We start from the raw sequence: 57,671 nt of genomic DNA, 5'->3' as shown, positions 1-57,671 counted from the left end.
CGCAGTACGGTTGCGTTTTCCTGTAGCTCATTATGCTGGCAGAAAACCTTTGAAACAGAATTTATCTGGCTGGCACTCCAATCCATCATTTTGTTTGTAAATTAGCTACTACTGAACACCCAAAACTTACACCCATGGCACGTGTCTTGTCAGACAAAGAAGTTCATTCCTATCAACAAGATGGCTTCGTAATCATCAAAAATTTCTTCAGCAAGGCCGAAATAGACAAGCTTTACAAGGTGGCCACCGGCGATCAGGTAATGAAAGAGAATGCAGTCGATTTGAATGACCAAACCGGCAAGAAAACCAGGCTAACCCTCTGGTTCAAACCAGGCGACGATATCTACAGCCTATTGGTGCGAAGTGAGCGAATGGTGAAATCAGTTGAGAAGCTCCTTGATAGCCCATCCCCTGTTTGCCATTTCCATTCCAAACTCATGCAAAAAGAGCCTAAGGTTGGCGGAGCCTGGGAGTGGCACCAGGACTATGGATATTGGTACAAAAACCAGTTTCTATATCCGGAACAACTCACCAGCGTAATGATCGCCCTTACCGAAGCCAACAAGGCCAATGGCTGTCTTCAGATCATCAGGGGGTCACACAAAATGGGCCGTGTCAACCACGGCTTCACCGGCGAACAGGTAGGTGCTGACATGGTTATGGTAGACCACGCTTTGGCAACACTGGAGCACATGTACGTGGAGCTCCAGCCAGGTGATGCCCTCTTCTTTCATCCCAATCTTTTGCACCGGTCGGAAGCCAATACATCCGACAGCCCCCGCTGGTCACTTATTTCTTGCTACAACTCACTTTCTAACCCAGCTTACAACGATGATTCTCTGGGATGGCGTGAGCCAATTTCGATGGTAGAAGATGATGCACTGATGAAGGCTGCAGCCGTCGGAGCTACCTCCCAGTCCGATTTTCTGAAGAAGGAAAAAGACCCTGCACTAAAAGAAACAGGCTGGGAAAAAGAGGTTCTCACAAAGTAGAACTACACATCAAAACATTAACAACTAACATCTCAGCTACAAATGAAGCTAACTACCGGTATTTCACTTTCCATTATGATGCTCCTCGAATACTTCGTGTGGGGCGCCTGGTATGTCACCATGGGCACTTATATGTCAGAACACCTTGGGTCAACCGGCATCCACATCGGAGCCGCCTACAGTGCCCTGGCCATTGCCACCATGATTTCACCGTTTTTTGTGGGCATGGTAGCCGACAGGTTTTTTGCCGCACAAAAAATCATGGGAGTGCTTCATTTACTGGGAGCGGCACTGCTATTCCTGGCCACGCAGGTAGCTGACAACTCCTCTTTTTATTGGATCATCATGGCTTACTCATTGCTCTATATGCCGACCATCGCCCTTTCCAACAGTATTGCCTTCGGGCAAATGACGGATCCGGGCAAGCAATTCCCCTGGATCAGAGTGTTTGGTACCCTTGGCTGGATTGTGGCTGGCTTGATGATTGGCTTTTTAGGGATTGAAAAAACGCCTTCCACCTTCGTGATGGCGGCCATAGTTTCTGCTGCACTTGGCGTATTTAGTTTTATGCTACCCAACACGCCACCTAAAGGTGGCGAAGATGCCTCAGCAGCATTGGGTACAGAAGCTTTCGTTCTCTTCAAAGACAAACCCTACCTGATCTTCTTTGTCGCTGCCATTTTGGTGTGTATTCCGCTGTCGTTTTACTATGGCTTTGCCAACCCCTTCCTCAACGACGTGGGCATGGAAAACGCTGCTTCCAAAATGACCCTGGGGCAGGTGTCTGAAGCTGTATTTATTCTCGCCATACCTTTCTTATTCAACAGTATTGGTGTGAAGAAAATGCTGTTGCTCGGCATGGCTGCCTGGATTCTCCGCTACGTGTGTTTTGCCTACGGAAATGTAGACACCGGCATGTGGATGCTCTACGCCGGCATCATCCTACACGGCATTTGCTACGACTTCTTCTTCGTCACAGGCTACATGTATACAGAAAAGAAAGCCGGAGCAAAAATCAAGAATGCAGCCCAGGGGCTTTTCACATTCGCTACCTACGGCGTAGGCATGACAATAGGTACTTGGTTCTCAGGCTATGCAGTAGACATGTATACCACTGACGGTCTGAAAGACTGGACAAGCATTTGGTGGGTGCCTGCTTTTATCGCCATTGGTGTGATGATCTATTTCATCCTTTTCTTCAGAGAGAAGAGGGAGGTAAAAGTGGCAGCATGATTATAAAATATCTTGTAAATAGAAGGCCTGCCCCAAAAACCCAGGGCCTGTCCCCTGACAGGCCCTCATCGAATCTTGAAATGAACATTTAACCTACTTCGACGATGAGAAAATTAGCTATGCTTGGTGGTGGCTTCATTGGCCGCTTCTACGCTGATTCCATTCAAGGCTACCGCAACAAAGACAAGGTGGTAAGCATATATGCCCGCCGAGAGGAAACCGCCACCCAGTTTGCCAAAGACTACAACGTAAAACACTGGACTACCGATATGGAAGAGGCCATTGCCCACCCCGAAGTGGATGTAGTCTGCGTGGCGCTTCCAAACAACCTCCACGAGCAAGCCGTATTGCTTTGTTGCAAACATAAAAAAGCGGTCATCTGCACGAAGCCCCTGGCACGAAACGCAGCCGAAGCCAAACGCATGCTGGAAGCCGTGGAGAAGGCGGGTATTTTTGCCGGCTATCTCGAAGACCTCGTATACACACCCAAGCACATCAAAGCCCACGAAAGTGTAATGAATGGTGCGTTGGGCCGTATCCTTTGGGCCAAATCAAGAGAAACGCACCCAGGACCGCACAGCAACTGGTTTTGGGACATGGAGCAGGCAGGTGGCGGCTGTATGCTGGATTTGGGCTGCCACTGTGTGGAAATTGCCCGCAGCTACATCGGCAAAGATATCAGGCCTGTGGAGGTGATGTGCTGGGCCGATACCCAGGTAAAGCCTATTGATGCAGAAGACCATGGCATAGCCCTGGTGAAGTACGAAAACGGAGCCATTGGCCAGTTTGAGGTCAGCTGGACGTTCCGGGGCGGCATGGACTTGAGAGACGAAGTGATGGGCACCGAAGGCACGATTTGGATCAACAGCTTCCTGCGCACTGGCTTCGAAATGTTCACCACTGGCAAGGGAGCTGACTATGTAGCTGAAAAAGCGGAAAGCAATACCGGCTGGTTATTTCCGGTAGGTGATGAAATGAATGAGTTGGGCTACAACCACATGTTCATGGACATGTTCGATGCCATAGAAGAAGGCAGGGAGGCCAAAGAAACGTTTTATGATGGCTATGTGGTGAACTGTATCCTCGACGCTTGCTATAAGTCAGCCAAAACCAAGCAATGGGAACCTGTGCAGCTCGACATTTGGCGTGGCAAGACAGGTGTGACCAAAGACGGCCACCTGGTAGAATATGACGCTGACCACTACCTGGTGAAAGAGGAGATGACTCATTATGGAGCCAAAAAATTGATCCTAAAAGAGAAAGCTACCGGGAAATTTTTAGAAAGGGTGGAGAAGTAAGGAGTAACGTATATGAGAGCTTGAACATTTGAAAGCTGATAGATTTAATTGACATTGAACCTCAATGGGGCTATCTATTCACTATAGCGGAAGAATAGGAAACAGAGCATCTTTGCCTGATTTAATAGAAGAGGTGAAAGACATCGCCAATATCTATCAATGGAAACTGTCTGTTTTCAAAGAAGAGTTTCCTGTTCAAGGCGATGAAGGGCAGTTGGTTGATGGTGAGCTTTACGGAGTTGCCTTCTCCCCGCCAAACTGCGAACCAGTGTGGCTATCATTTTTATCCAATGGGAGAATGAGTACCCCAGTTGCGCTAAAATTCTTTGGAGAACAGAGAGATGAAGATGAAAAGAAGTACCTCTACCAACTTTCCACAAAAACACAATTTGCGGGAATTAATGTCCACCAAGTGATCATTCACTTATTGAAATACCTGAAAGAGAAATATCTCGAAGACTTTGTTTTGCTAGATGAGGGACAATACTGGGAAACCAACGACAAAAGTGTGCTGGAGGCAAACTTTAGCCGCTACACCTTGTTGCTTGATATCGTTGAAGATGGTCTGAAAAATCTGCCAATGAATCCCGGAGAAAGCATGGAAGCCTACTTTGAGAGAATGACAAAGGGCTTGAAGAGAAAAGGAGACCAAAAATAGTCCTGTCCAATTACTTCATCGGTGAGTCGTCACATTTAAGGTCACCAACAGCATATTGCATCCCGTCCAGAAAGAACCTCAAAAGCTTGGGGTTTCCAAATGCCTGGGCATTGTGTGAGGGAGACGAATAAAAAACGTGCCCCTTGCCATACCGCTTGATCCACGAGATATACTTGATATTGTCGCCAATGGGCTCTTTTAACCCGGATATTTTATCCGCTTCCATATAGAGCAGCGGATGAAAATTAAGTTGTGAATAGGCATTATTAAAGATATAAGCTTCGTCTATGTGCTCAAACCCTTCCCCCTCAAATGCCTGAACCATCGGGTGCTTTGGGTCTACCAGTTTCACGGCAATGTTTTGCTGCTTCGGGTGATAATCAAAACTCCCGCCTACCATTTGGCTAAAGTTGTCCGACTTGTTTTCCATCGTTATGGCTCCATGCAAAACCACCAACCCACCACCACGATCCACATAGCTGAGCAGGTTGTCTTCCAGTTGTTTTGCTTTCATGCGTGCCACCTGTTCGGTAAGTGTGCTGTCTGTTTTCAAGACATCCCAGAATATATTTCGTTCATCACTTATCGAGCAGTTATTATTGAGCACAACAGCGTCGTAATTCTTTAGGTTGTCCTTTTCAAAAACGCTTATGTCTTTTGAGGTTACTACTTTAAACGCACCACTCTTCTCAGCAATCAGCTTCATCACCGCTTCAGTGTGTGGAATCGTCCAGTGCTCAAAGCCGGTATGCAGGGAGAAAATAAGTAGAGTCTTCTTTTTCCTTACGGAGACAGTAGTAGAAGATGGAGCGATTTCATCCACGCCAGCAAGCCAGGCGTCCGTTAATTCGAAAGGTTTCAAGTCCTGGGCGAACATCGAAGCAGCACACAAAAGCAGGCAAAATGTGGGAAGGGTTTTATTCATCATAGCTATTCTCTGGTTGGCTTTCAATCTAAAAAAGCTAATAAAGCACACACCCAATATAGGCACTTTCTGCCAAAGCATTTCGACCATTATATGAACAATGTCTCACTTAGCTAGTTAGCTACCTGCAACACCTCCATTATAGGCATTCTTATATTTCTGTCTTATTTTAGAGTTCCAGATTCATTTTTTACGTGAAAAAAGATCTACCACTCCTTTTAAACCTGATTTTTCGCCCTTCGCTCCAAAGGCAAGTTGGTGCGCCCTTCTGGTTTTCTTTTGGATATAACGATGGCGTTTGTCCTCATACTTCCATTTTTTCTACGTATAATGTAATCAAATCTCCAAAAGAGGTATTTTTAGTTCTCGAAGAAGCTCACATGGTATATCCAGAGCGAAGAGAAGATATTAGTGGCCAACTGAAGAAATAGATGTTAAAATTGGATCAACACCTGGTGCAAATGCTTAACGACAACAAATACGTTGTTAGTTACGACACTGGCTCCATCACAATTAAAATGTCCTCTGGCAAACAGCTTGAATCCCAGGTATCGCTTACAATCGCCATTTTTGCTTTTTTATTTGGTGTAAACCCCACTATTATTCTCCTGGTGTTGCTTTTGCTTCTCGTTCCCATTTTATACGACAGGTGGAGGTTCCCCAAAATGGTAACTTTTAATATCCATGAAGAGGCTGTCTATATCAAAAAAGGAATTATCCTCGGAAACGAAGTCGCCATCCACGACATTTTTGACCTTTATGGTGAAAAAAATGAGCTTTCTTCAGATGTAAGTGCATTTAAGGAGGGGAGCATGGACTATATCTACAAAATATTTCTAAGCACCCGCTCGGGCAAAGTTCATAAGTTGCTAAGGCTACAATTTCGTGAGGAACGAGATGGACAGATTAGCCAACTCACCAGGTATTTGAAAAATTTAAAGCCCGTCAAATAGGTTATTCAGGGTTGTTTGATCCCAAATTGAAAAGTTTATGGTTTTCAATTAGCAAATATGGCAGCGGTAGTTGATCAAATAGAAAAACTTCTGGCCGAAACCAACGGCATGTTTTCTTCCATTGAGGAAAAAGAATGGAATTTTAAGTCGGCTCCTGAAAAGTGGTCCAAAAAAGAAATTCTCGGTCACTTGATCGATAGCGCTCAAAACAACCTTCGTCGGTTCATTGTATCCCAGCACGAGGCTGATGACAAGATATATTATCATCAGGATGAATGGGTGCGGTGTCAGAACTACCAGTCGGCAGATATCGGCGAGCTTCAACAGCTTTGGCTGCTTATCAATAAACAGCTTGTGCGAACAGTTAGAAATATTCCAGCTCCGGCACTAAAGAACACCTGCGACACCGGCAAGGAGGCTGTTGAACTCCACACGCTGGAGTTTCTTGTCGAAGACTACCACGCCCACATGCTCCACCACCTGAAGCAAATAACAGGCAGGCACTAAAACTGCACCCGGATTCCCGGCCCTACCAGAGAGAATAACGTACCCTCCTTCATCAAGTATCCAAACCCAACATACAAAGGGAAGGTCAATTTGTTGGTACTGGAAATCGGATAGAGAGATCCCATGACCACCAGCCCGACGTCTCTATTAGCCTGCGCTGCCTCCGAGAAATTAAATGCATTAATGGCAATGAAACCAGCTCCCAGCTTATATGGCTTCACTTTGGCAATCCTTCCCTCCTGATAAAAACTAAATTGGGCAATCATCGCAAAGCTAATACCACCAAAATTTGCAAAATCTTCACTACCAGCCTTTAATATCAAAAGTCCACCGGGGAAAGATACATCAACATCGAATGTATGATTTCTTTTCAAGTAAATAATGATCCTTTTCTTTGACACCTGCTGCCCGGGATACTTTTCATTTACATGACTTATGTCGATTTCTATTTTTGACCACTCGTCCAGATCGTAAGTCTTTCTGGATAAGTAGTTATTGAAATTGATGTTCTCTGCCTGGCAGTCCGTTTGGCTGTAGTGTCCGAACCTGGGCGAGTTTTCAGCGGGACAAATGCCTACCTGATCAAACTTATATATTTCAAGCAGGTTGCCTTGCTTGTTGCTGACCTTTACGTCAATCTTTAGGTATTGCTTTCCGTTAAGGTCTCCCGGTCTGTCGATTTTAGAGCGATCGAAGGCCAACACCAGATCGGTAATGGTTCCTTCATAGTAAATCGGCTTGTTGATTTCATCCAATTGCATTTGCTCATTGCCGAAATCGAGTTTCATAAAGTCAAACTTGCGGGCTTTCTGGTACTCAGTCACTGTCAGGTACTTGCCTGTATTCTCCCTATGGTTGAAGATCTCAATCTTGGTGGACGAGGTCGTCTCAGGCACTTTGATCCTGAAAACGGCCATGTTCTCATTCCGGATCAGTGAATCGAGCAATAAATTGTCTGCCCCCTGGAAGAAGAAATTTCCCTTATGCAGCCCCTGTCCTTCAAGTTTAATGGAAACTGTTTCGCCCGGATACACTGCATTTCCGGCCTGCCAGTCTTTGCCCTCTCTTTGGACATAAATGGTCTTAATGTCAGTCTTGGGCGTAATGTCCACGTTGGTCACAAACTTCGCCTCATCCCCGTCCTTTATGTACAAATAACCCTCCGACTTTCTATGATTACCATAAAGTCGCATCAGGCAAAGGATCTTGTTGGTCGTAAGTCGACTCTTTGTGTAAAGCTCAGCAATGAGCGGACCACCCTGTGCCTCCTGGTTCTCCACCCGGTAGGTTTTACCCAACTCAAGGTTTCGGTTATTGTCAATGAGAATCTCAATAGGCACTGTATTATCATCGGGCGGTGTTATTTCCTGCCTGTCAATTTGCAGAAAGACGAGCCGACCTGATTTCACCTGAAACGTATACTCAAGCGGTTGCAAATGGTAAGAGAATCCCTCCGGTGTTAAAATTGGCTTACGAACCAGCAGGGGAATGGATACTCGTTGATAGCCCAGATTTCTGGGCACAATCGACATCACCAGCTGGCTTCCCTGCTTGTCCATCCGGTAGTTAATGGGCAGCCCCGAAGTCCAGCGATTGTCATAAACGATATTGCTGGCATTATTGGTCGTAATGTCAAACGAAACTTCCTCTCCTATAAACACCTCATCGGCAGACGGATAAATTTCCACATAAGTCTGCGTGTAGGGGAATAATGGAAGTTCCGTCAGCTGATAGGCAGAAGTATCAGTACTTACTTCGAAAGTAAATTTGAGAAAATTACTCTCGGTAAGGCCTCTGAATCTCACCTTGAAACGAGCATACCCGGGATAAACCAACAAAGAGTCAATCAGCTCATAGTCTTTTGAAGGTGCCAGTCGAAGGTTGTTACTATCGCCAACTTGGCTAAATCTCAAATAAAATTCAGCCACCTCATTTTCCTCGTCATAGGCAAACGGCAGCTGGCGTCTGTTTTGAATGATTTGAGAATTTTTCTTCCACGAATACACCATCGTATCGACGTGCATTTCGACATCCGAAAAATAATAAGACAAACTCCTGGGGTCGCTTTGACTTTGAGCCAGCGCTGAAGAAATACTAACAAACAGAAAGAATACTACGGTGGTTGCTATGCGCATGAGTAACACTTTTTACAAAGATGCGTGAAAACTTAGATCAAAGGATTAGGCCTGGTGAACTTCCGGGGCCAAAATTAGAATTATATTTTATCACAAGCCAAGGGAAGGTGAAGCTATGGTACTACAACCTATACAAACGGCAACAGATGCCTTTTCCTTGTCAGGCAGATAGGAATTTTCTACAAGTCAAAGGCTCCATGCCTGACATACAAAAAAGGCTGACCCTGAGGCCAGCCTTTCAACTTTATATGGACTTGAAATTAAAAACTAAAATTCATGGTCATTTCGTGATCGTTGTCAGCTTCAAAACGGTAGCTGTCGCCAAGCTTCTCCCTGATGAATTTTCGGTATTTATTGTAAGTATCTGTAGACTGTTTCTCTCCGTTAATTGTAAGCTCTTTTCCATTAATCCTCAGTTTTAAACGATCTTCATTCGCTGAAACAATACCATCCTTCACCAACTCCGATCTGAGTTCTTTCTCGAACACCTTCATTTTCTCTTCGTGCAATCTTATTTCGGCTTCCATCTTCTTCATTTCAGCCTGTTGAATAGCAAGCATCTTTTTTTGCTCTTTCATCATTTCCTCCTGATGCTTCATCATTTCCTCCTGATGTTTTTCACCAAATTCCTGCGCCATTAACGCATGCTTTTCTGCCATTTCCCTGTGTCGTTCCGCCATTTCCTCGGCCATCTCCTGCTGATGTCGGGCCATTTCAGAGGCCATTTCTTCATGGTGAAGCGACATGTTCTCAGCAGCCTTGCTCATTTCAACAGCCATTTCCCTCGCCATGTGCTCTTGCATATGAGCCATTTCCCTGGCCATATCCTGCATGTGCATCGCAAATTCCTGGGTGTCTACCGGTGCGGGTGCATCCCAAACGACAGTGTCCCTTCCTGTTGCTGCTGCCTCCCATACCCTGTCAGCCGACCGGGAATAGCTCCACCTGGCTCTCGGGGCTGCCAGAGAGTACGTATCCGGAGAGCTCACAGCCGACACCGCATTTACTGGCGGCAAGGGAGGAGTTTCTGCCAAAGGCTGCGTAGTAGCCCGACCACTCAGCGGGGCCAGCGCTGGCAATGGAGCAGCTTCCCCTTGAATCAATGTGTCAGCGCTTACCACGACCGCAACGGCTTCACGCTCTTCCACGGCTTCAGCTTCTGCAACCACAAAAGGCTCGTCAGATTGAACAGGCTCTGGCACATCAATTACAGGCTCCACCTCTAATGGTTCCTGCGCCACTTCCTCCTGAGCGGGTATTTCCTGGACTATTTCATAGTCGATTCCTTTCAATGCCGTGAGCGTGCTCAGGCAAAGGCCGGCAATGATGGCTATGGCCAGCAAATTACCGTCTCTGTTTTGTGCTTTCATTGTTTTGTCGTTGATTATCCTTTTTATTCTATTGAGTAATGAGTTTTTGTTACCCGAAAATCCTAAGGCCACGTTGCTGGCCAGTTTCCACTCTTCCACATGGGTGAGTGCCAAAGCCAGGCTCATGCTGTTGCCACTTAACCGCACGGCTATATCATCACAGCAGTTTTCTCTTTCGCTTCTGATGGCTGAACCAATCACCCAAACACCAGGGTGATAAAAGAAAAGTACCTCCACGCAGCACTGCAGAATATTGACAAGGAAATCATGGCGACGAATATGGGCTATTTCGTGGGCAAGGATAGCCTCCACTTCGCTGGTTGACAAGCTGGACGCCAGACCGATTGGGAGTAAAATGACGGGTTTAAAATAGCCAACAAGCACTGGCGCTTTCACGAGAAGGGACTCCATAAGGAGGACGCCTTTACTCACTCCGGAAGCTTTAAGCAATGAATTAAATACTTTTATCAACTCCTCACCTGGCTCTAAAAGTCCCTGCTTGCGAAGCCTCCCCGAATAAAAGTAGCCCCCAATATTTTGAGCTGACAGCAAGGCTATTCCAAAAAGCCAAACTGTGACCAGAAACGAATGGTATTTGTAAAAATAATAAGTCCTGATTTCGTCCAGCCATCCTACATAAAATGGTACTTCTGCCGTTTGCGATACTACATCAGCAGCTCCTGTGGTAAACTCAGCCAGCTGGGTTGTGCCCACCTCCATCTCCGGCGTGCTGGAAGGGCTCACATGGGCCAACTCGTTAAAAGTGTAAACAAAAATCAGCAGCATAATGGCGGGGAGCAAGCTAAGGAATGAAAGTCCCGCTACATATTTGGACTGCGCACTGTAAGACTTCATGATCCATCTCACACCGAGAAAAATAACGCTTAACAGTGCCCCTACCCACAAAGAGTGGAGAAATGTCCACCCAAGGGCTTGCACAAGTGTGTCAGATAAGTAAGGTCGAAGCATGTTCATTCCCGTTCTCCTTTCTTGTTTTCGAGCTGATCATCCAGAAATTTTCTGATTTCATCCAGCTCAGCTTTTGTTGTTTTATTATTGCCGAGTGCCTGCATCACCAGCTTGGAAGCCGAGCCCCCAAAAGCCGAATAGAGTAGCTTATCCATCATGGTTCGCTGCGTATCGCTCTCCTTCATCAGGGGCTTGTACACATGGGTTCTGCTGCTTTCATCTCTTTCGAGCAAGCCCTTCACCGTCATAATTTGCATGATCTTGAGTGTGGTAGTGTAACCCACCTCTTTCTCCTTGCTCAGCATTTCATTGATTTCTCTTACGGTAGAGGGCCCTTTTGTCCAAAGGACATTAAGTACCTCTAGTTCTGCATCTGTTGGTGTGCTTTTGCTCATTGTGATTTCTGTGATATACGAATACTTTCGTAGTTCAAATATAGGAACTGATTTTGAACTCGCAAGAAGTTCTACGAAATATTTCGTAATGAGGTTTCTGAAAACGACTCACAGTCGGTGGTCGGTCGCAACTAAAACATACACTAAGCTGGTTTGAAAATAAGAAATGAAAAAGCCCGATCAGGAGATAAAGAACTCAAGCATGAAGACGCTTTCTCCCTGGTCGCCGTTATAATCAACCACCCTTCCCTTGAGCTTGCTCATGGCCTTCCTCACCAAATAAAGGCCAAGACCATTGCCCTGAGAAATTGGGCTTCCTCTGAAAAAAGGTTCGTATATTCTGCTTCTGATTTCGTGTGAAATACCTACGCCATTGTCACTGATCAAAATTCCCCATCCCTTTTCAGTTAATCTGGAACTGACCTTGATAATCTTTTGCTCTTTTCCCTCATCGGTGAAAATGAAAGCATTTTCCAAAAGATTAGTGAGTATTAATTGCAAAAATCGTGTGTCGGTTGCAACGATCATTTCATCAGGCACTTCTACAATCAATTGCATTTTCAAAGCTGAGAAGTCATCGTCAAATCCAGCTATCACTTCCTGCACAACGTCCCTCAAGTTAGTCTGAACAATAGTTGGCTCCAAAGTATTGACTTCGTGGATATATGTCATCTTCAGCAACATCCTGTCCATTTGCTTAGCGGTCTTTCCCACCTTAGAAAACAGCTCACTTGTTTCCGGGTCTTTGCTTAGCGTGCGACCCAATGAGTCGAGCCCGATCAAAGTTGTAAGCGGGCGTCTGAAGTCATGAGACAGCCGATATATAAATGTATCAAGTTCTTTTACCGTGCTGGCCAGTCGTTCCGTTCTCCTCTCGACTTCCTTTTCGAGCTCTTTGTTAAGCTTGACTTTTAATTGATTACTTCTGTTCAGCACTATTGCCAGTACAACAGCAAGCAAAGTGACGAAGGCGCCTCCATAAATAAGCACATTTTTATAGGCTATTTCTTTGTCCTTTAGCTCATTTTCCTTTTCCAGAAGCTGTAATGTTTCCAGCTTGGTTTTGAAATCATTGTTTGACTGAATCAAAGCAAGCTCTTTAGACTTCTTTACTTTTTCGACGGAATCTGCCATGGCGTCGTAAGTATTCTTAAAGTCGATGGCCTTTTTATATTCCCCCATGGCATAAGCCAACTCAGCTCTTCGTTTGAAATAACTGGCGTACGACATCTTATTTTGACTAATGACCTGATAGGCTGAGTCAAAATATGTTTGAGCTGTCAAAAGATCGTTACGGCCTTGATATATACTGGCTATGGCAAGGTAGTCGGAAGCGATGCTGCGGAAAGCTTTGTGCTTATTACTAACGTTGAGGTCAATTTTAATCAGCATTTCGGCCGAATCAAGCTTTCCCTGCTTGAAGAAGACATTGCCCATGTTGCCATGGATAAGCCCAACCCACATGTCACTTCGTCGCTTACCTGCAACCATCAATCCTTTGTCATAGGCATCGATAGCTTCCGGATAATTCTGAAGCGCATAGTAACAGAGCCCCATGGTGTTATAGGCACTGACTACGTCTGTCGTTGTAAATTTGTCCCGCTCCATCCATTCTTCAATGGAAAAAAAATGCAACCCCTTATCAAGCGCCGCAAGCGCTTCTTTGTAGTTGTCGGAGGAGTAGTGAAGGTTAGCGACGTGATAATAAGCCCGAAAGGCCTGATCAGGATAGTTGCTTGTTTCCGAAAGCTCCGCCGCTAATAAAAAATGTTGTAACGCTTCTTCTTTGGAGCCCACTGAATTATATACGTTACCTATTTCAAGGTGGGCCAGCGCCTCCTCATAGCGCATATCAAGTTTCCGGGCAGCATTCAATGCGTTCTCAAGAACCAAATAAGCATCTGTTCTTGATACAGATCGGCTTAGTTGGCCGAGTATAATTTGCAGATTGACGATATTGACTGTATGACCTAACTGCTCCTGCTTGCCGATTTCGTCCTTCAGCCACACAATCACACTATCTCTGTTTGCTTTCTTTCTCAACTCGTGAAAATAATCCCGATAGAAAGTGGAAGGATACTCTGCGTCGTTGAGAGGTACCACATCCTGAGATCCCTCTGCCAGCAGATAGCTAAGGTGAAAAACAGTGAAAATGATACTAAAAAGGAATCTCATAATTAACAAATGCACACACAATCAACAAAAAGACGAGTTAAGCCAAATGAAGGTGTGCTTCCGGCAAAATAAGGCAAAAGAATCAGATAAATAGCCATCTTCGAGGTATTCTGGGAAATTAGCCGCTGCCAAGTTTCCAGTCATATAAGAATTGGTTAAAGTCAATGCCATTTTTTTGCAACTTCTATCATCAAAAAGCCAAACCCACTATGAAATATCTGTTATTAGGCCTATTCACAGGTGTTACTCTTTTTGCTGGCTGTCAGCAAAAAATGCCATACGATCTGGTCATTCTCAATGCCCGGGTGTACGACGGCCTCGGCAATGAGCCCATCCTCAGTGACATTGCCATCAATGGCGACACCATTGCCGCCATTGGAAAGCTAAAACACGGCGGTAAGGACACCATCGACGCCTCCGGCCTGGCGGTTGCTCCTGGCTTCATCGATCTTCACACACATATTGAGCGGCTGTTGCAAATTCCCTCGGCCTCCTCCCACCTAAGGCAAGGGGTCACGCTCACCCTGGGTGGCCCCGATGGCCGCAGCCCCTGGCCATTTCAACCCTATCTGGATTCACTTGCTGGAGTCAGATTAGGCCCCAATGTCGCCTACCTCGTGGGTCACAACACCGTAAGAAGCAACATCATGGGATTGGAGGACAGGCTGCCTACCCCAGCAGAACTCACCGCCATGAAAGCTCAGATTGACACGGCCATGCAGGCTGGTGCCTTTGGAATATCGACTGGCCTTAAGTACCTGCCAGGAGCATTTTCAACAGTGGACGAAGTCATTGCGCTATCAAAAGTTGCAGCGTCGTACGGCAGCATCTATACCTCACACCTCAGGGAGGAAGGCCTTGGACTGATTGAGGGGGTGCAGGAGGCCATTCAAATTGCGCAGGAAGCAACGATACCTGTTGTGCTCACTCATCACAAAGCCATTGGGCTCCCCATGTGGGGCGCCAGCGAAAAAACATTGGCCATGGTCGATTCTGCAAGGGCTATTGGCCTCGACGTGATGATGGACCAGTATCCATATACTGCCAGCCAAACAGGGATTTCGGTGCTCATTCCTGCATGGGCAATGGAAGGCGGGATTGAAAAATACAGAGCCCGGCTAAACGACAAAAAAACAAGATCGGACATAAAAGCCGGAGTGGAATTCAACATCCTTAACGACAGAGGAGGTGGAGATTTGAACAGGGTGCAGTTTGGCAGGGTTACCTGGAAGCCAGAGCTGGAAGGGAAAACCTTAAAGGACTGGGCTGAAATGGAAGGGCTCAAGCCTACCGTTTCCACTGGTGCCGAGCTCGTCATGAAAGCGCAGGAAAATGGTGGCGCCTCCTGCATTTTCCATGTCATCAGCGAAGAAGACGTGCAGCGGATCATGCAGCACCCTATGGTCATGGTAGCCAGCGATGGTTCGCTGGTTGAACCAGGAGATGGGCACCCCCACCCAAGGAGCTATGGCACTTTCCCCAGGGTGCTTGGTCACTATAGCCGGGAACTGGGAGTGATACCGATGCAGGAAGCCATCCGAAAAATGACCTCACTTCCGGCTGCCCGCCTGGGACTGACTCACAGGGGGAGCATTGCAGTTGGCAACTACGCCGACCTGGTCGTCTTCAACCCAGAAACCATCGCTGATAAAGCGACTTTTGAAAACCCGCATCAGTATCCTGAAGGCATTAGGTATGTGATTGTGAATGGAGTGATTTCTGTTAGCCCAGATGGTTCAATAAATCCAGGCGCTGGGAGGGTTCTGAAAAGGACCCGAAACTAATATGAGAAAACTTACGTTTGTAAACTTACTAATTAGTAAGTAAGTTTGCGTTGTGGCACGCCTTGATACACGTCAGCAGATACTGGATTTGGCTGAAGACCTCATCCGCAGCAAAGGATACAACTCCTTTAGCTACCACGAAATATCTCATAGGCTGGGTGTGAAAAATGCGGCTGTTCACTATCACTTCCCTACTAAAGAAGTGCTGGGCCTTGAAGTAATCAGGAGCGCCATACAGCGGTTCAAAGACTTTAAGGAAGAAACCGCCTCATTGTCGCTTGAGGAACAACTGGATGCCTTCATTGAAACCTATTCAATAAACTCAGAAAATGACAAAGTCTGTCTGGTGGGTGCCATCAGTGTTGAATTCTATGGGTTACCGGAGAATATGACGAATGTGATGAAGGGCCTTACCCTCCTTATTCATGACTGGGTCACCAATCTTTTGGCAATAGGGAAAGCTGAAGGTATGTTTGCGTTCGACTTGAAGCCCGAAACGAAGGCAACAATGATCATTACCAACCTTGCGGCGGGTGTGCAAATAGCCAGGCTCATGGGAAATGAAACTTTCAGTGATTTGATCAAGGGCATTAAAACCGATCTGGGATTAAACAAATAAACCATCTGAAATAAATATTAACGCTTACATACAACCATGCAACAGCCTCATAGAGTAGTTATTACAGGCCTTGGAGCCATCACCCCGCTTGGAAATACGGTCAAAGAATTCTGGGACGGCCTGGCCGCCGGAAAGTCTGGCGCTGCCAATATTACACGTTTTGATGCGTCAAAATTCAAGACTCGTTTTGCCTGTGAGGTCAAAGGTTTTGACCCCTTACAGTACATGGACAAAAATGAGGTTCGGAGGAATGACCTGTTTTCTCAATATGCCATTGCGGCATCCGAGCAAGCCCTTGCCGATTCAGGCATTCTTGCATTCTCCGACCTCAACAAAGACAAAGTGGGAGTAATCTGGGCATCAGGAAACGGCGGACTGCTCACGTTACAGGAGAATATCTCAGAATTCGCCCTTGGCGATGGCACACCAAGGTTCAATCCATTTTTAGTTCCAAAAATGATTGTCGACATCGCCTCCGGTATAATTTCCATAAGAAATGGACTTCGGGGGCCAAACTTCACTACCGTTTCAGCGTGCGCAAGTTCCAACACAGCTCTTATTGACGCCTTCAACTACATCCGATGGGGCAAAGCAGTGGCGTTTGTCACAGGTGGCTCAGAAGCTGCAATCAACGAAACTGGGGTAGGTGGCTTTGGTGCCATGAAGGCGCTCTCTACCAGAAACGAAAGCCCGGAAACAGCCAGTCGTCCTTACGATACCGACCGTGATGGATTCGTCATCGGCGAAGGAGCGGGAGCGCTGATCCTTGAAAGCCTGGAGCATGCACAGAAGCGTGGAGCTAAAATCTATGCGGAAATCGTGGGCGGTGGCATGTCAGCCGATGCCTACCACCTCACGGCCACCCACCCAGAAGGAGAAGGAGCCGCTCTGGGCATGAGGGCAGCGCTGGAAGATGCCGAGATAGGCCCTGACGCCATCGACTATATCAATACGCACGGAACCTCAACCGGCGTGGGTGACCCAAGTGAGCTGAGGGGTATTGTTTCCGTTTTTGGAGAACACACCAGTAAGATGAACATTAGTTCCACCAAATCGATGACAGGGCATGCACTTGGTGGTGCCGGAGCTATCGAGGCACTGGCAGGAATCATGGCCATTCAAAAACAACTCGTGCCACCCACAATCAACATCCAAAACCTGGATCCCGGCTTACCGCAAGGCCTGAACCTCACAGTAGGCAAGGCGCAATCCAGGAAAGTGGACTATGTGATGAGTAATACTTTCGGATTTGGGGGGCACAATGCAACGGTGATTTTGAAAAGGTTCAGCTAGTAAACTAGAGCAATCGAAAATTTGAAGGCATCCCGATTGGGGTGCCTTTTTTGCTTTTACCCACCGAAAAAATATTTACACTTTACTATTTGAATTTTAAAACTAATCGATTAGTTTTATTCTTAATTGATTAGTTTTAAAATCTAGCATGAAGGAATTAGCGAGAGTAGAAGAGCAGATAATGAAAATATTCTGGGCCTTAAAAAAGGGCTTGGTAAAAGATGTGTTGGAGAAAATGCCCGATCCAAAACCTGCTTACAATTCGGTGCTGACGACAGTGCGTATTCTGGAGAAAAAAGGGTTCCTCTCGCACAAGGCTTATGGAAAGACCCACGAGTATTTCCCTCTTGTAAGCAAAGAAAAGTATACCGTTTTCTACCTCAACAACTTCCTGAAAGGTTACTTCAATGGCTCATTTGAGGGACTTGTCTCCTTTTTCGTCAAGGAAAACAACCTCTCCGAAGAAGAAATAGAAAAATTAATGGAGGAGGCTAAAAATCAACAAGAATGAAAGACTACGCATCATACCTCGCACAGGTAAACATTGGGCTGTTACTATTTGGACTCGCCTATATCGTCTTTCTTCAAAAGGAACAAGCTTTTCTTCTGAAACGATTTTTGATCCTGCTATTGCTTCTAGCGGCGGCTTTATTGCCCCTTCTCTCCTTCGACACCGCCCTGCCAATAGCCACCAAAGCTACTCAGCTCAACGGGTATTATTTGCCGCCCTTTTTGCTTTCCGCCGAAAAAGCAGAAGTAGCGACCACCACCAACTCGGCAGATATACTCACTGTTGTCCTCTGGCTCTATTGGATCGTAACCTCTGTCTTTTTCATTGTGTTTTTATTCAGACTGGTGACCTTACTCCGACGCTCTTTTGCTATTCCTGTGACAAGAAAAATAGGTCCGGTGAAAGTTCATGAAGCAGATAGCATTGAATATGCTTTTTCATTTTTTAACCATATTTTCATTGGGCACCTGTCAACCCTGGACGATTCGGCCAGAAATAAAATTATCGACCACGAGCTAGTCCACTGCAAAGAGTGGCATAGCCTGGACATCCTGCTAGTTGAGCTGCTGCAAATATTCTGCTGGTTCAATCCGGCTGCCTACCTATTCAAACAAAGGCTGGTCGAAACACATGAGTACAGAGCGGATCAATTATCTGTTGAAAAAGGCAACAAGCAGGCGTACTGTAGTCTCATTGCGGCACTGGCACTAAACGGTGCAGGTTACTCGATTGCCAACCACTTCAACAAATCCTTAACACTAAAAAGAATTGCCATGATCAAGTCAAATAAAACAAAAACAAGCTGGTGGAAGCCGGCGGCCATTGTTCCTGTAGCTTTGGCGTTCTTTATCGCCGTTTCGTGCGACCAACAACCTGCTGCTGAGGCCGTCGATGACATCGAAATTACTAACGAGGCCGCCAAAGAGGAAACATTCACAATAGTTGAAGATCTTCCTGCCTTTCCCGGTGGCATGGAAAGCCTCTACCAGTTTTTTGGTGAGAATTTGACTTATCCGGCCGGGGCTAAAAAGGCTGGCGTGGAGGGAAAAGTGCTGGTGGAGTTTGTGGTAGACAAAGATGGCACAATGACCAATGCGACGGTGATAGAAGGGATTGGAAATGGCTGCGATGAGGAAGCCCTGCGAGTGATCAACGCCTCCCCAAAATGGACGCCCGCCATGCAGAGAGGAAAAAAGGTAAGAACAAGGGTGATTCTTCCAATCTATTTTTCGCTCGGCTCGGCTGTGGCGACAGAGATCCCTTCAGTGCCTACCTTGGTTGGCGATCCATTGGAAGTAGCAATTAAAAAAACCAAGAATAAAAATGGACAAACTGTGATTACCGGAGTAGTAAAAACGGATGATGGCGAAGGCATACCCGGCGCAAACATCATCTTTGCCGGAACAACCATTGGCACTGTATCTGATCTCGACGGTACATTTAAGCTCGTAACTGAAGCCGAAAGTGGCGATCTGATCGTTTCATTCGTAGGGTTTAAAACTCAGAAAACTGCTTTCTAATTATTCCCATGCTGTAAAATTGACATTGCCAGACAACAGAGAATAGACAGTTATTTTTGGATACTTTGAATTTGTGCCCACAACTTTGAGTGGGCATAATTCATTATCAATAGTTCAACATGAAACAATACCCTGAACCAACGGTTGGTGCTATCATCTTCAACCCCGAGAACAAAGTCTTGCTATGTAAGTCAAAGAAATGGGGAGACAAATATGTTTTCCCCGGCGGTCACATAGAGCTTGGAGAAAAAATGGAAGATGCGCTGGTAAGAGAAGTAAAAGAGGAAACCGGACTTGACATCTCTGATATCCAACTCATCAGCCTGCAGGAGGCCGTTTATAGCGACACATTTGAAGCCCAAAAGCACTTTATATTTATCGATTTCCTTTGCAAAACCAACTCCTCGGACGTGGTTTTGAACGACGAAGCGGAAGAGTTTGAATGGGTGTCACTGGAAGAAATTGAAAGCTATGACCTGGGCGGATTTACAAGGCGGTTTTTTGAGGAATTGAAAGCAGAACACTCCACATTCAAGGTAAATCTGCTCTACAATTACATATAGACACTGAGAACGATGAAAAGCTGACCCTCACAGTATTGGGGCCAGCCTTTTTTATTGTTTCATCAGTATATCGAAAAGAAACTGCTTTCTCGAAGGGCCATTTCGGTTTCTGAAAAATACGCCTACGGCGTCGTGTTCAACAAAATAAAGCAGGAGCGATTCCATGCCCACTTCGCCACCGCTGTGCCCAAAGGCGTCGCCATAGGCAGTATTCTTCCAGTAGCTCAACCCAAGGGTGTATCCGCAAACTCCTTCGTCGATAGCATCCGGTCCGCAGGGAACAAACATCATCTCGCTGAGCGACTCCGCTGTCAGCAATCCTCCGGCGAAGAGCCCACGGGCAAACGCAGTAAGGTCTTGCACAGTGCTCACCACGCCTCCTTCCGGAGTGCCTATCACGCCGTCGTCATATTTCGACGATTCAATCAGCACACCCTTGCCACTCAGGTCTACATAGTTCTTGGCCCGGCGGGGGTTCCTAAAGTCAACCATGTACGTGTCCGTCAAACCGAGAGGGTCAATCACTTTCTCTTTTACCACAGCTTCAAACGGCTTTTTGGTTACCTCCGCAATTATCCAACCCAGCATCACATAACCCGAATTGCTGTAGTTCCACCCCTCTCCCGGAAAAAAATCCGCCTTCTTGCCGTAGTTATACTTCCGCAATGCCTCCTTTGCCGAACGCTTAATGGACGACGGGTCATTCATCATGTCAAGAATATACGCTTGCATGTAGTAGTAATCCGGTACACCAGCCGTATGGTTCAATAGCTGCCTCACCGTCATTACGTCAACATGTTCAATGTTACCTTTCAGCTGCGGCAAATAGGTGCTCACCTTTTCGTCGATGTCAATTTTTCCTTCCTCCTGAAGCAACAGCACTGTGGCTGCAGTAAACATTTTGGAAATACTGCCGATCTGAAACTGGTGGCAAGTCTGCATAGCAGTACCATTTTCCAGGTCGGCTTGCCCAACGGCCCCAGCCCAGGTATTCCCGGGCTGGCTGATCATGGCCACCACACCCGGACTACCAGTTTCAAGCCAGTATTCTTTAAGCAATGATTCATAAAAAGTCGCATTCGGCACTTCATAGGCACTCGTGTTGCAATCCGACACCTCAGGGCCTGGAGCCACCTCTCCTGTGCAGGAATTAAGCAGCAGGCTAGTAGAAAAAATTAAAAAATTGGTGGGTTTCATTGTAGTACATTAAAAGTTGGAGGAAAAAGGAATTCTTGCTCCTATGTGGAGCAAATGGTGGGGGAAAACAGGTGTATACTGATTTCGCACCAGCTCGGCGATCGTTTGGGTTTCGGCAAAAACAGCCATGTTCAGGTTCGAACGTTTGCCCAGATTGTAGCCAATGCCCAGGGAGCCTGTGAGAAGCCACGGTGAATAAAATGCATGATGCTCTCTGGTGAACGTTCCGTCGCCGTTGTCTTTGTAACCGGTTTGAGCCATCAGGTTAACTGCCTTCCCAGCCCCCAATGAGAAATGAGCTTCGAAGCCTCCTTTGGTGGCGATGCGGATTGTGGGTGCCGTCGACACCATCCAGGAATTTTGCATGCGCTTGTGCACATACCAACCCAGGTTGACATCCTGACCGACGCCAAAAATACCTTTGGTAAAGTAACTCCACTCCGTGCCCACCCTTAAGCCATACGACAATGAAGGGTTGGGCACGCCCGACAGGCTATGACCAAATCCCTGGCAAAGCACACTAACTTTTAGCGACGGCAGTTGCTGAGCTTCTGTTGCATGCCGGCAACCCATAATGGCGAGCAACAGGCAACTGATCAAAAGCATCTTTCTTTTTAAGTTCCGTTTCATTCTGCTGAGTTTTTTTTGACAGTGCGTTGTACGTCACAAAAGTACATCCGTTAGCTTGTTACGGCCTTTTTAAGAATGAAAGAACAAATTGAGCGCCCGAAATGACCGTTTAGGCACCTGAAAGAACAGTCCGAAAAATCCCAACAAACAGATTTAGCGAAAAACTATATTTGTGAAATATGGAGCATCGTTCACATCGCTACCAGGACAAGTGGCTTTGGCTGCTTGTCCCCTTCTTTGGGGTGCTTTACCGCCATACAGGCGAGACGGCGTCGCTCAAAGACCTGCTCAGCACCCCTATTTACTACCTCGACGTAGCCACCGCCATATTGGTGATCGGCATTATTTTTACAGTCACAAGGGCAACCATAGTACACCTCGACAGAAGAGTGGCCTGGGAGGATCAAACTGCGCTTCGGGGCTTTATCCAGGGGTTTGTTGTGTACGGGTTTACTGTGCTGCTAACTGTGCTGGTGAGCTTTTTCTACAACGAATTCTTCATGACCAGACCACCTGAGTTCAACGTCGCCATTGTCTTTGCTTACGATGTGCCTTTTGCGTGCCTCATGGTCACCATCATTCAAATGGCCTACGGTCTGCTCTATATGAGGGCACATTATGAGGCGAGGCTTGAGCAAAAAGCAGGAACCCAGGAAACAAATACCGTGTCCAGAAAGACGATTTTAGCCAACTTTGGAAAAACCAAAGTCCCTCTGGCCTCTTCAAGTATTGCTTACGTGCACAAGGTGGGCGACTTCAATGCGCTGCAAACCTTCGAAGGCAAAGAATACACTTTAGACGACACGCTCGACCAATTGGAACAATGGCTGGAAAAAACTGATTTTTTCAGAATCAACCGGCAGTGTATCGCTCAGCGGAGAGCCATCGTCTCTATGAAAAATGACCCAACGGGTAAAGTGCTGTTAAAACTATCGCCGAGTCCGCCGGAAGAGATCACTGTCAGTAGGAAAAAAGCGCAAGAATTCAGAAGTTGGATGGAGCAATAGAAAACTTTTAGCCGAGCCTATTAAAAACGCATGCTATACCTCACCCAACTTATCTACATCAAAGAAGGAAAGGAAGATATCTTCAATCAATTTGAAGCCATCGCCATTCCACGAATACCCATCTACAATGGGAAACTGCTTTTCAGGCTACGTCCCTCAAAGGAGTGCTATATCGACATTGCGATAGAAGAACCCTACGAAATTCACTATGTAAGCTTCGAATCACAAACCGACTTCGAGGCATATATGAAAGACGAGGAAAGAAAGAAATTCCTGCACCTGAAGGAAGAGTCGATCAAGTCTGTGACTTTGATAAAAGGAGAGAAACTCTAGAGTGAAAGTTAGCAGTATATTGTAGCAAAAAAAGATGAAGAATTTCAGTCTGTTAACTGCAGTAGTCGTTCTCCTTGGCGGTGCCGCTTGCGATGATAAAGCCAAAACCCAGACAGAACCCGTTCAATTGATCTTCGACACGGACTTTGGGCCGGACTACGATGATGTCGGAGCGATCACAGTTCTCCATGCATTGGCCGACAGTGGCCAGGTGAACATCCTGGCTACCGTTGCTAGCTGTAGCCACCCGAACGCAGCTGCGGCCATTGACGTATTCAACACTTACTTTGGAAGGCCAGGCTTGCCCATCGGCGTTCCTAAAGGCCCATCGGTAGCCGACACCGACAAACAGCACTGGACCGATTCGGCAACTGCTAATTACCCCCACCGGCTACAGTCAAATGACGAAGCACCAGACGCAGTGGAGGTCTACCGCAAGGTATTGGCAGCGCAACCCGACGGCAGTGTGACCGTCGTTACGGTGGGGTTCTTCACTAATCTCGCCAACCTCCTCAACTCGGCTCCCGACCAATTCAGCGACCTGACCGGCAAGCAGCTTGTTGCCAAAAAGGTGAAGCAGCTGGTAAGTATGGCAGGGTGGTTTCCAACCGGGGCGGAATACAACGTAAAAAGAGATCCCATCGCATCGATGCAGGTGATGGAAGAGTGGCCGACGCCCATCCTTCTTAGCGGATTTCACATCGGGCAAAAAATAAAAACCGGACTTCCGCTGATCAATAACGCAGCTATCAAAAACAGCCCCGTAAAAGATGTCTTTCGCATTTCTATTCCATTAGATCCACAAGACTCAGCAGGGCGCATGAGCTGGGATCAGACGGCAGTATTGGTAGCTGTAAAAGGCTACGACCCCTACTACAGCATTGAAACCGGCCACATGTCGGTCGACTCAACCGGCACCAACACCTGGGACACAAGTGGTAAGGACCATGCCCGCCTGGTGGAGAAAATGGAGGTGCACAAAGTCAACAAGTTGATTGATGACTTGATGATGTATCAGCCGAAAAAGTAAAAAGTAGCATTTGAAGCAAATATTAGGCTTATCAAGGCCACCTTTCCAACTAAAATAAAGTGCCGAACAAATACTGCCTTTTTGAAAGAAACTTAAGCTAAATTTAGGTTCGGTTATGAAAATTGTCTTTTACCTATTATTATCAGGAAGTTTTTAATTTAAAACAGCAAGTGAAAAGCACTTATTAGGAGAAATGAAAATTGACAATCTCATTTTTTACTCGATTAATACATTTCTTTCGTACTGGATTAACGAGAACTTTTATAATAATCACTTCGTATGGTGCGCTCCGGTGTTTGATCCATCGGCGTTGGAAAAAAATCACAAATTCAGCAAAATTCCTCCTAGTTCCTCGCCTGCAAATATCTACAAAAGATACCTGGAAGATATCGCCAATATCGATCTGCATAGCTCCAAAATCGATGAAAATAAAACTGGTCTTAAAAAAGGCGCAGGTATCAATTTTGATAACGGCACAATCAGTGATATGGAGCTCGCAAGGATTTTAAAAATTATTGACAGCGCATCAATAAATGACTTTCGACCGTTAGTCTACATAATTCCTTATTCAGGAATTAGACACAAAGTAAAATTAGTTGATGTAGATTTAGCCGCAAATCCGATGAGTATCGAATTTCAGATTCCAGAGCTCAAAAGTGCTGAGTTTGACGTGATTCAATTTAAATAAAGTGTTATGGTTGCAACGGAAAATAACATCGAAGATTACATAGGCGCAATTTCCAGACTTTTTAATTTTGCATCTAGCAAAAGGTACAAGATAGTTCAGCCTACTATCAATACTTCTGATGAAATTGGCAAATTATCTTCAGAGATCAATGATGAGATTATTGATAAAATTGGGATAAACATTTTCAAAACAGTGGATTTTTTTGATATCCTCAAATACGAAAATGAACTAAATAAAACCTTTACTGATTTTTCTGACAAGAATATAATCTCTTCAGAAGAAATAGAAGATGAAGTAACTTTGCTCAGATCGTACAAGCCGATGAGCAAATCGTACTTCAGTGAGAACAAATACACTATTAGTAATAAGCTCGACTCAACATTGGCTGGAAAATTACCTATTACGACACCTACTATATTATCTTCAGCGAAGCATCCAGATCATTTACACGTCATAGAAGATGGCGATATGAGGAGCAACTATTTTGCTACGTCCCTGGCTTCCAATAAAGTTTTAATCTATCACTTGGCGGAAAATCAAGAAAACAAATCGATTCTCGAAATTCAACAAGTCCTAGCATTTAGTGCATTAAAATACAAAGAGCTTTTATCAAATCCTACTCGACTTTTTCTTGGGATACTAGATGAATACGGCGTGGATCTCACACTAAACAATGTCACCAGAAGATTCTTTAAATTCGTTAAACTAATGCATGAGGAAATTGATGGAAGTTTGAAAATTTTCGAAGCAAAAAATATAGGGAAAGATGACTTTTCAATTCAGTTTCAATTAATGAAAAAAGAGTTTGGAATAGTTGTTCAATTTGCGTACGGCATAAACTCCACGCAGTATACCAAAGAAGTTTTAAAGCAATTCCGCTAAGCTACAAAGGCTTTTTGCCCTACAGTTTTGTGATGATTGACACTAAGCCCTTTGTATGGTCTTACTCATCGACGTAATCACAGCCACCAGGCTCCCAATAACAGCGATGAACAGGAAAGATGCACGCAAGCTACTGGCCTCGGCAATAAACCCAATGAGAGGCGGGCCCAAAAGAAATCCAAGAAAAGAAATTGAGCTCACCATGGTCAGTGCCATGCCTGCCGACATGGTTTTAGATTTACCAGCCACTGAATAGGCAAGCGGCACCACAGAAGATACGCCAAAGCCAACCAGAAGAAACCCGATAAGGGCAGTAGCAAAATAAGGCAGGGCTACGGCGAAAATCAGTCCGCTGGCAATAAGAATACCACTGCCTTTCAACACCGTGCCTATTCCAAATCTATTTGTGAGCCGGTCGGAGATAAACCGACCCCCTGCCATGGTCATCATAAAAGCACTAAAACCCAGCGGCACCCATGCCTCCGGGGCTTCCACTACCTTTTTGAAGTAAACACCACTCCAGTCGAACATACAACCTTCGCTCATCATACCACACATGGCAATGAGTCCAATTTTCACAAGGGTTCCGTCAGGTTTTACCCATTTGAACTTGCCAGTGTTCCGGTTAACATCTTCTTTGAGGGTGTGTGGGTAGTTAATTGATAGAATTACTACTACCAGTGCCAACATGATCAGATAGTGCACCTGAGGCTCTATCCCAAGCGCCACCATCAACGTGCCAATGCCCGCTCCGGTGAAGCCCGCCAGGCTCCACGTGCCGTGAAATGAAGCCATAATGGTTCGCCCGTAATGCGTCTGAACCCCGATGGCTTGGGTATTCACAGCGATATTCACCGTATTCCCAAAAAAACCATAAATGAAGAGCCCGACACTTAGCATAGCCACACTGGATGAAAAACCAAGAAAAGGCAAAGTGAGAGCGTACCCAAGTGTTGCAACCAGCACCACCAGGCGGCTGCCTAGCTTATCGATAATGACTCCGGAAAATGGTAACGAAGCAAGAGAGCCCAACGGCAAAATCAGCAGCACCCCACCAAGAGCTGCTTCGCTAAGTCCCAGTTTAAGCTGAATATCGGGAATCCTCGCTGCCCAGCTGGAAAAGTTAAGACCGTGCACAAAAAAGATAGAAGCCACGGCAATGCGAAGCCTTGTTTTATTCAAAATTACAGAGGAAGTTTGGTCGGTCATATCCATGAGGATCAACGTCATTGAGTTAAGAGGTTAGCGGTCGATATCACCTTTCTAACCCCAACCCTAAAGGGAGAACCCAATGTTAATTGAGCCCTTTAGGGAATGCAAGGGTAAAATGCTCTTAACTCAATGGTATGCAAAAATCATCAAACTGATGCACGCATGAAAGCTTAAAAGGGTATTTATCATCGAAACCGATTGTATTACTACCATTTACACCCAAATCAAAATATATTCGCTTTTCATCATCAGTCTATGACGCTTCGCATTTCAGTTTGGTCCGGCCCACGCAATGTTTCCACCGCTTTGATGTACTCTTTCGCTCAGCGCCCCGACACTGCTGTGGTGGATGAGCCTTTATATGGTTACTACTTAAAAACGACGGGGTCGGAGCATCCGGGGAAAGATCATTTGCTGGAAGTGCTGGAAAAAAACCCCGACAAAATTATCTCCAAAACAATCCTGGGCTTTAATGATAAACCGGTCTACTTTATCAAAAACATGTGCCACCACCTCGTTGGCCTCGATGAATCGTTTCTTGATGAGTTGGTCAATCTGTTTCTCATTCGTGACCCCAGGGAAATGCTTCCGTCGCTTGTCAATCAGCTGCCGCACCCTGTGCTACGTGATACCGGGCTGGACAAGCAACTAGAGCTCTTTAAGAAACTAAAAGCCGCAGGCAAAGAAACATTCATTTTCGATTCAAAAGACCTTCTGCTTAACCCAGAAGGGATGCTCAGAGCGTTTTGCAGCTTTGTTGGTATCCCGTTTTACAAACAAATGCTGGCGTGGGAAGCTGGAGCAAGGCCGGAAGATGGAGCCTGGGCTCCCTATTGGTACCACAACGTGCACAAGTCGACTGGTTTCGCCCAGTACACACCTAAAAATGAAAAGATAAAACCTGAACTACAGCCTCTGATGGATGAAAGCATTGAACTATATGAAGAGCTTTACAAAAGTGCTGTCAAAGTGTAAATTACACCAAAAAACACCCGGCAGGCCTTGAACAATTCGTCATTTATCCCTTGTCCTTAACTAATTACCTTTTAGTCCACCTGCCCATTATCGAATAACCTTTAACCAACAACTTTCTTCCCATGGATCCAAAATTACCTAACCCGAAAAACAACGACATCAAAGTATATATCAATGGCCAGTTTTATGCCCGTGAAGACGCCAAAGTGTCTGTGTTTGACAGCGTGGTGCAGGGCGGCGATTCCGTTTGGGAAGGCTTGAGAGTGTATGACGGGAAAGTGTTTATGCTGGACGAACACCTCGAAAGATTGGTCAACTCAGCCAAAGCAATGGCTTTTACGGGTACTCCATCGAAAGAGGAAGTGAAAAAGGCTGTGGTAGAAACGCTGAAAGTGAATGGCATGATGAACGATGCGCATATCAGGCTGACCCTCACCAGAGGCAAAAAGATTACCTCCGGCATGAATCCAAAATTGAACCAATATGGCCCCACGCTCATCGTGCTGGCTGAATGGAAGGCGCCTATATACACAACGGAGCAAGGTTTGACCTTGATTACGTCCTCCATCCGCCGCAACTCCCCGCAGTGCCTCGACTCCAAAATCCACCACAACAACCTTATCAATAATATCCTGGCGAAAATAGAAGCTAACCATGCTAATTGCGATGGCGCTGTGATGCTTGACCTGAATGGCTATGTGAGCGAGACCAATACCACCAATATTTTCTTTGTGAAAAAAGGGGAGCTTATCACTCCGTTCGCTGATTTCTGCCTTCCAGGCATCACAAGAGCACTCATGCTCGAACTGGCTGATAGAAATGGAGTGAAATGGAAAGAGAAGAACGTGACCATTGCCGAAATGTACACCATGGACGAGATGTTCACCACTGGCACAGAGGGTGGATTGGCAGCGGCAGTTGAAGTGGATGGAAGGCAGATTGGCGATGGAAAAGTAGGGCCTGTGACCAAACAGTTCCAGAAATGGCATGAGGAAGAGACGAAAAAAAGAGGGGTTGTAATTGGTTAACTTCGCATAAACCGTAGAATATTTATTCTCCACTTCCTACCAAACTCAATCATTGGACGTCTTATATTTAAATTAAATGAGATGCCTTATGAGAAAACTGGCTACACTTCTGTCTATTTTCGGCTTTATTGCTTTATCCTCATGCCAGCAGGAAGATCTTTTGGATGTACCTCTTCGCCCCTCTTACCTTGTCGGTTACCCAAAAGAGTCTGGCATTGACATAGGGTTCATTAGTCGTAGTGGTCTCCTGCCGGGAGCGCTCAGTTCACTTCCCGTCAAAGGAAACAAACCAGACTCTTACGACATCTTTGTTTCTACAGATGCAAAAGCTGAATTCACAAGGGTATCCACGCTGTTCACAGACGGGACCCGGCTTTCTATTGAGAATTTAACCAATGGCACACCTTATTATGTCACGGTAGCGGGAAATAAAAAAGGACTGGCTTCCGTCCAGTATGACACCATTATGGTGGTTCCTTCTAAACCCAAACTACTTACAAAGGGCTCCTGGGTTTACGACCATGCCGAAAACATCTCGTTCTCACCGACGACGGACAGTGCGGCTTATATTACTCGATATATCTATAGCAATTGGCGTAATACGCCTGACCTATATATTTTCCCTTATTACACAAACGAACCACGCCGGATAGAACACAATGTAAAGGAATGCGAGTGGTCACCTTCCGGCAGACTTATTGCTTTTTCCAGAAGGCTTGACGCCAATGATCCTTCAGGAAAGGATCTCCAGCTATCAGTTTACGATCTCGGCAAAGACACTACTATCAATTTGCCGGTTTTCTCCACGACTTTAGGTTCTATGACATTTTCACCCAACGGTGAATGGATTTACTACATTGACGGCGATGAAAATGAAAATGATCTGGTTTGGCGAATTAAAATAGATGGAAGCTTCAAAGAACCAGTCATTGGAAGGCAAAGCTTTGCTCTAGAGAAGTCATCCAATTTCGTGATTGACAAAATTACCCTCAGCCCACACAATGAGGAGGTGTATTTTTCCGGCAGTGAAAATAATTACCAGGTTATATATAGGCACAGTTTAAAATCTAAAACTTCTCAAATTCTGTTTGATGATCCCTGGTCTTCTTACTCTCCGAGCATTTCACCAGACGGTCAAAAGCTAGCCTTTTTTTCCACAAGAAGCGGGGCGACGGAAGTTTGGACTTACGACCTCTCACAAAGCAGCTTCAAACAGAGAACCGGGAGCCCTCTAGGGGGGTGGTATGGGCTTGAGATTGAGTGGGTAACAAACTCCGAATTGAACATAGGAAACAGTCGATTGCAGCTTTAAAACGACACTCGAATTCCAGAGACCGAAATCTTTGCGCAGAGGTACAAAACCGTCCAAATTTCTTAAGGTTAATCAGCCGTTTTTTTCATCTTTGCTGCCTTATTCTCAAGCAAAATGAAACTATTCGACGTTTACCCTCTTTTCGACATCACGCCGGTAAAAGCGCAGGGCTCCTGGCTATGGGACAACAAAGGCGACAGATACCTTGACCTTTACGGAGGTCATGCGGTCATTTCCATCGGCCATTCCCATCCGCACTACGTGGAGAGGTTAAGCGAGCAACTTTCGAAAATTTCATTTTACTCTAACAGCATCAAGAACCCCCAGCAGGAGGAGCTGGCAGAAAAGCTGGGCAATATGTCTGGTTATCCTGACTATCAGCTTTTCCTTTGCAACTCAGGCGCTGAGGCCAATGAGAATGCATTGAAGCTGGCTTCGTTCGTCACCGGCAAAAGGAAGGTCATTGCGTTTGACAAGGCCTTCCATGGTCGCACATCCGGTGCGGTGGCTGCCACCGATAATCCGAAGATCGTGGCACCATTCAATGCGGGGCACGACATCGTTTTTTGTCCCCTCAACGATGAGCAAGCTTTCACCGAAGCGCTGGATGGCGACGTCGCTGCGGTGATCATAGAAGGCATCCAGGGCGTTGGTGGCATCCGTATGCCGAACGACTCATTCCTGCAGTTTATAGACAAGAAGTGTAAGGAGAAAGGATGCATTCTCATTCTAGATGAAATTCAATGTGGCTATGGCCGCACCGGCAAATTCTTTGCTCATCAGTACGCAGGCATCCAACCTCACATCATTACCACTGCCAAAGGGATGGGCAACGGCTTTCCTGTGGGAGGCGTGCTCATTCACCCTGACATCAAACCATGGAGTGGCATGCTGGGCACGACATTTGGCGGCAACTACCTGGCAGCCGTGGCTTGCCTGGCCGTGCTTGAGGTAATGGAAAGCGAGAAATTAATGAACAATACCCTTTCTCTCGGCAGCCAATGGATCAAAGAAATCCAGGCACTTGTCGGCCCTCAAAATGTGAGGGGTAGAGGCCTTATAATAGGATTTGACTTACCTGACACGAAAACAACGGTGAGAAAGGACTTACTGGTAAAGCATCACATATTTACAGGTGAAGCAAAACCCAATACCATTCGTCTTCTCCCCTCTCTGGCATTAAAAGTTGAAGAAATCGATCTGTTCAATGAGGCATTAAAGGTGGAGCTGTCCTGAAAGTGCTGGCAAACTTCATTAAAAACGGATAGTTGGTCTATTAGCAAAACAATAGCTGAGGCAATCCGTTATCTGTACCAACACATAAACTTATTGTACTATGAAAAAACTTCTTACACTCATTTTTGCAGTGGCCAGCACACAACTATTTGCTCAAAGCTGGGAGTTGGACAAATCCCACACCAACATCAAATTCACCGTCACTCACATGGTGGTTTCTGAAGTTGACGGCACTTTTGGCGACTTCTCGGGAACTGTAACCGGAGGTGATGACAAATTTGTTGGCGCAGCGGTTGAATTCACTGCTCAAACTGCGTCTGTAGATACCGACAGCGAAAGAAGAGATACACACCTTAAATCTGACGACTTCTTCAATGCAGAAAAATTCCCCACCATCAAGTTCAGCGGTAAAATCGTGAACGAAGGCGGTAAGTACTTCCTGGTAGGAAACTTTACCATGCGTGATGTGACTAAGCCAGTGAAATTCGATGTTAAGTACAATGGCAAGGTTGATACAGGAAGAGGCATGAAAGCTGGCTTCAAAGTAACAGGCGCTATCAACAGGTTCGACTACGGATTGAAATGGGATGCTGCCCTTGAAGCGGGCGGACTCGTGGTGGCCGATGAAGTTCAGATTACTTGTAATGTTGAGTTGAATGCTCCGAAAAGTTAATTAACTTTGCGGAGGTTTCCATTTTAACATAACCCGAGAATCACCCTAATTTGATTATAGAAAGGCAGGCTAGTCCTGCCTTTTACTTTTTACTGGCTTTACCATAAAAGGAAGGGCAGGGCAAAAATTTATCTTTCCGCTTTACTTTTGCAGGGTTGGTGGTATCAAAACGGTACTGAATCGAGATTTCATGAGCGCCTCCTGTGTCTGCGCCAAGCCTTGAAATGCTGGCGTCGTAGCTGTAGCCAACATCGAACGCAAGAAACCTTACCCCCATCAATAAAACTACGGCATCGTGGTTAATAAAGCTGGTGCCATTGTCAGCAAATGGAATTCCACGGTACCACAGTCCGAAAATAATCGGTTCGTAGAGAAATGAGGCCCCCACGTCCAACTGCTGAAAGGTACCCTGCGACTTAAAAACAAAACTCGGAGAAATACTCGACGGTGCCTCACCTCTTTGGAAGGTTTTGTTTCCAAGCGGAATCTGGATTCCTCCATGAATGGAATACTTCATGGGCAACTTACTTGACCCTTCCAGAAACGACTGGTTAGGCTGGTTGAGGTGATGGAACCCCGCTCCGAGCCAGACCCTCTGGTTGTACATCAAGATACCCGCACCGGTGTCAAGATACTGGACCGGCGTTATTTGACTAGCCACCGGATCAGATGACGGCACACCATCGACGCCGAAATCAATCTGATCCCCAAATATGATTTTTGTGGGATCAATCCTTCTTGAAGTGTAGCCCAGGTAAATGCCAGTGCTAACGACCCACTTTTTATTGAAATTAACTTTGTAACTGTAGTTTATAGCGCCTGAAGTGTTCCTTAAACCAGCTGACCCAGCCTGTTCTGTGCTTAACAGTAAGCCTACCCCGCTGTTGAGGTTCTTCATATTGTAGTCGTACGAAAGGGAATAATTATTGAAAGCCTTTGGTAAACTTGGCCACTGAATCCGGTTGTTTACCGTAATGCGTTGGTGCTCCTCCGTGCCAGCAAAAGCAGGGTTAAGGTAAAGGGGTGCAGAGTAGTATTGGGAGTATTGAAAATCCTGGGCCTCCGCAGCCAGGCTATAAAAAAAGATCAAGACTACAATAAAACTACTTTTGTTCCCCATCATCTTATAAGCGTTACGTCCCCAACTTTCTCCTGCCTTTGTCCATTGATGTAGGTAAGCTCAAGCTTGTATACGTACACATCCTGTGGAGCCATCCTTCCATTGTAGTAGCCATCCCATCCCCAGTCCACGTTCGTGCTTTCAAAAATCAACTGGCCCCATTTGTTATAAATCAGCATGCGGAAATCAACGACCCCCTGTGTGCGGGGCAAAAACATGTCGTTGAAAGAACCAGTGCCACCTTCTCCCCCTCCGGGCCCCAGCGTACTTGGGGTAAAAGCATTGGGCACAACAACGCTACCACCTTCAATCGCCAATACAGCACTCTGCCTTCTAAGGGTGTCGGCGCAACCATTGTCAGTTTTCACAATAAGAGTGACGCTGTACTCACCCTTCTCCGCATAATAATGCACAGGGTTCTCCTCAGTCGAAAAATTTCCATCGCCAAAAGCCCAGAAAGCAGAATCATAAGCCTGGCTCAGGTTAGAGAAAAAAACGGGTTTATCGGGTAAATAGACCTCCCCCGGTCTCAAATCGAAGGCTGCTATTGGCACCTCAAACACCTCAATAATTGCCTCCTTGGTCTCGGTGTCCGAATTGCCAATGCTGTTTTGGCCAGTCAAACTGACGGAATATGTCCCGGGTTCGTTGTAAGTGTATCTTGGATTCACTGCGGTGGAGAATCCCTGATCGTCGCCAAAGTCCCAAACGAACCTGGTCGAGTCTGCAAATTGGCTGGTGTTGTTGAATTGCACCGTCAAAGGCCTGCAGCCGCTGTAGCGATCAGGCACGAAGTCGACTTCAGGAACGGTTGGGTCGATCACAACGGTTCGTTCAACTGACTCCACACAAAAACCATTCGTGACTTCCAGCTGGATACTGTAGCTCCCTGCACCAGGAAAAGTGTGCACCCCAGGATCAGCAACCAACGACTCAGTGCCGTCGCCGAAATCCCATAGATACTGAAGATTTTCGCCTCCTGTGGTCAGGTTTTGGATACTTACACCGACATCCGGCAGAATAAGACGTTCGGGTGTGGCGAGAAAATCCACCACAACTGGTTGATTTAAATTTTCAACTTCAAATGAAGCTTCCTCAGTGCTGCTGACACATCCTGCTGAGTTAGTTGTTTGCAGCGTAACGGTTGAAGAGACATCCGGCTGCCCCGGGTCAGGCCGACTATAGATGAGCGTTAGCAGGTCGTCGTCTTCCACCATTTGATCGGGGCTGGCAGCCACTACCCAGTCGTACGCCACCAACCCACTTTCATCTGCTTCCAAAACCACAGCCTTCGTCAGGCAACTGTCAAGAGATTCGCTGACGGTAAATGTTCCCGAGGGAACAGGATCTACCCGCACTATCTGCTGTGAGTCTGTGATACAAACACCTTCCTTTTCAGCTGACAAGGTAATCCTGTAGAGCACGTTCCTTCTCAGCGTATTGGTCAATGTATAGGCAAGTGTATTGAAATTCGCAGGGCCTTTTTGTACTGTCAGCGGAAAGCCATCCAGCACACCGTCCTCCCCTTCAATCGTCCATGTATAGCTGTCGACATCGAGCTGGGCTGTCGCCAAACTTACCTCAAAGGCTCCTGTTAGCGGAGAGCAGTTTGGCATCAATGGGTCATAATAGGGATCGGAGAAAGCTGAGTTGAACCCGGGGTTTACCGCAACAAATATTGTATCTGCCCGGGCCGAACAATTGTTGAAAGCGTTCGCTACCAGATTAACTGCATAGGTCTTCTGACTTGTGCCACTGTTTTGAAAGCCATAAGGAAGTGTTGCTCCAAAAAAATTGACAGTGTCCACGTCGCTGTTGTCGAGGTCAGTTACCAGCAGTTGATAGTTAACGGGGCCTGCCTGGCTTATTTCATCCGGCTGCACACTCTCGTTGGTGAACACCACCTCTTCGCCAAAGCAAACGGGTTTCATATAGCTTGAAGAAAGTGTAGCCACGGGCGTTTTTTTTACCTCTATCTCAAGGCTAAAAATCTGAAAACACTGCCCAATTTGCGTTGTTACCCTGAGTGCCGCCAGATATTTGCCAGCCACTGAAACCAAAGGCTCTGTTTCACCTGCAACATCACTTCCATCCAAAAACCATTCGAAATCGCTGTTATCAGTTCTTCTAAGCTCCTGATTAAACGTTACCCCATCGTAACTGAAGTCCCAATCCCAAAACTCCACCACATCTCCATTTACAGACACCGGAACAACATTGTCAATTCCACTAAACCTGGTTCGTTCTCCCTCGCATACTTCCGTAGCTTCAAACGATGCCGTTGGCAGGTCATACATAGTGATGTGCACGTCGGTGCTTGCCGAACACCCCGACGTGAGGTCATCAACGACTAGCTCAACCCGGTAAATGCCGGGATCATTAAAGAACCTTTGCACTGGCGTGACTGGATTCACAACAGAAGAGGCAATAGTTGCATCATCATCCACTGCATAAAAGTTCCAGGTAAAATCTGTGTTGCCGGGATGAGGGTTGACGGATGACGGATCGAGGTCAAAGTAAAGAAACTCTCCAGCAACAGCTTTGCAAAATGTAGTGGGGTGCGCTGCGTTGGAAGCATCCTCCACCGAAATAACCGGAACCGGCACTGTATTTACTGTGATAGTCGTTTCGAAGAGATCAGAGCACATCCCGGTTTGCGTGGTCACTCGCAATGCCACCCGATAGCTTCCTGCCACGGAGGTAGCAGGCTCCACTTCGCCAACCACTGGTGCCCCATCCAAATACCATTCAAAATCGCTTCCATCAGTCCTTCGCAGCTCCTGATTGAAAGTGACCCCATCGTAGCTAAAGTCCCAATCCCAAAACTCCACCTGATCGCCATTCACCACCACCGGAATGGAGGTAACCTGGTCAGCTATGTTAGCAAACGCCGACCTGTCACCCTCACACACATTGGCCAGGCTTGTATAGGTAGAAACGGGCGTGTCGTAGATTGTGATCTCCACCACGTCGGTTGAGCCACAGTTGGTGAGGTTGTCCATCGCTTCCACTTCCACACGGTAAACCCCAGGATCCACCATCGTTCTCATAATCGGCGGGACTGGATTGAGAAGGCTGGTGTTTATGGTTCCAAAGTCATCTTTTTCGTAAAAATTCCAGGTGACGTCTGTGTTTCCAGGGTTAGGAATAGAAGATGCAGCGTCGAGATTAAAATAAATGTCCTGACCGCCGGCGGCGCCGCAAAATGAGGTAGCCGTTGGGTTTCCAACAATGTCTTCGACGGATACTACCGGCTCGGGAACGGCGTTCACGGTTACCTGGAAGGCTGGAGTGGTTACCACCTGGCAGGAGAAAACATTGGCGTTGTTGTTCGTTACCGAAACCGTTACATCAAAGGGAGTTCCCCCATTGTCGCTGGTGTAGGTATGAGTCGGATCCTGATCCGTTGAAACAGGGCTGCCGTCTCCGAAATCCCATTCGTAGGTATATCCCGGCAAAGGTGTGCCACCAAACTCAAAATCTACCGCCTCGCCCACACAGTAAGGCCCGGGAACTACAGTGTTGACAATTGGATCTGGTGGCGCAATTATTCTGATGATCGCCTGCTGGGTCACGGGCGCATTACCCGTTGGTATGCCGCCAGCATCCTCATAAGGATTGCACTGGTTCCAGTTCTCCAGCCGAATGTGGAATTCCTCGCCAATAGTAGCCGTGGCAGGCACAGTCACTGTTAACGACTGGTTGCCAGGAGCGATGGGATTGAGCACGGGAGAAGGCACATGGTCGAAAATGGGCTCCTGAAAAGGAAATGCAACAGGGTTTCCATCTACGAGCACGGTGCCTGTAATATCATTGAAAACACCATGAATCCAGCGTGTCCATCTGGGCCTATTGTTGAGCGTGCTTATGGCTGCGGCATCTGTGCAGTTCCAGGGGCTCACGTCATCGAAGTTGACATCGACAGAGGTTCCGGCGCAGACCTCCACCAGCATGGGTGCAATGGTGATATCACTTCCACCATCTCCAAAATCATCGGTATTGAAAACTGCAATTTCAGCTGTCACCGTTGTTTCGTCCACTGTGTAACACGAGCTGACAACCCAGCAGGTGATGTCCAGCACACAAGTGCCGGAAGTATTGGCCTCAGTATAAGTGTGTGGTTGAGGAGTGTTGTAGGAAATACCGGCCTGACTTCCAGTCGATCCAACATTAATGACAGTCTCCGCTGTGCCGTCACCCCAATCGATATGAATTTCCGCATTGTCGTCCAGCTGGCTATACAGTGGTTGAAACTGTATCATTAAGCCAGCCCCAGTGGCACAACCGCTGGGTTTGTCTAGAAAACGGCCAACGCCAAGCGGGCCGGGAGGGCACTGAGCATGTCCTTGCAAAAACAAGAGATACAAGAATACACCTGAAATGCCTTTTACAATTTGCTGGTTGATGGCAGGCATACCCAAAGGTAGTGTATGAAATTTAAAAATAAAATAATTAATATTTAATCTTTAAATTATCATATTATTACCTCGTCAATAGCACTAATACAACATCCAGCTATTCCTTCTTGTAGCCCCAAACCAGGCAGCCCGGAGCTGGCCTCATTTAAACCTGGCGTTACAACCGATCGGTCAGGAAATTATACTTCTGTTCAATTGAAATTCTATATTGTTTAATTATTTCAGTTTTAGGCCTACCTTTGTGTCCCGAAAGAATATTTCGGAACTCACCTCTTATGTCCAAAGCAAAATACATCTTCGTAACGGGCGGCGTTACGTCTTCATTAGGCAAAGGAATCATCTCGGCATCTCTCGGCAAGTTACTGCAAGCCAGAGGCTTTCGGGTAACGATCCAAAAATTCGACCCTTATATCAACATCGACCCGGGCACCTTAAACCCTTACGAGCATGGTGAGTGTTACGTAACCGATGATGGTGCAGAAACCGACCTTGACCTTGGCCACTACGAAAGATTTCTCGACATAAAAACCTCCCAGGATAATAATGTCACCACGGGGCGTATATATAACAATGTTATCACCAAAGAACGCCGGGGCGACTTCCTTGGAAAGACCGTGCAAGTGGTTCCACACATCACTGACGAAATAAAAAACAACTTTTATAAACTAGGAGAAACAGGCGACTACGATATCGTCATCACTGAAATCGGAGGTTGCGTAGGTGATATTGAGTCGCTGCCATTTATCGAAGCGGTTCGCCAGGCAAGGTTTGAATTGGGCATTAATAACTTCGTTTCCATTCATCTCACACTTATTCCTTATCTCAAGGCTGCGGGGGAGCAAAAAACGAAGCCAACGCAGCATTCAGTAAAGCAGCTACTGGAAGCGGGAATTCAGCCCGACATACTGGTTTGCAGAACCGAACATACCCTTACCAGCGAAATCCGCAAGAAGCTAGCGCTTTTCTGTAACGTAGCCAGCAACTGCGTGATAGAAGCACAGGATGCTGAAACCATCTACGACGTGCCTCTTCTCATGAGAAAAGAAAAGCTGGATGAAAGGGTACTCACCAAGCTGAAGCTTTCTCACAAGAAAGAACCTCAAATTGACCAGTGGAAGGAATTCCTGGGCAGGCTTAAGAATCCGACAGACGAGGTAAGAATAGCCCTTGTTGGTAAGTATGTGCAACTCAAGGACGCCTACAAGTCTATTGCAGAAGCTTTTGTGCATGCAGGCGCACACAACGAGTGTCGTGTGGAGTTGTCATGGATTAACTCTGAAGAACTTGATGGCGACAATGTAGTGCGCCTTTTGAAGGACAAACATGGCATTTTAGTAGCGCCAGGATTTGGCGAACGTGGCTGGGAAGGCAAGCTTCAGGCGGTGAAATATGCCAGAGAAGACAAGATTCCATTCTTCGGAATTTGCCTCGGTTTGCAGTGTGCTGTAATTGAATTCGCAAGAAACGTACTAAATATACCGAAGGCCAACTCTACTGAGATGGACCCGAAGACAAAAGCGCCCGTCATTGACATGATGGAAGCTCAGAAAAAAGTAACCAAAATGGGTGGTACCATGAGACTGGGAGCCTACGCATGTGAGTTGAAGAAAGGTTCGAAAGCTTATTCGGTTTACGGCCACTCAAAAATAATGGAGCGCCACAGGCACCGCTATGAGTTTAACAATAAATACCTCGAACAATTTGAAGAAGCTGGATTTCTTGCTACGGGTATTAACCCCGACACTAAGCTTGTGGAAATAATGGAATTGAAAGACCATCCATGGTTTGTTGGCAGTCAGTTTCATCCGGAGCTTAAAAGCACCGTGATGAACCCTCACCCTCTTTTTGTCCGTTTTGTGAAGGCCGCTCTTGCCTTTAAAAAAGATACATATAAATAAAACATCACCTCAGAATAAGAAATAATGGATAGACAGCAAGTAATTGGGATGGTCATGATGTTGATCTTGCTCACCGTTTATTTTACTTTTTTTGCCCCCGATCCTCCAGTTGAAGAGCCGATAGTAGCCACTACCGAAAGCGTAGTGCAACCTTCGCAGGTTTCCAGAGATACTACCACCACTGCCTTTACGCCTTTGGCCGACTCGATAAAAGACGGTCAGTTGAAAGAAAAGTTTGGCGCATTTGCAGCCATTGCGTCAGGTAAAAACAGCGAAGTTGCCCTGGAAAACGACGACATCAAAGTATCGATCAACACCAGGGGCGGTTTTGTTTCCTCAGTTGAGCTAAAAAACTACAAAACGTACAATGGCGAACCCCTGATCCTGCTGGATGAGCAAAGCTCTGAAATGAACCTGAGCTTTGGTGGCCAAAACAGAAACCTGAAGCTTAACGATTTCTATTTTAAGCCTTCTGTTACGTCAAAGAAGGTATCGGGCAACGATTCTGTCACAGTGACTCTCAGAGCTTCTCTAAGCACTGGTCAATACATCGAACATGCCTACACCATCTATGGCAAAGGCTATGAGATTGGCTATTCGCTGACCACCAAGGGTCTGGAAAATTACCTTAGCCAGGAACCTGTTGTGCTTCAGTGGAAAAATGATGTGAAAAGGGTTGAGGCCGACCTGAAAGACTCCCGCATACGAACCACGATCAACTATTACACTACCGCAGGCGAAACAGATGAGCTCAGCGCCACATCGGAAGACCTGGAAGAAGAAACGATTAGTGAATCCATTCAGTGGGTGGCCATCAAGCAGAAGTTCTTTACAGCGGCTATTATCGCCAATGATGGGTTTTCTGGTGCTTATGTGGCTACCAAATATGCCGTAGCCGACACCACCAAGGTGAAAGAGGCCATGGTGAGCCTGACCCTTCCATCCGAAAGATGGAAAAACAGTGGTGTGGTTGGTAAATTGTATTTTGGCCCTAACGAATACAATACACTTAAAGATGTAGCACCAGAGTTCAGCAGTAATATCAACCTGGGCTGGAGTATCCTGGGCTGGATCAATAAAGGGTTTACGATCCCGGTTTTCCATTTCCTTGAAGGCTTCATCACCAACTACGGTATCATCATTATCATTATCGTGATTCTGATGAGACTGATACTTTTCCCGCTCAACTACAAGTCGTACATGAGCATGGCGAAAATGAAGGTGCTTAAGCCAGAGATAGATGAAATTAAGGCGCAGTATCCTGATGACATGCAAAAGCAGCAGTCGGAAACCATGGCCCTGTACCAGAAGGTTGGCATTAACCCCCTCAGCGGCTGTATTCCCATGCTGCTGCAAATGCCGATTCTGTTCGCCATGTTCTATTTCTTCCCGAATGCCATCGAGCTCAGGCAGGTGTCTTTCCTCTGGGCCCATGACTTATCTACTTACGATAGCGTACTGAACCTTCCTTTCGTGATCCCATTTTATGGTGACCACGTGAGTTTGTTCACCTTGCTGATGACTGCTTCTACCATACTTTATACCTGGAGCAATAGCCAGATGACCACCGTGCAGGGGCCAATGAAAACGCTTCAGTACATCATGCCGATAACGTTCCTGTTCTTCTTGAACTCTTACGCAGCAGGCCTGACTTACTACTACTTCGTTTCCAATATTTTGTCATTTGGCCAGCAGATTCTCATCAGACGGTTTGTGGATGAAGACAAAATCAAGCTGAAACTGGAAGAGAACAAAAAGAAGAACGCCAATAAGAAAAAATCTTCGTTTCAGCAGCGACTGGACGAGGCCATGAAGGCAGGTAATGCTTCGAGGAAGAAGAAATAGGTTATTGGTACTTTGGTTATTAGTTATTGGTTATTGGTTAATAGTGGCAAAAAACTATTAACTGATAACCTTTAACAAACAACTTCTCTCCACTGTGAATTACCCGTGGATAACTTGGGGATTACCAAATAAGCCATTCACTAACAATTCTTCTTTATTCATCTATATTTGTGCTTCCCCCAAGAAGACCTTTGTTAAATCAGTCGCTTATTTGGAGGTTTAAACCAGTTTCCTGAACCAATTTTTGGATTTTCTCATGGGCAAAATCATTTCGATTGCGAACCAGAAAGGCGGAGTAGGTAAGACAACCTCGGCCATCAATTTAGCTGCCAGCTTAGCCGCTTTGGAGTACAAGACCCTCATTGTAGATGCTGACCCTCAGGCCAACTCTACGTCGGGTGTAGGCTTGAACCCCAAGGAAGTGGAAGTTAGTATTTACGAGTGTATGGTGAACGGAGACGATCCGCACGATGCCATCGTAAAAACGGATTTGGAGTACCTGTACCTGATGCCTTCCCACATTGACCTGGTAGGTGCCGAGGTAGAAATGGTGAGCATCAGCGGCAGAGAGGAAAAAATGAGAACGGCTCTTGGCCTGGTCAAGGACGAGTACGACTTCATCATCATCGACTGTTCTCCATCATTGGGTTTGATTACCATCAATGCCCTTGTTGCCAGCGATTCGGTAATGGTACCCGTTCAATGTGAGTACTTCGCCCTCGAAGGGTTGGGAAAACTCCTGAATACTATTAAGATCATCCAATCCAGGCTTAATCCAGAGCTGGAAATAGAAGGTATTCTGCTCACCATGTACGACGTGAGGCTCAGGCTTTCTAACCAGGTGGTGGAAGAAGTAAATACCCACTTCAAGTCACTGGTGTTTGAAACAATCATACCTAGAAATATTAAGTTAAGTGAATCCCCAAGTTTCGGCCTACCGGCTATAGCGCACGATGCGGAAAGCAAAGGAGCTATTAGCTACCTCAACCTGGCCGAAGAAATCCTGAAAAGGAATGAAATGAGGATTCCAAAAGTGAGCGCTTGATGACGGACAATAAACTACCTAAAAGAAGAAATGCTTTAGGAAGAGGCCTTGGAGCCTTGCTTGACGATAATACCAATACTTCTGAAAAGCTCAGCGGCTCCGGAGCAGGCACGGCCAACGCCATCGGTGAGATTCCTGTGGCGCAAATAGAGGTTAATCCTTTTCAGCCACGAACTGAGTTCAACAAAGAAGCTTTGGCTGAGCTTTCTGAGTCCATCAAGGTTCAGGGTATTATTCAGCCAATTACCGTCAGGCAGTTAAGCAAAAATCAGTTTCAGCTGATCTCCGGTGAGCGCCGTTTGCAGGCATCAAAGCTGGCCGGACTCGAAAGCATCCCTGCCTATATCAGAACAGCCGATGACCAGCAAATGCTGGAAATGGCTTTGATTGAGAATATCCAGCGGGAAAATCTCAATAGCATTGAAATTGCGCTGTCTTATCAGCGGCTTATTTCCGAATGCAACCTGAAGCAGGAAGAGCTGGGCGACAGGGTTGGTAAAAACAGAACAACTGTCACCAACTACCTCAGGTTACTCAAACTCCCTCCTGATATCCAGATAGCACTGCGTGACGGCCGGCTTTCTATGGGCCATGCGAGGGCCATCATTGGCATCGACAATCCTGCCACACAGCTGAGTATTTTCAAGAAAATTATCAGCGAAGATCTTTCTGTCAGAAAAGTGGAGTCGTTGGTAAGGGAATACACTCAAAAAGCTCCTGAATCACCGAACCTCAATAAAACGGCTAATCCTTCGTTATCACCCGAAGTAAAAAACCTCCAAAATAAACTATCTTCGCACTTTGGTACCCGGATCTCGCTTAAGGCAGATGAAAAAAACAAAGGAGAAATTAGAATACCCTTTGTTTCTACCGAGGACCTCAACAGAATTTTGGAAATACTGAACATCTGATGTTCCGAAAGGAAGCCTTAAAATTGATAGCAGCTACACCTGCCTGGAGAGTTATATCTTTGGCGGCGTTGCTGCTTTTTTTATGTCAATTTGCCCAAGCCCAGCAAATATCAGGTGACTCAGTTGAAGTAGTAACCGGCGAGCCACTGATCATAAGAGGAGACAGTGTTTCAAACCTCCCGAAGGGCATTATGCTCAAAGAAGAACTAAGCAAACTTGACCCTCAAAAAGCCGCCATGCTTTCCGCTATATTTCCTGGCATGGGCCAGGTCTATGTGGGCCAGGTGTGGAAAGTGCCAATTTACTATGGCGCCTTTGTCGTTTTAGGGCATATGATCTATACCAATAACCGGCTTTATAACATTTTCCGGCAGTCGCTTTTTGCTGAAATAGACGAGGATCCTAACACGGTGAACCCATTCCCAAGGTTCAATGAAACGGCACTCCGCCGAAATACACAGGGCTTTCGCAGAAACAGGGAGTATATGATTATCATTACTGGGGTGGTTTACATGCTCAATATTGTAGACGCACATATCGCTGCCCACCTCGACGAATTTGACATAAATGACGAACTTGTCATCAATTACACACCCACTATTGGCAATATAAATGGCTACGCCTACGCAGGCCTGGGCATTAAAATAAGTTTTTAAGGATGAAGATATTTTTAGTTGGCTATGGGAAAATGGGTAAGACCATCGAAAAAATAGCCATTTCACGTGGACACGAAATTGCAGGCACACTTGAAAATCAGGTTGAGAATGTTGGAAAGCTTGTAAAGGACAGCGGCGCCAACATCGCCATAGAGTTCACCCAACCGGAAGGTGCCGTAAAAAACATAACCTCGTTAATGGAAGTAAACATCCCCACAGTGTGTGGCACCACAGGCTGGCTTGGCAAATGGGATGAAGTGGTGAGCAGTTGCGAAAAAAACAATGGTGCTTTTTTCTATGCTTCCAATTACAGCCTTGGCGTTAACCTTTTTTTCAGGCTAAACAGAGGCTTGGCGAGGCTGATGAAAGACTACCCTGAGTACAAAGTAGGGCTAAAGGAGATTCACCACACTGAGAAAAAAGACGCTCCGAGTGGTACAGGCATCACGCTGGCAGAAGGAATCCAAAAAGAACGCCCTGAGTTCACCAAACTGATCAATGATAAATGTGACAACCCTGGCGTCTTGGGCATCGAATCCTTTAGGATGACGAATGTGCCTGGCACCCACAGCATACACTACACATCGCCAATCGACGAAATAGAAATCAAACATACGGCGTTTAGCCGGGAAGGCTTCGCCCTTGGGGCTGTAGTGGCTGCTGAGTGGCTGCTCGACAAAAAAGGAGTGCGAGGCATGGATGATTTAATGGGGTCAAAAGAAGGTGAAAAATTTTAGTTATTATTGCGGGCGAATAGCCTGAATAAATTAGAGACACAGATGAAATAGTCATAGGGAAAGGCACACCCAGAGCATGAACATGCATGTAAACCATCAAATTTAGGCTCAAAACGGTGTCTGCTATTCCCTTTGGCCGCTGAAAGCAAACTATACTCAAATGAAATTGAAGTTTTTTGGTAAAAAGGAAGAAAAGGAGCAAGTGAAAAAATCTCCTCTGAGAGAGTGGTTAGACGCCATTGTTTTTGCAGTGGTAGCCGCCACGCTCATCCGGTGGATTTTCATGGAAGCTTTCACCATCCCCACCCCTTCCATGGAGAAATCTCTGCTCGTTGGCGACTTCCTTTTTGTAAGCAAAGTATCGTATGGTGCCCGCACCCCGGCCACACCTCTTCAAATCCCATTAACGCACGCTAAAATCTGGGGAACCGACGTCCCTTCCTATCTCGACTGGATTCAATTGCCACAGTATCGCTTGCCCGCCTTTAGCGAAGTAGAAAGAAATGATGTGGTCGTATTCAACTACCCACCTGAGTTTGAGCACCCAGTGGATTTAAAAACGCACTACATCAAGCGTTGTATTGGTATCCACGGCGATGTGGTGGAAGTGAGAGAAGGGCAAGTGTATGTGAACGGCGAAAAGGGAGAAAACCCGGAACTCATGCAGTACAGGTACTTTATAAAAACTGATCAAAGGATCAACGATCGGGTGTTCGCCAAGTACGAGATCTCTGAGCACAATCAGCTTCAGGGAGGGTATTTGGTGCATACCACCCCAGCCACCGCCGAACTATTGAAGGCAGAACCTTTTATAGAAGACGTGATAAGCACCTTGATGCCATCTGATCAGCCCAACCCACGCATTTTCCCCGACGCCAACTATTTCCCATGGAATGCCGACAACTGGGGGCCTCTTGAAATACCCTACGAGGGCATGAAACTTCAGCTCAACGATACACTGGTTGCTAAGTACGGCAGCACTATTGTTGATTACGAAGGCCATAAGAATGCTGAGGTAAAAGACTACAAACTGTATATTGACGGGCAGGAAGTGACGGATTATACCTTCGGACAGGACTACTACTTCATGATGGGTGACAACCGCCACAACTCTGAAGATTCCCGTTTTTGGGGATTTGTGCCAGCTGACCATGTGGTGGGTGAAGCTGCCTTCATCTGGCTTTCCCTCGATGCACAGGAGAGCTTCCTGAATAAAATCAGGTGGCGCAGGTTCTTCAATCTGATTGATTAACTATATTGTTGAAACTTCCCAGGCGTGATAATACGGGCCATCCTTTTTTAGGGGTGGCCCTTTTTTATGTAGCTGTAAGCGAACACAAACGACCCTGTCATTTGTTACATCAGTAAGCAGCCTTCAAAACCAATAAACCCGGTTTGGCTGTTATCTTTGCATCAAACCCCATCACGTTGTTATGAAAAGACCGGCCCACGAAACCAAAGTACTTGTAGCCAGAGAAATTCCAGACCTCGGTATCAACATGCTAAAAGAGGCTGGCTTTCAGGTAACAGTGTGGCCAGGGAAAGTACCCATGACGCAGCCAGAGCTGATTGAGAAGGCGAACCAAATGCACGCCATCCTTACCCTGAGTGCTGACAAGCTGAATGCACATTTTTTTCAGGAATGTAACCATCTCGACATTGTATCACAGTTTGCAGCGGGCTACGACAACATCGACATACCGGCCGCTACCAAAGCAGGTATTCCCGTAGGCAATACGCCCGGAGCCATGAGCGATGCCACTGCCGACATAGCCTTTGGGCTGATGCTGGCAGTGAGCAGGAAGTTCTTTCACATGCATAAAACCATAGGTCGGGGAGAATGGGGTGCCTTTCAACCAAAAGCCAATTTGGGCCTGGAGCAAAAAGGGAAAACGCTGGGCGTCTTTGGCTTGGGCGCTATCGGCATGGAAATGGCCAAACGGTGCCACGGTGCCTACGACATGGAGATCATTTACTGCAACCGCAGCCAGAACGAAGAAGCAGAAAAACGCTTTGGAGCCAAAAAAGTGAGCTTCGATGAGCTGCTGGAGAAAAGCGACGTTATCTCTGTGCACAGTGTACTCAGCGATGAAACCAGAGGCATTTTCAATAAAGCCGCCTTCAGCAAAATGAAGCCGACAGCGATCTTTATCAATACTTCCCGTGGTGGCACTCACAACGAAACTGACCTCATCGAAGCGCTGAAGTCAGGCACGATCTGGGGAGCAGGGCTTGATGTAACCAACCCCGAACCTATGAAAGCAGACAACCCTCTGCTCGAAATGGAAAACGTGGCAGTGCTGCCCCACATTGGCTCAGCTTCAGTAAATGCCCGAAATGAAATGTCGAGAATGGCGGCCGTCAATATTATCGAATTCTACAAGACTGGCAAGGTTCCCTATATCATCAACCCCGAGGTACTCAGCTGAGCCACTGACATAGGGTTGTCAGTAGCTAATGTTTCTTTGTTGTATGTTTTATCTAAAACCGTTGCTTCATGCCCAAAGAAATGACCATCAAAAACACTGTTACTATTGCTGCGCCTGCCTCCAAAGTGTGGGACGCCCTTGTCAACCCTGAGCACACCAAAAAATACATGTTTGGCTGCGAGCCCATCACCAACTGGCAGCCAGGTAGCTCCATCAGGTGGGTTGGCGTGTTTGATGACAAAGAAATAGAAGCTGTAACCGGCAAGGTGGTCAGCATTGACAAAGGAAAATCGCTGGCCTATACAACGTTCGATCCCAATGGCACCTACCCAGATCTACCTGAAAACCACCTCGTCGTTACCTATTCTCTGGTGGAGAAAGGTGGGAGCACCGAGTTCACGGTCACCCAGGGAGACTACTCAAAGGTGGCCGAAGGGCAAAAACGGTATGATGATACGATGAATGAAGGAGGGTGGGCTGGCATTCTGGAGCAGATCAAAGGCATTGTGGAGGCCTGAATTGTCTCTTTCTGACAATTGAGGCCATACTATCCTGAAGTATAGTGTGGTAAATCTTTTCAAAGGCCATTTTCCACCTTAGATGTATGTACATTCAATAACAAAACATCCATCAAAACATTATGGCTACAGAACAAAAACAATCAAAAGTGCTCCACATCATACTTTGGGTGGTACAAGTCATTCTTGCATTAGCTTTCGGCATGGCTGGTTTTATGAAACTTACCACACCTATTCCCGATCTGGTTGCCCAGATGGTATGGCCCGGCGACATACCGGCCGCACTTGTCCGTTTCATCGGTGCTTCTGAGCTGGCTGCGGCGATGGGTTTAATCCTTCCTGCCCTCACCCGTATCAAGCCTATACTCACAGCCTACGCTGGCTGGGGCCTGGTCATCGTCATGCTGCTGGCTGCCTTGTTTCATGCCGGTAGAGGCGAATACTCAGGCATTGCTTTTAATCTGGTCTTTATGGTAATGGCCTTTTTTGTGGGCTGGGGAAGGTCAAAAAAGGTTCCGATTACGGCAAAGTAACAGCAAGACCGGGTGTTGTCCGATCAATAGCTGTTCGCAGGAAAGTTGGGCCTATTTTTCTTATAGAGAAAGTAAAGTAATTAAATTGCCAGGAAAAGTAGACTGTACAATATGACTTACAAAAGCTTTTCCTGGCTTATCATTACTGTGTTGGCAGCGGCATGTACTTCAACCGAAAAAAAGGAAGAAGCTACGTCGGATAGAATAGACTTTAATATCCACAGCCAATTACCTCATGACACCGGCTCCTTCACCGAAGGGTTTGTTGTGCACAATGGTAAGCTGTACGAAAGCACAGGCGAAGAAGGCCACTCCTGGTTTGGTGTACTTAATATCAAAACAGGCAAGCCAGAAAAAAAAGTGGACTTGTCTGAAGAGTATTTTGGCGAGGGCATTACTATCCTCAACAATAAAGTGTACCAGCTCACATGGAAGAACAAGCAGGGCTTTGTTTACGACCTGAACACCTTCGAAAAAGTGAATGAGTTCACCTATGAAACCGAAGGCTGGGGGCTTACCCACGATGGCAAAGACCTGATTATGAGTGACGGTAAAAGCAGTCTGTTTTATCTTGATAGCGCCTCCCTCAAAGTCATAAAAACACTTCCTGTTACCTACCAGGGCCAGCCGGTAACCATGATCAACGAATTGGAATACGTAAACGGATATATCTTCGCCAATATCTGGCAAACCAATTCCATCGTAAAAATTGATCCTGCCGATGGTGAGGTAGTGGGCGTTCTCGACCTCTCCGCCCTGGCCGAGCAGGCCAGGATCAAAAACCCTGAGGTGGATGTACTCAATGGCATTGCCTGGTACGAGGGCACCAAGTCGTTGCTGGTAACGGGGAAGTATTGGCCCACTATCTACGCACTAAAACTGGAAGAATAAACATGACAGCTGAAACCAACACCAAATACGGCTTATTCGGAAAGCTGAAAGCCAAGCCCGGCAAGGGCGATGAACTCATTGCCATTCTAATGGAAAATGCACAAACTGACAGCCCCATGCCGGGTTGCCTGCAATACCTTATCGGCAAAGACCCGGACAACAGGGATCTCATCCTCATATCTGAAGTTTGGGAAACAAAAGAGGATCATGCTAACTCGTTGAAGCTGGAAAGTGTGAGAGCTGCCATTGCCAGGGCCATGCCGCTGCTGGACGGGATGCCTGAGAAGGGTATTGTTTGGGAGGTAATGGGTGGATTGGGGCTAGCAAGCTAACCCACCCAACAAGGTTTTTCATCGCCAACAGCTACTTCTTCTCTAGTTTTTTCATTCTGTCAGCATAATACTCTTGCCCGCTAATCTCAAAAGCTTTTGTCAGGTTAACCAGTGCATTGGCATAGTCGCCTTGCGACTCATAATAATCAGCCATTGAGTCGTAGGCATTTGGGCTTCCCGGGTAATACTCGATCCCCATTTTGAAAAACACCTCTGATTTCGCTACCTGCCCCATTTGCAGGTACATGTAGCCTGCCTGGTTAAAAAGCTCCTCTACCATCGGCGGAAAAGGGTAGCCGAAATGTTCTTTCAGCACTTTCTCCCGCTGCCTGATCAAAGTAAGCAATTCATCCAAAGGGGTTTCGGGGCTGCTGTATTTTGCGGGCGACTGAAGCTGGTACCATTCAAACTGCCTGATGAGCCCATCACGCAAAGCAGGGAGTGGCACGGTCCAATGATAGTCATCGGGGTACGTCTTCCAGGAAAAGGAAAGGCCGTTTTGTGGCTGGCTTTCTGCAAACCTGGAAAACTCAATAATAGAACGGCCGAACAGGCTGTATTCCGACGTGTCCTGCATCACATTATCAAGGGTTATCTCCCCATCGAGCATGTGTAGCTGACCAGCGCCTAATGCCACAAAAAGCGATTTTCTCTGGAACTGTCGGCTTTTTAGCGCTTCCTTTGCTTCTTTCATGAGCTTTTGGTCGTCCCAGTCGAGGCTGGGGTCGATGGCGATGTAATTGTCAAATAATTCGGTGTGGTTAACCAGCGTGTTGATGGTGAACAGGCCGCCGTAAGAATGCCCGATCAGCGTCCGGAACGGTGAGGTTGGGTAATTGCTGCTCACATGGGGGATCAGCTCAGTTTCCAGGAAACGGGTGAAGGCTTCTGCACCACCGGTAGCCTCTCTCACTTTGCCCCCATTCCGAAACTTGACTTCAGAAGTGGTCAGATCCCGGGTGCGGTTGGTGCGGTTGGAAATACCCACCAGAATCATGTCGGGCAGGTGATGGCCCGTGTAGTAGCTATACACTGCCGCCAGTGCACCCAACTGTGCACCGCCGTCCAATAAGTAAATGACGGGGTAAGTCGTTTTGCTCTCCGGGTTGAAGCCTTGCGGGAGCTGCACCCAGAAGTCTCTTTGCTCTTTCAAAACTTTCGAATAGACGCTGTCTTTCATCCCCAGCTGTAGCAGGTAAGAAGACGGCTGTGCCTGGCTGCTGGCGGCGTGGCCGATGATGGCCAGGCAGACCAACGCCAGGAAAATTTTTGCATAGTTGTTCATGCCATAATAGTTCATATGATGGAAGATTAGATGTAGTAATGAGATTTGACTTACTGAGCTTGCATGCTCTGTTTCATTTGCTGCCAGTCTTCGTCGGTGAGTGGCTCCAGGTAAGCCGGTAGCTTATACACTGATCCCCGCTGCCCACTGCTCATGTTTTTATAGATGGCCATAAGCGTGTCGTATTGCCCTTTTGTTTCTATCGGCAACAGAATCCCCTCCTTCAGGTCTTTTTCGCTCATTTCGCCCGTTTCGAGTATCTCCTGCATGCCAGCCGTGTAGCGCCAGTAGTAAAGCATCTCTTTGCCCGACACGCCCGGATTATCGGAACAGGAGATCAAAATGACCGCCAGCATCGGAACAATGAACACTTGCTTCAGTGCGTACATACTACTCTTTCCCCTTGTCATCATTTGGAATCGCTGTTTCGTTGGAGAAAAATTGAAACCACTGACCATGTTCATCGGTCGCTGTCCATCAAGATAGCTCAGCAGGATATCCTGATAGTGGCGGGTATCGTGCGTTCTGAGCACATCACCATCAGCCAGAAACTCATGATTGAGCTGCATAGCCTTTTTGTACCTCCCCACCATTGGGTTGATCCAAACGACCACTTTCACCAGTTCCACCAGGAAGATATCGAGCGTATGCCACTGCTGCACATGAGCCAGTTCGTGCTTTAACAGTTCCAGCGGGATGGCTTCAAACTGCGCCTTGTTGATGAAAATATAATGAAGGAAGGAATACGGCGTGGTGTCCTCCTTTAGCAGCACCACCGTTGCCCGGCCGTACCTGCGCTGTTCGTTACAAGCAGCTTTCCTCAGAAAACGGTAAATATCCACCCCAAAACGTACCAGCAGCACAGCTACCACCAACAGATACACAGCTCCGGCCAACCACTCCCAAAAGAAATAATTCGTTGGTACATAGGGTTCAACAGCTGTGATGGCGCTTTTAATACTTTCCGATGTATCGATTGAAACAAGCGGCACCACCAGCGACGTCGCCAGGCCACCCAGCAACACCAGTCTTTTGAAGCCATGACCCTTTTCGTTCTCAAAGAAAGCTTTGTAGAAAACGTAGACAATAGCCAAAGACAAACTGAAGCGGATGACGTAAATAATCATTTGTCTGATGCTTTAAGTTGGTCATCAATCATATCACGAAGCTCGAGCAGCTCCTCCTTACTTAGCTTAATGTTCTTTGTAAAAAAGGAAGCAAACCTCCCCGACGACCCCTGAAAAAAAGTAGTTATCATGTTTTTGACATAAGAGGTAGAGTAGTCGGACTTGGCTATCAGCGGGTAGTAAGCCCTTGAATGACCGTCGGCCCGAAATCCGATGGCTCCCTTGTTGGTCAGCCGCTTCAGCAAAGTGGCAATGGTAGTTACTGCAGGCTTTGGCTCGGGGTAAGCATCGATCAGGTCCTTCATATAGGTCTCGTCGGCTTGCCATATGTAATTCATCAATTCCTCTTCCTTTTGTGACAGTTTCATCTACTATGTACGTTGGATATTTACCTTGCTCTACAAATGTAGAGAAACTTTTGTGTTCTACAAGTGTAGAGTAGTAAAATTTCGAAAAGCAGCTAAGAAGTAAGGACTGTAAAAGCCGCCTTCCATCTCACGCTTACTCAATCCCGATAGGTGAAAAACATGACTGCGGGGTTAAAATGGCAGTTCTTACGGAAAACCAGGTGCGGGTCAGGGTCTGGCAATTGAGAACTTCCCCGAAGCACAGAATGGCCGACAGATTGGGTTATCAGTTGCCGGAAGATATTGTCCCGTCAGTTGCAATCGTATAATTTGTAACTGTCGAGTCAATGAGGGCACCCTTCATGTAGGCACCCGACTCTTCATCTTCCAATCGCTCATACTGGTAAGCTACCGTAGAAAACGAGTTGTCGTACGCCCATCGCAACTTGTAGGGATCAACCCCCTCTGCCTCCTGACCTAAACCAATAAAAGAGATGGCCATTCCAGTCTCTTTTGAAAAACTCAAGAGATAATAGTTAGAAATGTCAGTCCCACCATCTTTCGACTGAACCAACAAATAGTCATTGGTTTCCTGCAAAATGGTGTGATCCCGAAGACTTCCACCATAAATCACCATTTCAGAAGCGGCTGGTAGGAACTCAGCCGAAATAGGCTGTTGGGTTTCAATAAGACGTTTAAGTTGCTCGTGCGAAACCTCGGCCATCGGAGCAGCCTCCTCTTCCTCCATGGCGGCGGTGCTCTCTTCCGCTAACTCAGAAGCACTTGTCGGGGACTTGTCGGGGGTGCAAGCTATTGCTACCATCAGAAAAATAAGTGAAAAGAATGGGCCTCTCATATTTCAGTTCCTTTTGATTTCCGATTATGGCTGTCTTCCAAATTGATATTCAAAGTGGAGCACACCTAACCCACCACGTTAGCAGGCGTTCATTTTGGCATTCTGACCAATATTTACTTCAGTTCGCCAGGCACATAAGGCCCATACACCGCATCCCTGAATTTCTTATGCACCTGACCAGCAAATGGCATGATCTGCACGAATAGCACTGCCGTCAGGTCGTTTACAGGATCCACCCAAAACAAGGTACTGGCAGCGCCATCCCAGAAAAACTCACCTACAATGCCATGGTTCTCATCGGCAGATGCTGGCGGGCGCAGCCTCACGGCAAAGTCAATCCCAAAGCCGACCTGGCCTTTGCTGGGCAGCCACATGCGCTCTTTGATGTTTTCATCCAGGTGATTGGTGGCCATGAGCTTTACTGTTTCGGGCTTTAGAATAGCTACACCATCCAGCGTACCATCATTCACGTACATCTGAGCCAACCGCATGTAGTCGTCGACGGTAGAGGTAAGGCCATAGCCTCCCGGGGTAAGCGCCCAGGTGTTGATATTGAAAGAATGGGCGGTCGAATCGGGCAGCTGAGTGAGCGTACCATCTTCATTTCTTCTGTATATGGCCGACATCCGGTTACGATCGCTCTCAGGTACGAAATAGCGGGTTTCGTTCATCTTCAAAGGATCAAGCACGTTCTTCTTCACGTATTCGCCATAGGGCACGCCCGACAGCCGTTCTACCAGAAAAGCCTGCACGTCTACAGAAGGCCCGTAAGCCCACTGCGTGCCCGGTTGAAACATCAATGGTATAGTACCCATCTTTTCTGCCATCTGCACGAGGGTGTTCCCTCTGTTGGCAGGATCAACCGCCCTCAATACCTCGCCCAAGCCAGACATATTGGGATTATTGGCAAAGCCTGCTGTGTGACGGGTAATATCTCTGATGGTAATCGGACGATCCAGCGGCTCCAGTATCATTTCTCCGGAAACAGAATCAATCCCTGCAAACACCTGCATGTCGGCAAACTCCGGTGCATATTTCGACAGTGGCTCATCAAGCTGGAAAGCGCCTTTGTCGTAAAGGGTCATCAGCGCAGCGCCAGTAACAGGTTTGGTCATTGAGTAAATGATAGCGATGGTGTTTCTATCCATGGGCACTTTGGCCTCCCGGTCGGCATATCCATAGGCATTGAAGTAGGCCTCCTTGCCTTTCTCGAAAATCAATGCAGAAGCACCCGCCACCATGCCGTTTTCTACCATACTGTTGAGCGTCGAGTCAAGTCTGGCCCTCGCAGTTTCATTGTTGGCAACAACGCCCGCTTCTTCTTTAGACGTGCTGCAGGCTAAAAAGCATAGTAAGGGAATAGCAAAAAGATATTTGGTAGGTTTCATAGTAGGTGGAGTAGGTTTTGTTGGATGTGTTTTATTGCCGGATTACAATGGTTTCGTTTAATAACCCGGTTGATAAAGATAGTGAAGCATTTTGGTTAAAACCATCATAGCGTAAACAGGCTGGGTAGCTACAAAAAAAGGATCAGTCCCCCTGATCCTTTTGAACTCTTTAATCGATGTAAAGCTATTCCATCTTCCAAAAAATAATCCCACCAGCCTGCTTGCCCATGTCAACGGAAGCTACTTTTGTCCCTTTTTTGATATCGATTACATCCATGGTACCGGGTTCTCCGCCAATTCCTTCTACAGAAACGAAAGCGTACTTGCTATCGGATGAAATGGACACGCCATGCGACACTTTGCGGGTGTTCTTTATTCTGGCGGTTTCCTTCGCTTTCTTCAAGTCCCACACACCGGTCTCGGCGCTGCCTTTGTAGGTGGCCACCAGCCAACGGCCGTCCGGCGACACGTCCACATTGTAAGGTGCTTTCCCAGTTTTGAAGCGGTTGGTGATCGCCCATTTGTCGAGATCCACTTCCAATATCTCATCGGAGCCATTGCCAGCCACATACACTTTTCTTTCTGTGGGATGAGGAATGGCCCAGGTAGGCTTAACAGCGCTATGATACATCGGTTTGCTAGCTCCCATCATCGAATGATCCATCTTTGAATGATCCATGGCACTGTGGTCCATCCCACCCATGCTGGCCATTTCAGGCTCCTCTTCCTTTCCATCGAGATTGAGCTTTCTGGTTACTTTTAGCTTAGTTGTCGAAATCTCAAAAAGCTCGCCAGACATCATGCCCACCGAATAGTGGTACAGTCCATCAGCTGAAATCCTTGAACCATGAGGCATCACTCCGGTTTCTATGCGATCGATCTCGATCATTTCTTCCGGGTCTACCACCGACACCGTGCTGGGCACCATGTCGCCGTGCAAGTCGAAGTTCACGCAGTACAAAAGGCCGGTTGCTTTTGATACCTGCAAGGAGGCGGGAAAAAGCCCCAGCCTGACAGTGTCGACTACCTGATTGGTTTCAGTGGAAAACTTATAGAGCGTGCCGTACGGATTACCATGTGCCAGCGACAGGTACCAGTACTTTCCATCCGGACTTACATTGATGCCATGCGGCCCTTCAATTTCTGCCGGCCAGATGCCCACGGCAATGGTTTCTTCTACTGTGGCCTTCGTTCCGTCAAATTTGATGAGCGCTACCTCATCCTCTGACTCAGCAGTGACATATACATAGTAATTCTGCGCACCAGCACTGTAACCAAAGAAGATGGCCGCCGACAGCAAGAATGATTTGATCATAGTATTCATATGCAAAGCGTCAGCTTACTTAGTTTGTATCTTGGTGTTCTCTGGCTCTACCGGCCTCAGCTTGGCCGACCACAACCCACTGTTCCAGTCGGAATAGAAAATATGGCCTTTGTGCGGCTGAGCTCCCCAGGTAAATGGCGCATTGGCTATGTAGCCATCGGGATCTTCCGGCACGATCCAGGCAATCTCACGGCCCTGACGATTCAGGTCGCCCAACAGCTCTCCGCTCAAGTCAACCACCCGCACACCTGCATTGTAGAAAGCTGCATACAGCACGTCGCCCTCTATCCAGAAATTGTGCGATCCCGCAAACGGCACCTGAAACCAGGCCACCTCCTTAGGGTTTTTAAGGTCTGTGAAGTCGATGATATGAAGGAAGCCCGCTGCTCTGCCAGGCTTACGGCCATCGGGGTCAAGTCCGTAAGGAAACTCCTCGTCGCCGAGAATGACGTAGAATTTACCCGTCTTTTCGTCTTTGTAAGGAAACGCCGCATGGTTCGATCCACTTGGATAGGCATAGCTGGCAAACTGCACCGGGTTCGACGGAGAGCCACCGGCAATACCATTGCCCACGTCGACCAGTTGGACGCCGTCGTCCCAGTTAGAAGAATAAGCGATGCCATCATGCACCCAAACGTCGTGGATGGCGTGACCTGGCGTATCCAGCTCAAACTCCCCTACAATCCTGGGCTTGGCCGGATCTTCAATATTGATAGAGTAGTATTTTCTGCCTGCGCTCAGTGCGTAGACGTGCTTTTTGTAAATGAAGACATTGTGTACACCTCCGGTTAGGTTTTCAGAAAACTCAGAGATAACCTTCGCATCTCTTGGATTGGTCACGTCAATGATCACCAGGCCGTTTTTCCTGTTGGAAGCACCTTCTCTGGAGATCACGCAGATTTTCCCGTCTTCAGAAATTTTCACATCGTTCACGGTACGGGCATCTACTTTCACAGAGTCAATCAGCAGCATCCCTGCAGGATCGGTTACGTCCCAGAAGTAGGCTGTGCCATCGGCGCCCCATGTGCCGGTTACGGCGTAGTCTTTTCCGTCAACACCCTCCCAAATCCAAAAATCAGACGTGTGCTTGTTGTTGACAGAGCCCTGACCTACCAGGTCGATTTTCCGTGAGATGTTGCGGTTGTTGGCGCTCACGGTGACAGAAGCTGCGGCCGGGCCACAAGTAGCATTCAACACATAGAGCCCGGGCTGGTCTGCCACGAACTTTCCTTCCTTTGTCATTAAACCCGATGGAGCGGCAGACACGTCGTACGACTCACCAGTAAATGAATAGTTGATGGGTGCGTCTTTGACAACATTCCCACTTTTGTCCATCGCCACGGCAGTCAGTGTAAATACGTCGCCAGAGCGGCCTTCCGTCATGTCCGCTTTCAAATCAATTTTAGCAATGGGATTTTCCAATACATTCACGTCCAGCTTTCCCTGCACACCACCTACTGAAGCAGTCAGGGTCACTTTACCTTTTTCACGGGGAATTATTTTATAGAACGGCGCAACTGCGACTTTGCTTTCATCCGACGATTTCAGCGAAACAGCGACTTCCGGACGTTCAAATCCGGCTTCATCCGTCACTATCAGCGTAAGTGGCACGTTCACTCCAGCATAGATCTTGTCAGGAATTGGCCCGAAGGCTACTTTGGCTATAGGTGCTGGTGCTATATTGATGGTAATGTTCGCTCTGAGCATGGGCTCTCCCGGGCTTATCACTACTGTAAGCTCCCCTGAAGTTCGACCATTTAAAAGTTGAGAAAAAATAATCAACTTTAAATGGTAGATATGAAAAAGTCACGATTCACAGAAACACAGATTGTAAGTGCGATTAGAGCGCACGAAGCAGGGCGTAAGGCCGAGGACATTTGCCGGGAAATGGGCGTCACCACAGCGAGC

52 protein-coding genes (1 of these 52 cut by a window edge) are annotated in these 57,671 nt (G+C 46.8%); 35 read left to right on the top strand and 17 right to left on the bottom strand.

The features are described 5' to 3' along the window. The first annotated feature begins 134 nt into the window (after positions 1-134). The 4 genes from ACMVP2_RS16995 (at position 135) to ACMVP2_RS16980 (ending at position 4,181) form a co-directional block, all read left to right on the top strand. Entirely contained in the window at positions 135-992 is an 858-nt protein-coding gene (locus ACMVP2_RS16995; protein ID WP_416864329.1) for a phytanoyl-CoA dioxygenase family protein, read from the top strand. A 42-nt stretch (positions 993-1,034) separates the two neighbouring features. After that, positions 1,035-2,225: a nucleoside permease gene (locus ACMVP2_RS16990; RefSeq protein WP_416864328.1), complete on the top strand. Its 1,191-nt coding sequence runs from the start codon at positions 1,035-1,037 to the stop codon at positions 2,223-2,225. Between the two features lie 104 nt (positions 2,226-2,329). Then, on the top strand, positions 2,330-3,523 hold the full coding sequence (locus tag ACMVP2_RS16985) for a Gfo/Idh/MocA family protein (protein ID WP_416864327.1): 1,194 nt from the start codon (positions 2,330-2,332) through the stop codon (positions 3,521-3,523). A gap of 64 nt (positions 3,524-3,587) precedes the next feature. Beyond that, complete coding sequence (locus ACMVP2_RS16980) at positions 3,588-4,181, top strand: hypothetical protein (RefSeq protein WP_416864326.1); 594 nt, start codon at positions 3,588-3,590, stop codon at positions 4,179-4,181. Between the two features lie 10 nt (positions 4,182-4,191). On the opposite strand, the gene ACMVP2_RS16975 is transcribed toward ACMVP2_RS16980, so the two are convergent. Further along, complete coding sequence (locus tag ACMVP2_RS16975) at positions 4,192-5,109, bottom strand: ThuA domain-containing protein (protein ID WP_416864325.1); 918 nt, start codon at positions 5,107-5,109, stop codon at positions 4,192-4,194. Between the two features lie 428 nt (positions 5,110-5,537). Between ACMVP2_RS16975 and ACMVP2_RS16970 the strand changes: the two genes are divergently transcribed. Together ACMVP2_RS16970 and ACMVP2_RS16965 are read left to right on the top strand one after the other, a co-directional pair. Next, on the top strand, positions 5,538-6,059 hold the full coding sequence (locus tag ACMVP2_RS16970) for a hypothetical protein (protein WP_416864324.1): 522 nt from the start codon (positions 5,538-5,540) through the stop codon (positions 6,057-6,059). A 57-nt stretch (positions 6,060-6,116) separates the two neighbouring features. Further along, positions 6,117-6,566: a DinB family protein gene (locus ACMVP2_RS16965; protein WP_416864323.1), complete on the top strand. Its 450-nt coding sequence runs from the start codon at positions 6,117-6,119 to the stop codon at positions 6,564-6,566. Here ACMVP2_RS16965 and ACMVP2_RS16960 read toward each other — a convergent pair. The 4 genes from ACMVP2_RS16960 to ACMVP2_RS16945 all read right to left on the bottom strand — a co-directional run bounded on the left by ACMVP2_RS16960 (position 6,563) and on the right by ACMVP2_RS16945 (position 13,610). Further along, a complete protein-coding gene (locus ACMVP2_RS16960; protein ID WP_416864322.1) occupies positions 6,563-8,701 on the bottom strand; it encodes a hypothetical protein in 2,139 nt (712 codons plus the stop codon). The genes ACMVP2_RS16965 and ACMVP2_RS16960 overlap by 4 nt on opposite strands. 260 nt (positions 8,702-8,961) lie before the next feature. Further along, positions 8,962-11,040, bottom strand: a complete 2,079-nt coding sequence (locus ACMVP2_RS16955) for a M56 family metallopeptidase (protein WP_416864321.1) — start codon at positions 11,038-11,040, stop codon at positions 8,962-8,964. Positions 11,041-11,042: 2 nt separating this feature from the next. After that, positions 11,043-11,435 carry a BlaI/MecI/CopY family transcriptional regulator gene (locus tag ACMVP2_RS16950; RefSeq protein ID WP_317490076.1) on the bottom strand — a complete coding sequence of 131 codons (393 nt, stop codon included), beginning with the start codon at positions 11,433-11,435 and terminating at the stop codon, positions 11,043-11,045. Positions 11,436-11,615: 180 nt separating this feature from the next. Continuing rightward, positions 11,616-13,610 carry an ATP-binding protein gene (locus ACMVP2_RS16945; protein ID WP_416864320.1) on the bottom strand — a complete coding sequence of 665 codons (1,995 nt, stop codon included), beginning with the start codon at positions 13,608-13,610 and terminating at the stop codon, positions 11,616-11,618. Positions 13,611-13,819: 209 nt separating this feature from the next. Here ACMVP2_RS16945 and ACMVP2_RS16940 point away from each other — a divergent pair, with 209 nt between their 5' ends. The 6 genes from ACMVP2_RS16940 (at position 13,820) to ACMVP2_RS16915 (ending at position 19,900) form a co-directional block, all read left to right on the top strand. After that, positions 13,820-15,394, top strand: a complete 1,575-nt coding sequence (locus ACMVP2_RS16940; protein ID WP_416864319.1) for an N-acyl-D-amino-acid deacylase family protein — start codon at positions 13,820-13,822, stop codon at positions 15,392-15,394. Between the two features lie 52 nt (positions 15,395-15,446). After that, on the top strand, positions 15,447-16,013 hold the full coding sequence (locus tag ACMVP2_RS16935) for a TetR/AcrR family transcriptional regulator (RefSeq protein WP_416864318.1): 567 nt from the start codon (positions 15,447-15,449) through the stop codon (positions 16,011-16,013). 36 nt (positions 16,014-16,049) lie between these two features. Beyond that, positions 16,050-17,306 carry a beta-ketoacyl-ACP synthase II gene (fabF, locus tag ACMVP2_RS16930; RefSeq protein ID WP_416864317.1) on the top strand — a complete coding sequence of 419 codons (1,257 nt, stop codon included), beginning with the start codon at positions 16,050-16,052 and terminating at the stop codon, positions 17,304-17,306. A gap of 148 nt (positions 17,307-17,454) precedes the next feature. Beyond that, on the top strand, positions 17,455-17,817 hold the full coding sequence (locus ACMVP2_RS16925) for a BlaI/MecI/CopY family transcriptional regulator (RefSeq protein ID WP_416864316.1): 363 nt from the start codon (positions 17,455-17,457) through the stop codon (positions 17,815-17,817). Then, the gene (locus ACMVP2_RS16920; RefSeq protein WP_416864315.1) at positions 17,814-19,337 is read left to right on the top strand and encodes a TonB family protein; all 1,524 of its coding nucleotides are present in this window, start codon (positions 17,814-17,816) and stop codon (positions 19,335-19,337) included. The genes ACMVP2_RS16925 and ACMVP2_RS16920 overlap by 4 nt, the downstream gene beginning before the upstream one ends. A 119-nt stretch (positions 19,338-19,456) precedes the next feature. Next, positions 19,457-19,900 (top strand): NUDIX domain-containing protein, encoded by a 444-nt coding sequence (locus ACMVP2_RS16915; RefSeq protein WP_416864314.1) that lies wholly within the window; start codon positions 19,457-19,459, stop codon positions 19,898-19,900. Positions 19,901-19,951: 51 nt separating this feature from the next. Here ACMVP2_RS16915 and ACMVP2_RS16910 read toward each other — a convergent pair whose 3' ends face one another. Next, positions 19,952-21,097 (bottom strand): serine hydrolase domain-containing protein, encoded by a 1,146-nt coding sequence (locus tag ACMVP2_RS16910; RefSeq protein WP_416864313.1) that lies wholly within the window; start codon positions 21,095-21,097, stop codon positions 19,952-19,954. Positions 21,098-21,106: 9 nt separating this feature from the next. Further along, positions 21,107-21,727, bottom strand: a complete 621-nt coding sequence (locus tag ACMVP2_RS16905; protein ID WP_416864312.1) for a hypothetical protein — start codon at positions 21,725-21,727, stop codon at positions 21,107-21,109. 179 nt (positions 21,728-21,906) lie between these two features. On the opposite strand from ACMVP2_RS16905, the gene ACMVP2_RS16900 reads away from it, so the two are divergent. The 5 genes from ACMVP2_RS16900 to ACMVP2_RS16880 all read left to right on the top strand — a co-directional run bounded on the left by ACMVP2_RS16900 (position 21,907) and on the right by ACMVP2_RS16880 (position 25,667). Then, positions 21,907-22,734: a LytR/AlgR family response regulator transcription factor gene (locus ACMVP2_RS16900; protein WP_416864311.1), complete on the top strand. Its 828-nt coding sequence runs from the start codon at positions 21,907-21,909 to the stop codon at positions 22,732-22,734. A 30-nt stretch (positions 22,735-22,764) separates the two neighbouring features. Continuing rightward, positions 22,765-23,067 (top strand): DUF1330 domain-containing protein, encoded by a 303-nt coding sequence (locus ACMVP2_RS16895; protein ID WP_339787393.1) that lies wholly within the window; start codon positions 22,765-22,767, stop codon positions 23,065-23,067. 34 nt (positions 23,068-23,101) lie between these two features. Beyond that, positions 23,102-24,097: a nucleoside hydrolase gene (locus ACMVP2_RS16890; protein ID WP_416864310.1), complete on the top strand. Its 996-nt coding sequence runs from the start codon at positions 23,102-23,104 to the stop codon at positions 24,095-24,097. 310 nt (positions 24,098-24,407) lie between these two features. Continuing rightward, entirely contained in the window at positions 24,408-24,785 is a 378-nt protein-coding gene (locus tag ACMVP2_RS16885) for a hypothetical protein (RefSeq protein WP_416864309.1), read from the top strand. 6 nt (positions 24,786-24,791) lie between these two features. After that, entirely contained in the window at positions 24,792-25,667 is an 876-nt protein-coding gene (locus ACMVP2_RS16880; RefSeq protein WP_416864308.1) for a hypothetical protein, read from the top strand. 42 nt (positions 25,668-25,709) lie between these two features. Here ACMVP2_RS16880 and ACMVP2_RS16875 read toward each other — a convergent pair whose 3' ends face one another. Continuing rightward, positions 25,710-26,897, bottom strand: a complete 1,188-nt coding sequence (locus ACMVP2_RS16875) for an MFS transporter (protein ID WP_416864307.1) — start codon at positions 26,895-26,897, stop codon at positions 25,710-25,712. A 237-nt stretch (positions 26,898-27,134) separates the two neighbouring features. Between ACMVP2_RS16875 and ACMVP2_RS16870 the strand changes: the two genes are divergently transcribed. The 5 genes from ACMVP2_RS16870 to ACMVP2_RS16850 all read left to right on the top strand — a co-directional run bounded on the left by ACMVP2_RS16870 (position 27,135) and on the right by ACMVP2_RS16850 (position 32,103). Further along, positions 27,135-27,854, top strand: coding sequence for a sulfotransferase family protein (locus tag ACMVP2_RS16870; protein WP_416864306.1), 720 nt, complete (start codon positions 27,135-27,137; stop codon positions 27,852-27,854). Positions 27,855-27,976: 122 nt separating this feature from the next. Further along, a complete protein-coding gene (locus ACMVP2_RS16865; RefSeq protein ID WP_339787407.1) occupies positions 27,977-28,882 on the top strand; it encodes an aminotransferase class IV in 906 nt (301 codons plus the stop codon). 88 nt (positions 28,883-28,970) lie between these two features. Next, positions 28,971-30,194: a hypothetical protein gene (locus ACMVP2_RS16860; RefSeq protein WP_339787409.1), complete on the top strand. Its 1,224-nt coding sequence runs from the start codon at positions 28,971-28,973 to the stop codon at positions 30,192-30,194. 114 nt (positions 30,195-30,308) lie between these two features. Beyond that, entirely contained in the window at positions 30,309-31,430 is a 1,122-nt protein-coding gene (locus ACMVP2_RS16855) for an aspartate aminotransferase family protein (protein ID WP_416864305.1), read from the top strand. 100 nt (positions 31,431-31,530) lie between these two features. Further along, complete coding sequence (locus ACMVP2_RS16850; RefSeq protein WP_416864304.1) at positions 31,531-32,103, top strand: YceI family protein; 573 nt, start codon at positions 31,531-31,533, stop codon at positions 32,101-32,103. 82 nt (positions 32,104-32,185) lie between these two features. Here the strand turns inward: ACMVP2_RS16850 and ACMVP2_RS16845 are convergent, their stop codons facing one another. Together ACMVP2_RS16845 and ACMVP2_RS16840 are read right to left on the bottom strand one after the other, a co-directional pair. Beyond that, a complete protein-coding gene (locus ACMVP2_RS16845) occupies positions 32,186-33,226 on the bottom strand; it encodes a type IX secretion system membrane protein PorP/SprF (protein ID WP_416864303.1) in 1,041 nt (346 codons plus the stop codon). Beyond that, positions 33,223-37,638 carry a PKD domain-containing protein gene (locus ACMVP2_RS16840; RefSeq protein ID WP_416864302.1) on the bottom strand — a complete coding sequence of 1,472 codons (4,416 nt, stop codon included), beginning with the start codon at positions 37,636-37,638 and terminating at the stop codon, positions 33,223-33,225. The genes ACMVP2_RS16845 and ACMVP2_RS16840 overlap by 4 nt, the downstream gene beginning before the upstream one ends. A gap of 278 nt (positions 37,639-37,916) precedes the next feature. Between ACMVP2_RS16840 and ACMVP2_RS16835 the strand changes: the two genes are divergently transcribed. From ACMVP2_RS16835 to ACMVP2_RS16780, 12 genes are all read left to right on the top strand, one after another. Further along, positions 37,917-39,539 (top strand): CTP synthase, encoded by a 1,623-nt coding sequence (locus ACMVP2_RS16835; protein WP_416864301.1) that lies wholly within the window; start codon positions 37,917-37,919, stop codon positions 39,537-39,539. Positions 39,540-39,563: 24 nt separating this feature from the next. Beyond that, positions 39,564-41,384: a membrane protein insertase YidC gene (gene yidC, locus ACMVP2_RS16830; RefSeq protein WP_416864300.1), complete on the top strand. Its 1,821-nt coding sequence runs from the start codon at positions 39,564-39,566 to the stop codon at positions 41,382-41,384. A 256-nt stretch (positions 41,385-41,640) separates the two neighbouring features. Next, positions 41,641-42,429 (top strand): ParA family protein, encoded by a 789-nt coding sequence (locus ACMVP2_RS16825; protein WP_151997090.1) that lies wholly within the window; start codon positions 41,641-41,643, stop codon positions 42,427-42,429. Beyond that, complete coding sequence (locus tag ACMVP2_RS16820; protein ID WP_317490051.1) at positions 42,429-43,340, top strand: ParB/RepB/Spo0J family partition protein; 912 nt, start codon at positions 42,429-42,431, stop codon at positions 43,338-43,340. The genes ACMVP2_RS16825 and ACMVP2_RS16820 overlap by 1 nt, the downstream gene beginning before the upstream one ends. Beyond that, entirely contained in the window at positions 43,340-43,996 is a 657-nt protein-coding gene (locus ACMVP2_RS16815; RefSeq protein WP_416864299.1) for a DUF5683 domain-containing protein, read from the top strand. The genes ACMVP2_RS16820 and ACMVP2_RS16815 overlap by 1 nt, the downstream gene beginning before the upstream one ends. A 2-nt stretch (positions 43,997-43,998) precedes the next feature. Then, a complete protein-coding gene (gene dapB, locus ACMVP2_RS16810) occupies positions 43,999-44,733 on the top strand; it encodes a 4-hydroxy-tetrahydrodipicolinate reductase (RefSeq protein WP_339787432.1) in 735 nt (244 codons plus the stop codon). Positions 44,734-44,893: 160 nt separating this feature from the next. After that, on the top strand, positions 44,894-45,985 hold the full coding sequence (gene lepB / locus ACMVP2_RS16805) for a signal peptidase I (RefSeq protein ID WP_416864298.1): 1,092 nt from the start codon (positions 44,894-44,896) through the stop codon (positions 45,983-45,985). Between the two features lie 181 nt (positions 45,986-46,166). Beyond that, positions 46,167-47,162 (top strand): D-glycerate dehydrogenase, encoded by a 996-nt coding sequence (locus ACMVP2_RS16800; protein WP_339787438.1) that lies wholly within the window; start codon positions 46,167-46,169, stop codon positions 47,160-47,162. A gap of 68 nt (positions 47,163-47,230) precedes the next feature. Next, entirely contained in the window at positions 47,231-47,680 is a 450-nt protein-coding gene (locus ACMVP2_RS16795) for an SRPBCC family protein (RefSeq protein WP_416864297.1), read from the top strand. Positions 47,681-47,802: 122 nt separating this feature from the next. Next, a complete protein-coding gene (locus ACMVP2_RS16790; protein ID WP_416864296.1) occupies positions 47,803-48,213 on the top strand; it encodes a DoxX family protein in 411 nt (136 codons plus the stop codon). A gap of 111 nt (positions 48,214-48,324) precedes the next feature. Further along, positions 48,325-49,104 (top strand): glutaminyl-peptide cyclotransferase, encoded by a 780-nt coding sequence (locus tag ACMVP2_RS16785; protein ID WP_416864295.1) that lies wholly within the window; start codon positions 48,325-48,327, stop codon positions 49,102-49,104. 2 nt (positions 49,105-49,106) lie between these two features. After that, on the top strand, positions 49,107-49,436 hold the full coding sequence (locus tag ACMVP2_RS16780) for a putative quinol monooxygenase (RefSeq protein ID WP_416864294.1): 330 nt from the start codon (positions 49,107-49,109) through the stop codon (positions 49,434-49,436). 31 nt (positions 49,437-49,467) lie between these two features. Here ACMVP2_RS16780 and ACMVP2_RS16775 read toward each other — a convergent pair whose 3' ends face one another. The 7 genes from ACMVP2_RS16775 to ACMVP2_RS16745 all read right to left on the bottom strand — a co-directional run bounded on the left by ACMVP2_RS16775 (position 49,468) and on the right by ACMVP2_RS16745 (position 57,470). Then, entirely contained in the window at positions 49,468-50,736 is a 1,269-nt protein-coding gene (locus ACMVP2_RS16775; RefSeq protein WP_416864293.1) for an alpha/beta hydrolase-fold protein, read from the bottom strand. A 35-nt stretch (positions 50,737-50,771) separates the two neighbouring features. Further along, positions 50,772-51,848: a M56 family metallopeptidase gene (locus tag ACMVP2_RS16770; RefSeq protein ID WP_416864292.1), complete on the bottom strand. Its 1,077-nt coding sequence runs from the start codon at positions 51,846-51,848 to the stop codon at positions 50,772-50,774. Continuing rightward, a complete protein-coding gene (locus ACMVP2_RS16765) occupies positions 51,845-52,216 on the bottom strand; it encodes a BlaI/MecI/CopY family transcriptional regulator (RefSeq protein ID WP_416864291.1) in 372 nt (123 codons plus the stop codon). Before ACMVP2_RS16765 ends, ACMVP2_RS16770 begins: the two co-directional genes overlap by 4 nt. Positions 52,217-52,481: 265 nt before the next feature. Further along, positions 52,482-53,051 carry a hypothetical protein gene (locus ACMVP2_RS16760; protein WP_416864290.1) on the bottom strand — a complete coding sequence of 190 codons (570 nt, stop codon included), beginning with the start codon at positions 53,049-53,051 and terminating at the stop codon, positions 52,482-52,484. A 113-nt stretch (positions 53,052-53,164) separates the two neighbouring features. Beyond that, positions 53,165-54,439 carry a serine hydrolase domain-containing protein gene (locus tag ACMVP2_RS16755; protein WP_416864289.1) on the bottom strand — a complete coding sequence of 425 codons (1,275 nt, stop codon included), beginning with the start codon at positions 54,437-54,439 and terminating at the stop codon, positions 53,165-53,167. A gap of 184 nt (positions 54,440-54,623) precedes the next feature. Further along, positions 54,624-55,754 carry a YncE family protein gene (locus tag ACMVP2_RS16750; RefSeq protein WP_416864288.1) on the bottom strand — a complete coding sequence of 377 codons (1,131 nt, stop codon included), beginning with the start codon at positions 55,752-55,754 and terminating at the stop codon, positions 54,624-54,626. A 24-nt stretch (positions 55,755-55,778) separates the two neighbouring features. Next, complete coding sequence (locus ACMVP2_RS16745) at positions 55,779-57,470, bottom strand: hypothetical protein (protein ID WP_416864287.1); 1,692 nt, start codon at positions 57,468-57,470, stop codon at positions 55,779-55,781. Positions 57,471-57,560: 90 nt separating this feature from the next. On the opposite strand from ACMVP2_RS16745, the gene ACMVP2_RS16740 reads away from it, so the two are divergent. Beyond that, positions 57,561-57,671 (top strand): IS3 family transposase gene (locus tag ACMVP2_RS16740; RefSeq protein ID WP_416864116.1); it runs 968 nt beyond the window's last position. Within the gene, positions 57,561-57,671 belong to an annotated coding region that runs on past the window's edge; the region does not span the whole gene.

It is taken from the genome of Imperialibacter sp., from assembly GCF_048007035.1.
Lineage (GTDB): Bacteria > Bacteroidota > Bacteroidia > Cytophagales > Cyclobacteriaceae > Imperialibacter.
The sequence above is the reverse complement of the archived record's forward strand: the minus strand, read 5'-3'. Positions and strand labels throughout refer to the sequence as shown.

Coding starts and splice junctions, on each gene's coding strand:
- ACMVP2_RS16795 (WP_416864297.1), top strand. CDS start 47,231: ATGCCCAAAGAAATGACCATCAAAAACACTGTTACTATTGCTGCGCCT.
- ACMVP2_RS16820 (WP_317490051.1), top strand. CDS start 42,429: ATGACGGACAATAAACTACCTAAAAGAAGAAATGCTTTAGGAAGAGGC.
- ACMVP2_RS16780 (WP_416864294.1), top strand. CDS start 49,107: ATGACAGCTGAAACCAACACCAAATACGGCTTATTCGGAAAGCTGAAA.
- ACMVP2_RS16960 (WP_416864322.1), bottom strand. CDS start 8,701: ATGCGCATAGCAACCACCGTAGTATTCTTTCTGTTTGTTAGTATTTCT.
- ACMVP2_RS16955 (WP_416864321.1), bottom strand. CDS start 11,040: ATGCTTCGACCTTACTTATCTGACACACTTGTGCAAGCCCTTGGGTGG.
- yidC (WP_416864300.1), top strand. CDS start 39,564: ATGGATAGACAGCAAGTAATTGGGATGGTCATGATGTTGATCTTGCTC.
- ACMVP2_RS16800 (WP_339787438.1), top strand. CDS start 46,167: ATGAAAAGACCGGCCCACGAAACCAAAGTACTTGTAGCCAGAGAAATT.
- ACMVP2_RS16860 (WP_339787409.1), top strand. CDS start 28,971: ATGAGAAAACTGGCTACACTTCTGTCTATTTTCGGCTTTATTGCTTTA.
- ACMVP2_RS16895 (WP_339787393.1), top strand. CDS start 22,765: ATGCTATACCTCACCCAACTTATCTACATCAAAGAAGGAAAGGAAGAT.
- ACMVP2_RS16815 (WP_416864299.1), top strand. CDS start 43,340: ATGTTCCGAAAGGAAGCCTTAAAATTGATAGCAGCTACACCTGCCTGG.
- ACMVP2_RS16745 (WP_416864287.1), bottom strand. CDS start 57,470: ATGCTCAGAGCGAACATTACCATCAATATAGCACCAGCACCTATAGCC.
- ACMVP2_RS16855 (WP_416864305.1), top strand. CDS start 30,309: ATGAAACTATTCGACGTTTACCCTCTTTTCGACATCACGCCGGTAAAA.
- ACMVP2_RS16865 (WP_339787407.1), top strand. CDS start 27,977: ATGGATCCAAAATTACCTAACCCGAAAAACAACGACATCAAAGTATAT.
- ACMVP2_RS16915 (WP_416864314.1), top strand. CDS start 19,457: ATGAAACAATACCCTGAACCAACGGTTGGTGCTATCATCTTCAACCCC.
- ACMVP2_RS16990 (WP_416864328.1), top strand. CDS start 1,035: ATGAAGCTAACTACCGGTATTTCACTTTCCATTATGATGCTCCTCGAA.
- fabF (WP_416864317.1), top strand. CDS start 16,050: ATGCAACAGCCTCATAGAGTAGTTATTACAGGCCTTGGAGCCATCACC.
- ACMVP2_RS16905 (WP_416864312.1), bottom strand. CDS start 21,727: ATGAAACGGAACTTAAAAAGAAAGATGCTTTTGATCAGTTGCCTGTTG.
- ACMVP2_RS16945 (WP_416864320.1), bottom strand. CDS start 13,610: ATGAGATTCCTTTTTAGTATCATTTTCACTGTTTTTCACCTTAGCTAT.
- ACMVP2_RS16880 (WP_416864308.1), top strand. CDS start 24,792: ATGGTTGCAACGGAAAATAACATCGAAGATTACATAGGCGCAATTTCC.
- ACMVP2_RS16965 (WP_416864323.1), top strand. CDS start 6,117: ATGGCAGCGGTAGTTGATCAAATAGAAAAACTTCTGGCCGAAACCAAC.
- ACMVP2_RS16770 (WP_416864292.1), bottom strand. CDS start 51,848: ATGATTATTTACGTCATCCGCTTCAGTTTGTCTTTGGCTATTGTCTAC.
- ACMVP2_RS16975 (WP_416864325.1), bottom strand. CDS start 5,109: ATGATGAATAAAACCCTTCCCACATTTTGCCTGCTTTTGTGTGCTGCT.
- ACMVP2_RS16980 (WP_416864326.1), top strand. CDS start 3,588: ATGGGGCTATCTATTCACTATAGCGGAAGAATAGGAAACAGAGCATCT.
- ACMVP2_RS16750 (WP_416864288.1), bottom strand. CDS start 55,754: ATGATCAAATCATTCTTGCTGTCGGCGGCCATCTTCTTTGGTTACAGT.
- ACMVP2_RS16825 (WP_151997090.1), top strand. CDS start 41,641: ATGGGCAAAATCATTTCGATTGCGAACCAGAAAGGCGGAGTAGGTAAG.
- dapB (WP_339787432.1), top strand. CDS start 43,999: ATGAAGATATTTTTAGTTGGCTATGGGAAAATGGGTAAGACCATCGAA.
- ACMVP2_RS16910 (WP_416864313.1), bottom strand. CDS start 21,097: ATGAAACCCACCAATTTTTTAATTTTTTCTACTAGCCTGCTGCTTAAT.
- ACMVP2_RS16790 (WP_416864296.1), top strand. CDS start 47,803: ATGGCTACAGAACAAAAACAATCAAAAGTGCTCCACATCATACTTTGG.
- ACMVP2_RS16835 (WP_416864301.1), top strand. CDS start 37,917: ATGTCCAAAGCAAAATACATCTTCGTAACGGGCGGCGTTACGTCTTCA.
- ACMVP2_RS16890 (WP_416864310.1), top strand. CDS start 23,102: ATGAAGAATTTCAGTCTGTTAACTGCAGTAGTCGTTCTCCTTGGCGGT.
- ACMVP2_RS16785 (WP_416864295.1), top strand. CDS start 48,325: ATGACTTACAAAAGCTTTTCCTGGCTTATCATTACTGTGTTGGCAGCG.
- ACMVP2_RS16840 (WP_416864302.1), bottom strand. CDS start 37,638: ATGCCTGCCATCAACCAGCAAATTGTAAAAGGCATTTCAGGTGTATTC.
- ACMVP2_RS16970 (WP_416864324.1), top strand. CDS start 5,538: ATGTTAAAATTGGATCAACACCTGGTGCAAATGCTTAACGACAACAAA.
- ACMVP2_RS16775 (WP_416864293.1), bottom strand. CDS start 50,736: ATGAACTATTATGGCATGAACAACTATGCAAAAATTTTCCTGGCGTTG.
- ACMVP2_RS16985 (WP_416864327.1), top strand. CDS start 2,330: ATGAGAAAATTAGCTATGCTTGGTGGTGGCTTCATTGGCCGCTTCTAC.
- ACMVP2_RS16765 (WP_416864291.1), bottom strand. CDS start 52,216: ATGAAACTGTCACAAAAGGAAGAGGAATTGATGAATTACATATGGCAA.
- lepB (WP_416864298.1), top strand. CDS start 44,894: ATGAAATTGAAGTTTTTTGGTAAAAAGGAAGAAAAGGAGCAAGTGAAA.
- ACMVP2_RS16850 (WP_416864304.1), top strand. CDS start 31,531: ATGAAAAAACTTCTTACACTCATTTTTGCAGTGGCCAGCACACAACTA.
- ACMVP2_RS16760 (WP_416864290.1), bottom strand. CDS start 53,051: ATGAGAGGCCCATTCTTTTCACTTATTTTTCTGATGGTAGCAATAGCT.
- ACMVP2_RS16925 (WP_416864316.1), top strand. CDS start 17,455: ATGAAGGAATTAGCGAGAGTAGAAGAGCAGATAATGAAAATATTCTGG.
- ACMVP2_RS16900 (WP_416864311.1), top strand. CDS start 21,907: ATGGAGCATCGTTCACATCGCTACCAGGACAAGTGGCTTTGGCTGCTT.
- ACMVP2_RS16920 (WP_416864315.1), top strand. CDS start 17,814: ATGAAAGACTACGCATCATACCTCGCACAGGTAAACATTGGGCTGTTA.
- ACMVP2_RS16875 (WP_416864307.1), bottom strand. CDS start 26,897: ATGACGTTGATCCTCATGGATATGACCGACCAAACTTCCTCTGTAATT.
- ACMVP2_RS16995 (WP_416864329.1), top strand. CDS start 135: ATGGCACGTGTCTTGTCAGACAAAGAAGTTCATTCCTATCAACAAGAT.
- ACMVP2_RS16950 (WP_317490076.1), bottom strand. CDS start 11,435: ATGAGCAAAAGCACACCAACAGATGCAGAACTAGAGGTACTTAATGTC.
- ACMVP2_RS16845 (WP_416864303.1), bottom strand. CDS start 33,226: ATGATGGGGAACAAAAGTAGTTTTATTGTAGTCTTGATCTTTTTTTAT.
- ACMVP2_RS16755 (WP_416864289.1), bottom strand. CDS start 54,439: ATGAAACCTACCAAATATCTTTTTGCTATTCCCTTACTATGCTTTTTA.
- ACMVP2_RS16870 (WP_416864306.1), top strand. CDS start 27,135: ATGACGCTTCGCATTTCAGTTTGGTCCGGCCCACGCAATGTTTCCACC.
- ACMVP2_RS16940 (WP_416864319.1), top strand. CDS start 13,820: ATGAAATATCTGTTATTAGGCCTATTCACAGGTGTTACTCTTTTTGCT.